A 57,671-nucleotide genomic window follows, 5' to 3' on the forward strand; every position below is an offset into this window, starting at 1 on the left:
TAGGGCGTTCCATAGGGTCTCGCCCAGAAAGATACAAACCAGCAGGGCTGCCATGACAGCGCCGGTTGTGCCTGTGGGTACCGTTCCAACAAAAACGGCACCAAAGAATACGGCAGGTTTGGGATTGGCCAGTTGTGTCACTAGACCCAAGCGAAACCCGCCCCATGGGGATCGCGGTGTGGCTGGAGCCTCTGCCTCGGCAATCGGGGCATCGGCATCGCGCCACATTTTATAGGCCATCCAGATCAGAAATCCGGCGCCGCCAAATTTCAATGCTGTCAGTAGAACCGGCGCATAGTCAAACAACAGCGCCAGGCCAAACAGGGCCGCCCCCGCCCAAACAACCGCGCCCGCTCCGATACCGATGGCCAGCGCAACTCCGGTGCGCCAGCCTTCGGTCAACCCAATACGCGCCGCCATCAACACGGCAGGGCCGGGGCTGATGGCTGCCATCAGGCAGAGCAGAACTGCAGCTATGAAGGCGGCAAGGCTCATTCTTTGGACATGTCCGGTGCGTCAACCGCCTTCATGCCAACCACGTGATAGCCCGCATCAACGTGCAGGTTTTCACCGGTCACACCCGAGCTGAGGTCAGACAGCAGGTACAGGGCTGATTTGCCAACATCATCAATGGTCACATTACGACGCAGTGGCGAGTTGTACTCGTTCCATTTCATGATGTAGCGGAAATCACCAATGCCCGACGCGGCCAATGTCTTGATCGGACCCGCGGAAATCGCGTTGACGCGGATACCGTCTTTGCCCAGATCTTCGGCCAGGTATTTGACCGACGCCTCAAGTGCTGCCTTGGCAACACCCATGACATTATAATGTGGCATCACTTGCTCAGCACCGTAATAGGTCATGGTCAGGAACGATCCGCCCTCAGACATCATCTTCTCGGCGCGTTTTACAACGGCAGTGAAGGAATAGACCGAGATATCCATGGTCATCTGGAAGTTAGAGCGGCTAGTGTCGACATAACGACCGCGCAGCTCGCCTTTGTCAGAGAAACCAATGGCGTGGACGACAAAGTCGATCTTACCCCATTTTTCTTCCAATGCGTTGAACAGCTCGTCAATCGACCCTTCGTCAGAAACGTCGCAGGGCAGGACGGTGTCGCTGCCTAATTGCTCGGCCAGCGGGCCAACACGCTTCTTCAGCGCCTCGCCTTGGTAAGAAAAGGCCAACTCAGCACCAGCATCGGCGCAGGCCTGAGCAATACCCCAAGCGATTGATTTGTTGTTGGCCAGGCCCATGATAAGGCCACGTTTCCCAGCCATCAGTTGATTTGACATTCAGGTTCTCCGCCCGTGTTCGCGTGATTTAGCGACCTTTAGATTATTGGGCGGTTTGCTTCAAGGGTTGGTGGCCTTGTGGGGCAGGGACAAGCTGCCTAAGGTGCCGATAATTATGTAGTGAGGGATCAATGTCAGACCGCAGTGGAATTTTTACAGGGGACGATCCATTTGAGATTTCCCGGATCTGGTTGGCCGAAGCCGAAAAGACAGAGCCCAACGATCCCAACGCCATAGCTCTGTCTACGGTTGATGCCGACGGCATGCCAAATGCGCGGATGGTTCTGCTAAAAGAGATCGAGGCGGGCGCCTTTGTTTTCTACACCAACTATGAAAGCGCCAAGGCAAGGGAACTGGACCAAGCGAAGAAAGCTGCTTTTGTGATGCATTGGAAATCGCTGCGCCGTCAAATTCGCGTGCGTGGAGATATCAGCCGCGAGGACGGTCCACAGGCCGACGCCTATTACCAGTCTCGCTCTCTGCAAAGTCGGCTTGGGGCCTGGGCCTCTCATCAGTCGCAACCGCTGTCCAGCCGTGCTGCCCTTATGGCAGAGGTGGCCAAGGTTACCGCTACCAAAGGGACGTCTCCGAAACGGCCACCGTTTTGGGGGGGGTATCGGCTGGTTCCAACGGAAATAGAATTCTGGGCAGATGGTAAGTTTCGACTGCATGATCGCTTTGTTTGGCGACGTGAGAATGCCGCGTCTTCGTGGGGGGTTACAAGAATTAGTCCATAATTATTTCGGCCACTAAAATTTTTTCGTGTGACACTAAAAACAAAGTTCGAAGCTAAATGAATCTTTTAGACTTGAAAACGATAGCTGGTTTGGCGCATTAACTTTGTTAACAGCAATAAAAACAAGAACACGCGGTGGACTATAAATTGGCAGATGATTTAAGCAGTATGCATCAGGTGCGGGGCCAAGTTAAGTGGTTCGACCCGGCTAAAGGCTATGGTTTTGTTGTTTCCGATTCTGGCGGTCCAGACATCCTGTTACATGTAAATGTTCTTCGTAATTTTGGGCAAAGCTCGGTTGCGGATGGAGCTGATATTGTGATTCTTACTCATAATACGGATCGTGGGGTGCAGGCCGTCGAAGTTGTTTCGATCGTTGCACCTGACCGTGAAGTCGCGCCGGTTTTGGCTGACTTTGCAGATCTTGATCTTGATGCGATACGTTCAGAGCCGCTAGAGCCTGCGCGCGTCAAGTGGTTCGACAAGGGCAAGGGCTTTGGCTTTGCTAATGTGTTTGGAAGCAATGACGACGTCTTTCTGCACGTCGAAGTTTTGCGTCAATCCGGGCTGGCAGACTTGCAACCGGGCGAGGCGCTAGCGATGCGGATTATTGACGGCAATCGCGGTCGAATGGCGGTCGAAGTGATGGCGTGGGAAAACGCTGTCGAAGAAGACACTTGAGTATCCCTTCATGAAAAAAATCGCCACAGCATTGACTTTAGCTATTGCTGTGGCCGTTTCAGGCGCGGCCAAGGCCGACGACTGTCAACCTGATCGGGTTGATCTACGAGGCAACTGGGGACGGGCCTCCTTTAATATCGAAATTGTAGACACGCCTGACGAACGCGCGCAGGGCTTGATGTATCGAGAGTCACTGCCACGTGGTGCGGGAATGCTGTTCGTTTACGAAGCCCCGCAGCGTGCAAGTTTCTGGATGAAGAATACACTGATCCCACTGGATATCATTTTCATCGATGTAACCGGCACGGTCACACGGGTGCATTCCAACGCAGTTCCAGGCGATCTGACTCCTATTCCAGGTGGCGATCAGGTGTACGCTGTGCTGGAAATCAACGCTGGTCTGGCGGCGCGATATGGAATTTCCGCCGGAACTGAGATGCGCCAGAATGTTTTTTCAAACGGTCCAGCAAAATGGCCATGTTAGGGGTTTTCGAATCCTTTGGGCGCGGCTAGAGAAGGCCCACGGTCCGGGGCGTGGCGCAGTCTGGTAGCGCACCTGTTTTGGGTACAGGGGGTCGCAAGTTCGAATCTTGCCGTCCCGACCATTTTCCTTTGTCCGGTGAGACACTGCCAATTGGCAATTCACCGGACAGGGTGAAAACCTGAATTCCCCAAATTTACGAATCCTCATTTGAATGCTGGCTGTGACAATTCGTAGCGCCTGCAATTATAGTATTGTGGTCTCATAATAGTAGGATTATAGGCATCGCGCCCTGAGTATTGTTAACCATTTATTTAATTATTTCGAAATCAGAAATGAGTTTGAGACTGTGGAGGATTTCACGGTTGCGACCGAGAAGCGCGTTTTTTTTCTTAGCAGTTTACGGTGAAGCCTTTAGGGGCAGTGAACAACTCGTTACCTTCACATAATAATTTTCTTCCAACGGAGGAGGGATTTTGAGTTGGTCTGAGTGCGTTGAGTTGTGGATGAATCACTCGGGCGATCTTGCACGAATTTCATAATACTCGGTCAACAAAAAAGATGGCGATTCGGAGTGATTTTTACCGTTGACCGACTATGCCAATATACGCCAAATTGTATCAATCAGATGGCGCAACACTAGATCTAGCGTTTTGGCCGGTGTGACGAATCTGGGTTTGTAACATTAGTACCGATCGTTGTTATGGCCGGTTTTTAAGTAAGGTGACACGCTTGCTCGCGTGTTTCCACGATCGTTGTGTACGTTTCTATGATGGACTGTGCGGGGGCAACGCACCAAAAAACAAAAGGCTATGCAGCAGTATGAAGATTGAACGTAAATTCACCACGGCCGGGCAGGATGCCTATGCAGATCTGGATTTCATCTCTGCGACGTCGGAAATTCGGAATCCGGATGGAACCATCGTATTTCGCCTTGATAACGTTCAGGTGCCCTCAAGCTGGAGCCAAGTGGCCAGCGATGTCATCGCCCAAAAATACTTCCGCAAGGCCGGCGTGCCGTCACGACTAAAGAAAGTCCGTGAAAAGAACGTACCAGAGTTTCTATGGCGCTCAGTTCCTGATGGGGACGATGTTGAGTTCGGCGGCGAAACCTCATCCAAGCAGGTATTCGACCGTTTGGCCGGCGCCTGGGCCTATTGGGGCTGGAAAGGCGGCTACTTCTCCTCCGAGGCGGACGCACAGTCATATTATGACGAGATGCGGTTCATGCTGGCCAGCCAACGCGCAGCGCCAAACAGTCCTCAGTGGTTCAATACTGGCCTGCATTGGGCCTATGGAATCGACGGCCCAGCGCAGGGTCACCACTATGTCGACCATAAAACCGGCAAACTGACCAAATCCAACAGCTCTTACGAACACCCACAGCCGCATGCCTGCTTTATTCAGGGTGTGCAGGATGATCTGGTCAACGAAGGCGGCATCATGGATCTTTGGGTGCGTGAAGCGCGCCTGTTTAAGTATGGTTCCGGTACTGGCACCAACTTCAGCCACCTGCGCGGTGAGGGCGAGGCCCTGTCCGGTGGTGGTAAGTCGTCCGGCCTGATGGGCTTCCTCAAAATCGGCGACCGCGCCGCTGGGGCCATCAAATCTGGCGGAACTACACGTCGTGCGGCCAAAATGGTTATCGTTGACGCTGACCATCCAGATATTGAAAAGTTCATCGAGTGGAAGGTGCTCGAAGAGCAAAAAGTAGCTTCGATCGTTGCCGGTTCCAAAATGCACGAAAAGATGCTGAACAGCATCTTTGAAGCAATCCGGTCATGGGACGGCGCCGAGGCTGACGCCTATGACGCCTCTAGCAACACAACGCTAAAAACCGCGATCCGCGAAGCCAAAAAGGTGATGATCCCGGAAACCTATATCAAACGGGTCCTGGACTACGCCAAGCAAGGCCACACCAGCATTGAATTTCCCACCTATGACACAGACTGGGATTCCGAAGCCTATAACTCGGTGTCAGGTCAAAACTCGAACAACTCGATCCGGGTCACCAACGCCTTTCTGACGGCCGTTGAAAAGGATGCCGATTGGCAACTGATCAACCGTACCGATGGTAAAGTCGCCAAGACCGTCAGGGCGCGCGACCTGTGGTCCAAGGTTGGCCATGCCGCATGGGCCTGTGCTGATCCGGGTATCCAGTACCACGACACAGTCAACGAATGGCACACATGTCCTGCAGATGGCGAGATCCGCGGATCGAACCCATGTTCTGAGTACATGTTCCTCGACAACACAGCTTGTAACCTTGCCTCAATCAACCTGCTGACCTTCCTTAAGGATGGTGTGTTCCAGGCTGACGACTACATGCATGCCTGCCGGTTGTGGACGCTGACACTGGAAGTGTCGGTGATGATGGCGCAGTTCCCGTCCAAGGAAATTGCCCAATTGTCGCACGACTTCCGCACCCTGGGTCTGGGCTATGCCAACATCGGCGGTTTGCTGATGAACATGGGCTTTGGCTACGACAGTGACGAAGGTCGGTCATTGTGTGGCGCACTGACTGCACTGATGACTGGTGTTGCCTACATGACTTCGGCAGAGATGGCCGGTGAGTTGGGCGCTTTCGAAGGCTACGAGCGCAATTCAGAAAACATGTTGCGGGTGATCCGCAACCACCGCAACGCGGCCTATGGCAACTCTGATGGCTATGTGGGTCTGTCGGTCAAACCTGTTCCACTGGATCTGCACAATTGCCCCGACGGTCAGTTGACGGATCTGGCCAAAAGCGCCTGGGACGAGGCACTGGAACTGGGCGAAAAGCACGGCTATCGCAACGCACAGACAACGGTTGTTGCTCCGACGGGTACCATTGGTCTGGTGATGGACTGCGATACCACCGGGATCGAGCCTGATTTTGCGCTGGTTAAGTTCAAGAAACTTGCCGGTGGCGGTTACTTCAAGATTATCAACCGTTCCGTGCCTGCCGCGCTAGAGGGACTGGGCTATTCCTCGGCTCAGATCGAAGAGATCACCGGCTATGCTGTGGGCCACGGAACCATCGGTAATGCACCGGCGATTAACCACACCTCGCTGACAGGGCATGGCTTTGGTCCAAATGAGCTGACCAAGATTGATGCGGCCTTGGAAAGCGCCTTTGACGTGCGTTTTGTGTTCAACCAATGGACCTTGGGAGAGGATTTCTGCACCGGTGTTCTAGGCATCCCTGCCACCAAGCTGAACGATCCAACCTTTGACCTGCTGCGCCACCTCGGCTTTACCAAAGCAGATATCGAAGCCGCCAATGACCACGTCTGTGGCACGATGACCCTGGAAGGGGCGCCGCATCTGAAGGAAGAACACTACAGCATCTTCGACTGCGCTAATGCCTGCGGTAAAAAGGGCAAGCGTTTCCTGCCGGTAGACAGCCACATCACCATGATGGCCGCCGCTCAGTCGTTCATTTCAGGCGCGATTTCCAAGACGATCAACATGCCAAACGATGCAACGATCGAGGATTGTCAGGAAGCCTATGAATTGAGCTGGAGCCTGGGCATCAAAGCCAACGCACTGTACCGGGACGGCTCCAAGCTTAGCCAGCCACTGGCCGCGGCATTGGTCGAAGACGATGACGAGGCAGCCGAGGTTCTGGAAACTGGCAGCAACCAGGAAAAGGCCGCTGTTCTGGCCGAAAAGATCGTGGAAAAGGTGATCGTCAAAGAGATCGTCAAATCCCACCGCGAAAAGATGCCTCACCGCCGCAAGGGCTATACCCAAAAAGCCGTTGTTGGTGGACACAAAGTCTACTTGCGGACTGGCGAGTATGAGGGTGGTACCCTTGGCGAGATTTTCATCGATATGCACAAAGAGGGTGCAGGCTTCCGGGCGATGATGAACAACTTTGCCATCGCGGTTTCGGTTGGTCTGCAGTACGGCGTGCCGCTCGAAGAGTTCGTCGATGCCTTTACCTTTACCAAGTTTGAGCCTGCCGGAATGGTTCAGGGCAATGACAGCATCAAGAATGCGACATCCATTCTGGACTATGTGTTCCGGGAACTGGCTGTCAGCTATCTGGACCGCACTGATCTGGCTCATGTCAAACCTGAGGGCGCGACATTCGATGACATCGGACGTGGCGAGGAAGAGGGCGTTTCCAACGTTTCCGAGATCAGTGAAACGGCTGCCAGTAAATCGCTGGAAGTTCTCAAGCAGATTTCGTCGACTGGCTACCTTCGCAAGCGAATGCCTCAGGATCTGGTTGTTCTCCAGGGTGGTCAAAGCGACACTGCGGACCTGAATAACGGTTCTGATCCAGTGTCTTCCTTGCAATCACTGGTACCGGAAACAGGGGCAAGTGCTTCTGCGTCAGTGCCTGTTAACTCGGGGATGACCGCGCGGACTAAGGCAAAAATGCAAGGCTATGAGGGTGAAGCCTGCAATGAATGCGGCAATTACACATTGGTCCGCAATGGTACGTGCATGAAGTGCAATACATGTGGTGGAACTTCTGGCTGTAGTTAAGTGAATAACGCCCCGGGCAACTGGGGCGTGTCAGCTTGATGTCAGCATTCATCACTAGGGTTTAGGAACAAAGTTTGTTCCTGACATTAAAGAATTCGGGAAGGGGCGATGTGCAGCTTCTTGTCAAAAAACACGGGGCAGGTGCGCTTGCCTCAGAACGGTATTCAAGCCGCAGGCAATAACAAGACGAGCGGTAAACTACAGAGCTTGGGTAGCGAAACTTGGGGGGCTTAGGCCCCCCATTCTTTTTTCCGCAGACACCCATAGGGTAGGGGGCATTGGGCTGCGAGACAAACGAGGCTGACAAGAACAGACTTGGCGACAACGCACCACCGTGCTATTCACTCCCCATGAAACAGACATGCATCATTATTATTTGCTGCATTACCTGCTGAATACATCAGCGGGCCGGTATCTGTCGTTTCATTCCATCTGACACTTTGCTATGCCCGCGCTGCGCGCCCGGTACATTTGTGTGCCAATTATAGGAGCTGTCATGACTACTGACATCGTGATCAAACTGCACAACACCAAGACCCGCCGCAAAGAGGTCTTTACCCCGATCGACCCGGATAACGTGCGGATGTATGTCTGTGGTCCAACCGTCTATGACCGCGCCCACCTGGGCAATGCGCGCCCTGTGGTGGTGTTCGATATCCTGAACCGCCTGCTGCGCCAGAACTATGGTTCCGATCATGTCACCTATGTGCGCAACTTCACTGACGTGGATGATAAGATCAACACACGCGCCGCCGAAAGCGGGCGCGAAATTGGCGAGATCACGGCCGAAACCACACAGTGGTTTTTGGATGATATGGCGGCATTGGGGGCCATTGAGCCTGACCACATGCCGCGCGCAACACAGTACATCCCTCAGATGGTGGCGATGATTGAACAGCTGATTGCTAAGGGGCACGCCTATGCCGCCGAAGGCCATGTGTTGTTTGCCGTGGACAGCTGGAAAGAGGGCTATGGCAAGCTGTCGGGCCGGTCTGTCGATGACATGATCGCCGGTGCACGGGTTGAGGTCGCGCCGTACAAACGCAACCCGATGGACTTTGTTCTGTGGAAGCCATCGGACGATACACAGCCGGGTTGGGATAGCCCTTGGGGACGTGGTCGTCCGGGCTGGCACATTGAATGTTCAGCAATGTCGTTTGAGCTGCTCGGCGATACATTCGACATCCACGGCGGTGGTAACGATCTGATGTTCCCGCACCATGAGAATGAAATTGCGCAAAGCTGCTGCGCAAATGGTGACGATAGCTTTGCAAAAGTGTGGCTACACAACGAGATGCTTCAGGTCGAGGGCAAGAAGATGTCCAAGAGTCTGGGAAATTTCTTTACTGTCAGGGACTTACTGGATCAGGGCGTTCCGGGAGAAGTGATCCGATTTGTATTTTTGTCGACACACTATCGCAAACCGATGGACTGGACCGACAAAAAGGCAAAGGAGGCTGAGGCTACGCTGCGCAAGTGGCGGGCGATGACAACGGGCATCGAGCCCGCCGCCAACGCTGCTGCCGCAGTTGTTGAGGCGCTGTCGGATGACATCAATACCGCCGGTGCAATTGCGGGCCTGCATCAACTGGCTGCGTCAGGTGATGCTGCTGGTTTGTTGGCGTCCGCCCAGTTGCTGGGCTTGTTGACAGAAGAGGCTGGTGAGTGGGCTGACGTGGCAACTGTCGATCTGTCGTCGTTTGAACAACGGTTGGCTGAGGCGCGGGAACAGGCGATGGCGACCAAAGATTTCACTGAGGTGGATCGGTTGAAGGCCGCCTATGTTGCCGCAGGACTGGAAGTTCGGATGAGCAAGGCTGGGGTGGAGCTGGTTCCGGGGGCTGGGTTTGATGCAGCCAAGTTGGAGGGGCTGCTGTGAGTGTACTGACAAGAGCCAGACAAGACAGCGACCGATCCTGGGGGGGCATAAAGCGCCCTCCCATGGGGAGGGTCGGGCGCTGTCCGTGCCAGGGGCACGGATCTGATTTCGATTTGGGGGCTGCGGCATGACCAAAGAACGCCTGTACCTATACGACACCACCCTGCGCGATGGGCAGCAAACCCAGGGCGTGCAATTCTCGACACCAGAGAAAATTCAGATCGCCAAGGCTTTGGATGGTCTGGGACTGGACTACATCGAAGGCGGCTGGCCCGGTGCCAATCCAACCGATAGTGCGTTCTTTGAAGAAGCCCCAAAAACCAAGGCACGTTTGACGGCCTTTGGCATGACAAAACGGGCCGGTCGTTCGGCAGAAAATGATGACGTGCTGGCGGCGGTGATGAATGCCGGAACCAAGTCTGTCTGTTTGGTCGGCAAGTCGCATGACTACCACGTGACCGCAGCACTTGGGATTTCGCTAGAGGAAAACCTAGAGAACATCCGGGCCTCGGTGGCGCATATCGTAGCACAGGGGCGTGAGGCGCTGTATGACGCTGAGCACTTCTTTGACGGCTACAAGGATAATCCTGAATACGCGCTGGCTGCTTGCCGTGCGGCGTTGGATGCTGGCGCGCGCTGGGTTGTGTTGTGTGACACCAATGGTGGGGCATTGCCCAGTGAAGTGGGGCGCATTGTGTCTGAGGTGATTGCTGCTGGCTTGCCCGGCGACCACCTGGGCATCCATACCCACAATGACACAGAAAACGCAGTGGCCTGTTCGCTGGCCGCCGTCGATGCAGGTGTGCGCCACTTGCAGGGTACCTTGAATGGGCTGGGTGAGCGTTGCGGAAATGCAAACCTAACCACCCTAATTCCGACCTTATTGCTGAAAGATCCCTATGCCAGCAAGTTTGAGGTTGGGGTGAGCCTCGACGCTCTTGAAGGGCTGACACAGGTGAGCCGGATGCTGGATGATATCCTGAACCGGATCCCGACCCGGCAGGCGCCTTATGTTGGGGCATCGGCCTTTGCGCATAAGGCAGGGTTGCATGCCAGTGCGATCCTGAAAGATCCCAGCACATATGAGCACATTGAACCCGAGCTGGTCGGCAATGCGCGCATTATTCCGATGTCGAACCAAGCCGGTCAAAGCAACCTGCGCAAACGGTTGACCGAAGCTGGGCTGAATGTTGAAAAGGGTGATCCGGCGCTGAGCCTTATTTTGGAGCGGATCAAAATCCGCGAGGATGAGGGATATTCCTACGACACCGCTCAGGGCAGTTTCGAGCTGCTGGCGCGGGATGCCTTGGGGCAGCTGCCCGAGTTTTTCGAGGTGAAGCGCTATAAGGTCACCGTTGAGCGGCGCAAGAACAAGTACAACAAGATGGTCAGCCTGTCCGAGGCGGTTGTTGTGGTCAAAGTTGACGGTGAAAAACGTCTGTCAGTCAGCGAGTCGATGGATGAGACCGGTAGTGATCGCGGGCCTGTGAATGCGCTGGCCAAGGCGTTGATCAAGGATCTTGGGCGCTATTCCAGTGTTCTGGAAGATATGCATCTGGTGGATTTCAAGGTGCGGATCACCCAGGGCGGCACCGAGGCGGTGACGCGGGTTATTATCGACAGCGAAGACAGCAAAGGCCGTCGCTGGTCGACCGTTGGCGTGAGCCCGAACATAATAGATGCCTCGTTTGAGGCGCTGTTGGATGCGATCCGTTGGAAGCTGATCCATGATGATCAGACTGAGGCTTTGAAGGATGTTTGACGACGACCTTCAGGCCTGTGCCGAGCTGGTACAGAAAGCTGATGTAGACCGGTTTCAGGCAGTGATGGCTGCGCCAGTTGCTGCGCGCGAACTGCTGTTTGCGCTTTATGCGTTTAACGTCGAGCTGTCGCGGGCACCCTGGGCTAGTTCAGAGAGCATGATTGCTGAAATGCGGCTTCAGTGGTGGCGCGATGTTGGCGCGCAAATCGCTAAGAGCGAACCTGTACGCCGTCATTTTGTGGCAACGCCACTGGCGCGGCTGTTGCGTCCAGAACTGGCTGCAACGATTGATGGCATGGCTGAGGCTCGGAGATGGGATATCTACTGCGATCCGTTTGAGGATGAGGCAGAATTTGATGCCTATATTGATGCCACATCCGGTAGTCTGATGTGGATGGCTGCCGCGTCGCTGGGCGAGGCTGACGAGGCTGTGGTGCGTGATTTCGCCTATGGCGTCGGCGTTGCAAATTGGCTGCGGGCTATCCCAGAGCTTGAGGAAAATAAGCGTGTTCCTTTGCTGGACGGCACCCCGAATGGTGTGCGAGCTTTGGCGCGTAAAGCGCTGGATCGGCTGGTAAATGCACGTGTTAGTGGGGGGCGGATCTCTTCGGAGGCCGGCGTTGCCTTGCTGTCTGGCTGGCAGGCTGTGGCAATCCTGAAACAGGCGATCGCCCAGCCCGAACGCGTTGCTATGGGCGCATTAGGCCAAAGCGAGTTTCGTCGGCGTGCAGGCTTGATGTGGCGATCTGCATTGGGCCGCTGGTAAGCGATCGTCGGCGAAGAGGGGGGCTTACCCTCTGTCGCCTACGTAGGCATCTTCGCGCGGGCGCAGTATCAGCCAAATCAATGCACCACCGGCCAGCACCAGGAAGGGCGCCATGGCCATGTTGACGGCGTTCCAGCCCTCTACCGGGTTGCCGCCCGAACAGTTCATCAACCCACCCGATGACAGCGATGCAAAGGTAACACCGCCAAAGACCAGCAGGTCATTCAGGCCCTGCATGCGGCCGCGTTCATGTGGTTCGTGTGCGCCGGCCAGCATGGTGGTGGAGCCGATAAAGCCAAAGTTCCAGCCCAAACCCAGCAGGATCAGAGCGATGAAAAAGTTGCTGAGCTCAACACCGTTCAAGGCTACGGCACCTGCGCCGGCCAAGATCGCCAGACCAGCTCCGACAACTTTCTCAACACCAAATCGAGAGATCAGGTGGCCGGTGAAGAAGGATGGGATGTACATCGCCAGAACATGCATGGTGACCACGTCAGCGGCGTTGTTCTGGGTAAAGCCACAGCCAACCACAGCTAGCGGTGTCGAGGTCATCACCAGGTTCATCAAGGCATAGGACACCATGGCGCAGATCACAGCGACGGCGATACGTGGCGTTTTAAGCAGCTCCCAACGGGTACGTCCACGCGGCATGTCTGCACTCGGCGCAGCGGGCTTGGGGATGTCGAGGAACAGAAACAGCATTGAGCCAACGAGGTTGATCACAATGACAGCCATGTAGGCGCCCAGAAAGGGAATCACAAAGGCATCGCTGGTCGCCTTGACCAGTTGCGGGCCGATGATGGCCGACAGAAGACCACCTGCCATGACATAGGAAATCGCTTTGGGGCGGAACTCTTCACTGGCGGTATCGGCGGCGGCAAAGCGGAAAAAGCCTTGCGAGCTCATATAGATACCGGTCAGGAAGCTGCCGGTCAGGAAGACGGGAAACGACCCGAGGTATAGACCATAGGCGCCAACCAATGCGCCGGTGGCACCACCCAGGGCGCCAACCATGAAACCAACGCGGCGGCCCCATTTCTGCATGATGGCAGAGATCGGAGTGGCCGATAGCATCGAGCCCAGAACGATCAATGAGATCGGTAGGGTGGCAAAGCAAGCGTTAGAGGCCAGTGATTGGCCAGCCAGGCCGCCAATGATGAAGATGATCGGCATTTGTGAGCCAAGGAACGCCTGCGCCATAACAAGAATGGCAACGTTGCGTTTGGCGACAGAGTCATCGTGAGTGGTCATACTAATTGTCATGGGAGATGCGTAGCGGCGAAAATTGCGGGGCACAAGCGGCTTGCAGCGCAGGAAGCTGCGGCTAATCTGCAAGTGGTTGTGAAATGGAGAGGTGACGTAACGTCAGATCAGGATGTAGGCCGGATTATTTCAAGTGATGCCTGTGTGGCAGAAGGCGCGGAATGGCTGGCGAAACAAGAGCCTCGCTTTGCGGCGGCGTTACAATTGACCGGCCCCTTGCCGTTACGTCGTAAACCGGATGGCTTTGCAGAATTGCTGTCGGCAATTGTTAGTCAGCAGGTCAGCGTTGCGTCTGCGCAGGCTATTTGGGGGCGTATAACGGCGGCGAAATTGTCCGAGGCGCATCAGGTAAGAGAGGCCAGCGAAGAGGATTTGCGTGCAGTGGGGCTAAGCCGTCCAAAAATGCGATACGCCAAAGCTTTGGCCGAAGCGGATATTGATTTCAATACTTTGCGTGATCTGCCTGACATGGACGTCGTCAGGGAATTGGTCAAAGTTCAGGGCATTGGTGCTTGGACGGCTGAGATCTATGCGATGTTTTCACTGGGGCGTGCGGATGTGTTTGCACCTGGTGATCTGGCCTTGCAGGAAGCGGCTCGTATTCTGTTTGAGCTGCCCGACAGACCGAAAGAGCGAGAGCTGCGCATAATGGCCGAGGACTGGTCCCCTTGGAGGTCGGTTGCGGCGCGGCTGTTGTTTTCCTATTACCGAGTAGCAAAATCCAGGGAAGGGATCAGATGACTCGCGTATTATCCGCTGAACGCAAAGAGCCGCTATCAGGCACAACCCGGTCAGTCGTGGTGTTTTTACACGGCTATGGCGCCAATGGGGCCGACTTGTTGGGGCTTGCAGATCCGCTCAGCGAACACCTGCCGGATACACTGTTCGTCGCGCCTGATGCGCCGGAAAACTGTGCCGGATCGCCAATGGGCTATCAGTGGTTTCCGATCCCCTGGATTGACGGTTCGTCCGAGGAAGAATCTGAGCGCGGCATGCAGGCAGCGATTGACGACCTGAATGCATTCCTCGACGCGCTAATGGTGGACGAGGATGTTTTGCCTGAACAAGTGGTTCTGTTCGGCTTTAGTCAGGGCACCATGATGGCGCTGCATGTGGCGCCACGCCGCGAGGATGCAGTTGCAGGTATCGTTGCGTTCTCGGGTCGTTTGTTGTCGCCTGAAACGCTAAAGGATGAGGTGGTCAGCAAGATGTCCATTCTGTTGGTGCATGGCGACGCCGATGATGTGGTACCGCCGCAATCACTGCCTGAGGCCGCAGAAGCGTTGCAGGAGGCAGGGTTCCAAGATGTCTATGCCCACATTCAAAAGGGCACCGGGCACGGTATTGCACAGGACGGGCTAAGTGTCGCCTTGGCGTTCATGCGCGACAAGCTGGGGCTGTAACCCGCGGGTTACTTTTTCTTACACACAGTCTCACGAAAATGGGCCGCCAGGGAAATCCTTGGCGGTATTTTTTTGTCTGGATGGTCGCTGATTGTCATGTTTAATTTATTTTGTAGATGGCGGTACCGCCAAAGCGGATGTGGACGGGGATCAAACCCCGCGTGCTAAACGTTGTCTCTGCGCGTCCCGGTCTTGATGGGACCCTGTACCAGTTAGCTGGGGGTGTCAGGCCCAACGGTAATCGCGATTGCGCCTGAAATTGTCAGAGAGTAGCAAATTACACGTGAAGTGGGCGCGCGCTGATTAGGCTTAGCTGCAACAGGTAACGTCGCGAATTTGGAACTGCTGCGCCATGAGTATTTTTCTGCAAAAAGAAACCGGGGATTGTTCTGCGATAGTTGGCTTCTTTTTGCTAAAAATACTCAAATTCCAAGGGCGCAGCCAGGACTTGTCCCACGTGGTTTAGGATATAGAGTCAGCATCTATCGGCGGGGTCGTTTCTTGGTTTGCGGAATGACTGCATTTTGCCAGGTGCCCTGATCCAGGCCATCCAGTGTCCAGGTTCCGATGCGGTAGCGGATCAGGCGCAGGGTAGGGTGGCCCACGGCGGCAGTCATTCGGCGAACCTGGCGGTTGCGGCCTTCGCGCAAGGTCAGCTCGACCCAGGTATCTGGAATGTTCTTACGCACCCGTATTGGCGGTGTGCGTGGCCATAGGATGCTGGGTTCTTGAATGATGCGTGCCTGGGCTGGCTTGGTCAGGCCATCTTTCAGCTCAACTCCTTTTGTCAGCGCATCCAATGCGGCCTGATCGGGGGACCCTTCGACCTGGACCCAATAGGTCTTGGCCATTTTGTGTTTGGGATCGGATATCTGCGCTTGCAGGCCGCCGTCGTCTGTTAGCAGCATCAGGCCTTCGCTGTCGCGGTCAAGCCGACCGGCGGGATACACGCCGGGCAGGTCGATGAAGTCACTGAGCGTGCGGCGCGGGGTGCCTTCGGTGCCGCGATCGGTGAATTGCGGAAGAACATCAAAGGGTTTGTTGAAGCGGATCAATTGGGGCATGCCCGCCAATAAAAGGCCAGTGCTTTCAAAGCAAGGGCGGTGTCATCATGTGGTCGAGAAATGTAGTAGGGCGTGTTCGAGATATTGTGGAAATAGGGGGCTTGTCAGGTTTGAACCACGAGATATAGTTAATATTATGCCGGAGACTTCCCGTAATTCCGGCGCTGGAATGTGAGTGAACATGGCCAGAAGAGCGACGCAAATGATTGGCGGTACGGATGGGCCAATGGAATATCACTTCCACATTGGTGATAGGGTGATCCTATGAACCAGGCTGTCGGATCATTACGGACTTTGGTTTTGAATGCGAATATGCAGCCGTTGAGCTGGGCGCCACTGTCTGTTTGGAATTGGCAAAACGCGTTTGTGGCCGTTCACCAAGACCGTGTTGTGCAAATCAAATGCTATGATGACATCATTGTTCATTCGGCCTCGCAATCATTTGAGGTTCCGGCGGTGGTGGCGCTGCGGAACTACCACAAGAGGAAAACGGTTGGATTTACCCGGTATAATCTGTTTTTGCGCGATGAATTCCGGTGTCAGTACTGTGGCAAACGGTTCCCGGCAAATGATCTGACATTTGATCATGTCATTCCCCGGAGCAAGGGCGGTGGATCGTCTTGGCGAAATATCGTGGCGTCCTGTGAGGCGGATAACCTGCGAAAGGCCAACAGGACGCCAAGGCAGGCTGGTATGCGTCTGTTGAGACCGCCGTTTGAGCCAACAGCCCACCAGTTGGACGCCGCAGCCCGGCGCCAACCGCTTGCTGCAGGGGGACTGCACCAGACCTGGATGGACTATCTGTACTGGGGTGCCGAACTAGAAGATTAACGTATTCCCAGCCGTTTAGCCGCCGATATCAGTCCTATTATAGGGGGTGGTCTGATAGATTTCGTTGATCCAGTTGCCATAGAGCAGGTGCGCGTGGCTGCGCCAGCGGTTCAGCGGTTCTTGGTTTGGGTCGTTGTCCGGATAGTAGTTGTCAGGCACATTGATTGGCGTGCCGTCAGCAACATCGCGGTCGTATTCCTGTTTCAGGCTGCCACTGTCGTATTCAAAGTGGTTGAAGATATACAGCGCCCGGTGCTCTGGATCTTCGATCAGGCATGGGCCGACTTCGGTGCTGCCCAATAGCGTTTTCAGGCTTGGGTGTTCATCCACCTCGTTCTGGCGCATTTCGGTCCAGCGCGACACCGGGATCACAAAGTCATCGGAGAACCCACGCAGGTAGGGCGAGGCCGGAGCCTTGTTTTGTTGGCGGAAACAGCCAAACGCTTTGTGTGGCAGGATGTGCTTTTTGACGCCATGAAAGTGGTTGATCATCGCCATGCCGCCCCAACAGACGCCAAAGGTGGAGTGCACATTGGTCTGGGTCCACTCGAACACCTCTTGCATTTCTTGCCAGTAGGTGACGTCGGTGAATTCCAGATGTTCAATTGGCGCGCCGGTGATGATGAGCCCGTCGAATTTCTGGTCACGCACCTCAGAGAACGGCAGGTAGAATTCCGCCATGTGCTCGGCCGCTGTGTTGCGGGTTCGGTGTTCGCTCATGCGGATCAGGGTCAGATCGATCTGCAGCGGTGTTGCGCCAATCAGGCGGGCAAACTGGTTCTCGGTCTGGATCTTCTTGGGCATCAGGTTGAGCAAGGCAATCCGCAAGGGGCGGATATCCTGACGTGCGGCCTGATCCGGCGACATCACCATCACGCCTTCGTTCGTTAGAACGTCATAGGCGGGCAGGTCAGACGGGATTTTGATAGGCATATCAGGATCTCAAACTCTGGTTTGTGGATAGGGGGAGGTAGGGGCTTTAGTTGCGTAACTCAAGTGCGGCGTCGATGGCATCTGCGATCAGATTGGTGAAGAGGTCTTGATCGGTGGCCGCAGCGATTTGGTCTGCAGTGACCGTGACGCCCCAGTTTTTAGCCATGGCAGCATAGCGAGGTTGGCGATGGGCCAGAGCCTGAGCATAGGTCCAGCGGATGAAATCATCTGGATTAACATCGTCTTGTGTAATGTTGTTTTCACTCAGGTATTGATCCCAAACTTGGGACAGGAACTCTGGCTGGTACGACATGGGTTTGGGCGCGCGGTCAAAGCGGCGGACCAGTTCCTCGGTGTGGGCGTCATCGCCTTTGATCCAGACCATCAGCGTGTGTTTGGACAGTTCCGCCAGGATCGGATCTTTTGGGTCGTCGGCATCCACCCATTCGCAAATTGACCCACCACTGTCGCAGATGAAGTTGTCGTAGCCATACAGGCGCTTTGCGCGGTCGGCAAAATACTCGGTATCCAGCAGGGCGTGGATTTCGGCCATGCGGAATTGTTCCTGACGGCGGCGATACTCTTCGATTGGCATTCCGCCTTGGGTCGGCGCGCCGGGTTTTCCCAGATAGCTGGCAACTGGGGTCAGGTTTTCAAAGCTAATGTTGGAACCGATGTAGATCGAATCTGACAGCAACAGGTCACGCAGGAACGGCACTTTCATCGCCTCGGCCTTGGCGTTGTCGGCGATGTATTCGCCCATGTAGCGGGTGCCGATGCGGTAATCGATCGAGTAGTGAAACCACTGGCCGGCGTCGCGCAGCATGTTGCTGATGTGGGTTTTGCCCAGTCCGGACATGCCAAAGAACAGCACCCGTTTGTGCGGCGCATCGCGCCAGTCCTGTGCGGAAGAATACAGCATGTTATTCGTGGTCCCTGTAGTGTCCTGTCTTGCTAGCCAGTGATGGGCGCAGGGTCAATCATCTGGGGTTTAAAGAGTGGGGGCGACAAACAGAAAACGCCCCGCGAGGGATCGCGAGGCGTTGTGAATTAGTTTCGTCGCGGTGTTTTAGAAACGGTAGCCAACTTTAAAGCCGACACCGACGGATGAGTTATCTGTAAACGAAGACAAAATCGGTCCAGCGGAACTAACCACTGTGTTGGCTCCACCAATCCGAGTGTAGTTTATCCCACCTGAAATAACCATGTTGTCCATTGTGTAACGCAGGCCAAGTGTCAATCCGAGACGGCCGTCAGTTGGGCCCAGGTTTGATACGGTGTCGCCCAGAGTTTCTTCATAGCTGACAGCAGCGGACCCCGATAGGTTTTCTGAGAATTTTCGTCCGACACCAAGCGTGTAAGTAAACGTGTTATTTTGGAATGCCACCAAAGGGGAGCCGATAGTCCCTGTATAGGCAGCAGGGGCAATTTCAAAAGCTGACCACTCTACCCATCTCACGCCACCAAATAGCAAAGTATCTTTTGCAATACCTGTCTGCAGATCCAGATTGACGGCTTGCGGTGTTTCGGTGGAAGTTACGGTGTCGGGTTGAGAAACACCAAGAAACTCACTTGTGGCCAATTCGTGTTTTACTTTCGAGAAATACGTAATCGCAACTCGCAATGCAATTTCAGGTTTCTCGTAGGCAGCGCCCACCAAATATCCAACTCCAGTATCTCTTTCACCATTCGCTGTGTATCCACCAATAGATGGGATAGATGCGCTGGCCTCTAGCGTCTGAGCCCTCAAGCCGCCATGGAGGCTAACACCGGTGTCAAACTTGTAACGAAGGATTCCGGTCAGAGCGTGTGTTTCCAATTCGGCAGTTGAGCCCGCAAACGCGTAGCCCGTGCCAGAAGGATAGTCGACGTCAGCACCATATGGCTGATCATAGATTACCGCAAAACTAAGCTGATCGTTAATGTCCCTTTTGTAACCGGCTCCAATTTGAAGGTAGCTGCTTGCCATGTCTCCGGAATTTGCACCTAAAGCGGTGCCAGAAACATCTGGGGAAATACTACCAACTGAAACTTCGGCGTAATTTCCTTCTTCAAACAAAATCCCAATATTTTGTCCGGAGCGCCCGCTGCCTCCTGCGGACGCAGCCCCAGATATCAGCGCCAGCATGGCTGACGTTGCCAGATATTTATTCATTCTTCCCCCTCAGACCGAAGCCCGCCGTATTCATTCGTTTGGCGGAACCTAAGCAATAATGATTTTCAAGATCAACGATTACGGAAGGGAAACCAATCTGAGGGCTTGAAAAATGGGGGTAGAGCTCAGGTTGTGTGGGCCTGTTTGGGGGTCTTTGCATCCATTATATTCAAGTAGTTAGCGCTAAATATGACAATTGCGCCACACAACACCCAAATATCCAGAGGCTCATTGTAGATCAGCATGCCCAAAACCGCGATGACCGGTAGGCGTGCAAAGTCAATTGGGACGACAACCGTAGCTGGAGCAACAGTCAGGGCATTGGTCAAGCAGTAGTGCGCGGTCAGGCCTGCGATGCCGATCAACACCAGCCAAGGGGCGGTAGAAAGGGCGGGCAGGGTAATGTCACCGTCATAGCCAGCGACCACAAGCCCCATGACCAGCTGCATCGAGGTCAGCCAAAATAGGATGGACCCGATGTGTTCAACACGTGTCAGGCGCTTGGTGATGATGCTGGTCAAAGCAAAGAAAATGGCAGACGATGCGGCGGTGATGACGCCGATGTTGATCGTTTCCGGGGTAGGTCGGGCAACAATCAGGATACCGATGAATCCTCCCAAGGCCGCCAGACTACGGGTTCGGGTCAGCCGCTCGCCCAGCAAAAGCGGTGACAACAGAATGACCCAAAGCGGTGAGGTGAACTCTAACGCAAAGACCTGAGCCAAAGGGATGGCGGTCACGGCAAAGAACCAGAGGTTCTGTCCGGTGAAATGTGCGGCGTTCCGGATCAGATGGGTGCCAAGGCGTTGACCCGAAACCTGATGCCATTTTCCAGTCACTGTTAGCATCACAACGACGACAAGAACCCCAACAACGCTGCGATACATCATGATTTCGAATGTATCCAAGGCAAAACTGACCTCACGCCCGGCGATTGCCATGGTCGAAAAAGACGCTATTGCGCCAGTCATCCACAGGGCTGCACGCCCGATCTGGGCTGGTTGGTCTGACATGTGGTTTTCCTTGCCTATCTTGGGGGCGAGAAGGCGCCAAATTTGATTTGGCGTCAAGCGTGCAAAAACGCAGATTGAGGTCGGCAAAAAAACAGCCCGCGACCATGTGGTGCGGGCTGTTGAAGAAACATTTCACAGATGGGTCATTCCCATTCGATTGTACCCGGAGGCTTGGATGTGATGTCGTAAGTCACCCGGTTGATGCCCTTAATTTCATTGATGATCCGCGTTGCGGTTTCACCTAGGAATTCATGGCTGAACGGATAGTAGTCAGCGGTCATCCCGTCTACAGATGTCACTGCGCGCAGGGCGCAGGCAAAGTCATATGTACGCCCATCGCCCATCACGCCCACGGTGCGAACCGGTAGGATGGCGACGAAAGCTTGCCAAATGTCATCATACAGACCGTGCTTGCGGATCTGATCGATATAAACCGCATCCGCCTCGCGTAGGATTTCCAGCTTTTCGCGGGTGATCTCGCCAGGGCAACGGATTGCCAGGCCAGGGCCAGGGAAGGGGTGACGACCAATAAAGCTGGCAGGCAGACCCAGTTCGCGGCCCAAGGCACGGACTTCGTCCTTGAACAATTCACGCAGAGGTTCGACCAGTTTTAGGCCCATTTTCTCGGGTAGGCCGCCCACATTGTGGTGCGATTTGATGGTGACCGAAGGACCACCAGAGAAGCTGACCGATTCGATGACATCCGGGTACAGGGTGCCCTGAGCCAGGAATTCAGCGCCGTCGATGGTATTGGCGTGTTTCTGGAACACGTCGATGAACAGGCGGCCAATGATTTTCCGCTTGGTTTCCGGGTCAGACTGGCCGTCCAACTCGCCAAGGAACAGGTCCTGCTCATCCGCGTGAATGAACTGCATATTGTAATTGTCGCGGAACATGGCGACAACTTCGTCGGCCTCGCCCTTGCGCAACAGGCCGTGGTCAACAAAGACGCAGGTCAGCTGATCGCCGATGGCTTCGTGCAGCAGTACGGCTGTGACCGAGCTGTCGACGCCGCCGGACAGGCCACAGATGACTTTCTTGTCGCCGACCTGCTCGCGGATGGCTTTGATCGCCTGTTCGCGGTACAGGCCCATTGTCCAGTCGCCGGTGAAACCAGCAAGGCGGACAAAGTTTTCGTATAGTTTTGCACCGTTGGGTGTGTGGTGCACTTCAGGGTGGAATTGCACTGCATAAAAGTTACGGCTGACGTCAGCGGTGATGGCGTAAGGCGCGTTGGGGGAAGTCCCGTAGACCTCAAAACCCGGAGCGATCTCGCTGACGTGGTCACCGTGGCTCATCCAGACCTGTTCGCGGTCAGCGTCATCGGCGAACCAACCGGCCAGCAGTGGCAGCGATTTCACGGATGGTTTGACATAGGCTCGACCAAACTCGGCGGTGCCGTGGCCGCTATCAACCTGACCGCCTAATTGCTGCATCATCATCTGCTGACCATAGCAAATGCCAAGAATAGGCACGCCGTAGTCAAAGATCTCTTGCGGCACCCGGGGGCTACCCTCGCGGGTCACACTGTCGGGCCCACCAGAGAAGATCACCGCCTTGGGCGCCATGTCGCGCACAAAGTCCATTGTGATGTTCTGATAGGGGTGAATTTCGCAATAGACATTCAGTTCACGCAGGCGACGCGCAATAAGCTGCGTAACCTGGCTGCCGAAGTCTATGATGAGAAGGCGGTCATGGGATGTCTGGCTCATGCTGGCGCCATAGGCCAGACTATGGGGTTTCGCAAGTAAAATCATACCAAACCAGACCGAGTATTGCGCAACTAAAGTTCTTATAAGGGCTGCCCCTTTGACCTTCAGGCCATTCGCCCGGCTCATATTTTTGAAGAGATGAAGGGTGTGAGTAGGGGAATGTCGCTTTTCAACTGGAAAGGCCGTTATTCTTCGATGGCGTATGGAATGGGTCGGTTAGAAAAAGACAACAAAACGCCTGCTATGAAGGACAGAACATGGCCGAAGCAACCTCACGTCGACGCAGCCGCTCAGGGGGCGGGGCGTCACGCCGCGCTGAACGCACAAGTGTAAAAATCGAAACGGCCAAGTATATTGAGCGCAATATCCCGAATTTCGAGGTGTTGAGCGAAGAGGCGCTTGATGTGATCGAGGCCAATGCCGAAACGGTGCTGGCTGAAATTGGGGTGAATTTCGTAGACAATCCAGCGGCGCTGCAGCGGTGGCGTGATGCCGGAGCAGAGGTCGAAGGAGAGCGGGTGCGCATCCCGCGTGGATTGGCCAAGAAGCTGATTGCGACGGCTCCGTCTGAGTTTACACAGCATGCACGTGATCCGGCCAAGTCGGTTGTTATCGGTGGCAAGAACCTAGTCTGCGCACCTGTATATGGCCCGCCATTTGTGCGGGACGTTGAAGGTGGTCGGCGCTATGCGACCATGGCGGATTTTGAGAAGTTCGTGAAACTTGCCTATATGTCCAAGTGGCTGCACCACTCTGGTGGTACAATTTGTGAGCCAACCGACGTTCCAGTGAACAAGCGGCATTTGGATATGCTGCTGGCCCATATGACGCTGTCGGACAAGCCGTTCATGGGGTCGGTGACCGATCCTGTGCGGGCGCAGGACAGTGTCGAAATGTGCGAGATCCTGTTCGGCAAAGAGTTTGTGCAGAACAACGCAGTGATGACCTCGTTGATCAATATCAACTCGCCGATGACCTTTGATGACGTGATGATGGGCGCGCTGGAGGTTTACGCCAAGAACAACCAGGCCTGCATTATCTCTCCGTTTATTGTAGGTGGTGCGATGGCACCGGTTTCGGTGGCTGGTACGCTGACACAGGTTTTGGCTGAGGTCATGGCGGGTATCGCCTATAGCCAATTGATCCGTCCCGGCGCACCTGTCATTTTTGGGGCTTTTGTCAGCTCAATTGACATGAATTCCGGTGCGCCTACATTCGGAACGCCAGAGGCGTCATTGGTGACATACGGCGCTGGCCAGTTGGCACGTCGGTTGGGATTGCCATTCCGGTCATCCGGATCGTTCTGTGGCTCCAAAATCCCGGATGCGCAAGCAGCCTATGAAACGGCGAATAGCCTGAATATGGGATTGATGTCCGGGGTGAACTTCATGTTGCATTCCTGTGGCTGGCTAGAAGGCGGATTGGTCGCTTCGTTTGAGAAGTTCGTCATGGATGCCGACCAGTTGGGGGCCCTGCATGGGCTGGCCAAAGGTGTTCCGATGGAAGAAGAGGACCAGGCTTTGGACGCGATCAGAGAAGTTGGGCCAGGGGGGCATTATCTAGGCTGCGCTCATACTCAGGCAAACTTCAAGACAGCTTTCTGGAAGTCGGATGTGTTTGATTACAAACCATTTGAAACCTGGGAAGAGGAAGGTGGGCGCGATACTACAGCAATTGCGACCGACCGGGTTGCCCATCTGATTGCCAACTACAAAGCCCCGAGCCTGGACCCTGCGGTCTATGCTGCACTTGTGGCTTATGTGGATGAAAAGAAGGCGTCGATGTCAGACGCGTTTTCATAACAATCTTTGTCAGATCTTAGCGTAACTAAACGGCTGCCTGATTTGGTGGCCGTTTGAGTTTTGTCCAAGTTTATTTGGTTTTTGGCCAACAGTCTTGCCTCGCCCATCATTGCGATCAAGACCTCGACATGGCGCGTGAGCTGGTAGCCGGGTTCCTTTTTTAGACGTCTACGATTTAGGTTCTGCTCTTGCTCGATGAGAAGAACAATGGCTTTTGCATACTTAGGGAGCTGGCCATACCCTAGCACGCGTTGCAGGTGGCGATTTCGGCAATAGTTGCTGGCACCGATGCGCGCTGCGCGGACTAACAGACGTGGCCGATTGAGCGACGACAGGCGGGTAAGCAGATCCTGCATTCTTGGTCCTTTCTGTGTACTAGTTATCCACAGTATGACGCAACTAAAGCGGGTGTTGCTGGGATGCGATACCGGCCTGCGCTACATTCATTATTGATTACCAAATGAAATCAATGATGCCAGTTAATAGGTATTGTTGAGGAATTACGCATAATGGTCACCGTCGCCGCGGGGGTAAAACTGGGGATAAGCGGTGGATAAAGTGGCCGGACTGCCTGCTGCTGGGATGTCTGATAATGCAAAAACAGCCGGTATCACCCCTGCCAAATTGGGTGCCCGAAGAAGCCTGTCGCTATCTGGACCACACCGAAACTGGACGTAGCATACGTCAATTGGCCCGGTCTGTCGGATGCCATCCGTCGACCGTGTCGCGGCAAGTTCGACGGGTTGAAACGCGACGAGATGATCCATTGGTTGATGGTGCCTTGCAAAAGCTTGCAACCCGTCACTATGACTCTTTGCCGAGAGGGGGCGACATCTGTGTCCTGTTTGACCGGCCCGACGCGGAGGACACAGGTTTTGAACAGGAATTAACCAGAGTCTTGCGGTCGCTGAGTTTTAACGGTGCTGTTTTGGCCGTCGCGGACGGAATGGACAAAGCCGTTGTTGTTCGAGAGACGGGTTCCGAGGCTCCGCAGAAAACAATTGTCGACCGACGCCTTGCCGAAGCGCTGGCATTACGGGATTGGATTAGCTGTTCCGGCCAAGGGCGGATCTGCCGTTATTACATCACGGCGTCGGGGCGAAGTGCGTTAAGCGCGATTATGGCGGCGGCTGAAAACCGTGCCCAAGTCATTGAAGGTGATTTTTCTGATGCACAGAAACCGTTCGCCGGAGGCGACAGCAGATCGGCGACGGCGAAGACCAGACGGGTTCGATATGGGCTGGCTGAAACCCCGCTAGAGACCCTGGCTCAGTTGCAGGACACGGACGGAAAGCCGTTTTTATCCGGTGACTTAGTCGTGGCAGGAGAGCGGTTGCGAGAGGGCTTTGAAATGGCACAGATAGGAGATCATATAGCACGCAGCCAAAATCACTTTAACGCTGAACAATGTGGAGCGGGTTATTCCCCTAGTCCGGTCGCGGCAGCCAGAAAACGTGCAGCCGGAGCATTAAACCATCTAGGGGCCGGGTTGAGTGACATTGCGTTGCGATGCTGTTGCCATTTGCTGGGGCTGGAGGCTGCGGAGCGCCAATTGGGGTGGTCTGCCCGTTCAGGCAAAGTTGTGCTACGGATCGCGTTGCAACAGCTGAAGACGTATTATGATAAGCTGTCAGGGTCAGACGATATGATCGGCTGATCCTTTAACGCTCAGTTGAGCATCCCGAAGAATAGTCGGTAAGCCAAGTAAAAAGGGCCCGCCTGTAGCGAGCCCAAATCTTGACAGATATGATCCGCAATCAGGCGGCTTGCTCTGCTTCGGTTGTCAAAAAGGACAGAACGGTTTCAGGCGAGGAAACGCCATAAGGATCTTCGCCATGGTTGTCGGCTAGGCCTGGCTCTTCGAACCAAGCTTCGATGATACCGTCGTTGACGACAGCAGCATAGCGCCAGGAGCGGTCGCCGAAACCTAGGTTATCTTTGGCGACCAACATACCCATTTTACGGGTGAATTCGCCGGAACCATCGGGGATTACGCCAACGTTTTTCAGGTTCTGCGCCTCGGCCCATTTGTTCATGACAAAGCTGTCATTCACCGACATGCAGTAAATCGCATCGATGCCTTTTGCGGCGAAATCTTCAAAGCCGTTTTCAAAGCCAGGTAGTTGATATGTCGAGCATGTGGGTGTGAATGCACCGGGTAGTGAGAACAGAACAACACGCTTGCCGCTGAAGTAATCGGCAGTCTTCGTATCTTTCCAACGGTACGGGTTTGATCCACCAATGGCTTCGTCGCGCACACGGGTGCGGAAGGTCACGTCGGGCAGTTCTACGCCAGCTTGCATATGCAGGCCTCCAGAATATTTGTTATTGATTTCGACGTGAGGACTTAAAAGGATTCTAAAGTCTCTGCAATGAGAGACTATTCAGGATTGTGCGCATATCTTCAGTTGGGGCTGATTTATGCTGCTTTTTTGACAGCAGCTTCGGAATCTTTGAGCTTCTTTTCGGACGCTGTCAGCTGTGATGCAAAATTCTTGATTGATGCCAGTACTTTCTTGGCACCTTTTGAAGCCTTGATCTTGTCGGGGTGCTTCTTTTTTAAGTTTTGATAGTTTGTGGAGAGTTTCTTTAGTTGCTTGATCTGGAGCTTAGCTTTCTTCAAATCAGTGGTGGCATCTTTCCGGCTGGCTGGAGCATTTTCAACGGCGCTATCACACAGCTCGGTTATACTCTGAACTAGGTTCGAGGCCTCTTTAACGCTCTTCTTGAGCGCTTTGTCTTCCAGTAGCTTAGGAAGATCCGCGTCACTGATTTTCCCGGATTTGCCAGATTTCTTTAGAATATTGTCGACCGTACGCTTAAAGTTGACCGCATAGAGTTTTTCAGGTGCTGTAAGTTTACCGATCGCGTCTTTGGTCTTTTTCAACTCGGCGATTTGCTTTTTAAGAATAGTAGGCAGTTTTTCTATTTCTTTACTCGGCGGGGCTACGCCTTTGTTTTTCTTCTGATACTTTTCGATGTCGGTCTGTAGGGTTGTCAATTTACCGTGGGTTTCTGCCGCTTGTGAACAGTAAGCTTTCAGCTGATCGACTTCGCCGTGATGTGTCTCGACGGCCTTTTTCCAGGTGGTGTGCGCATCCTTGAAACCTTTGTCCTTCATGAAATCGGCCAGTTTTTCGGATTTGACCCCATCTTTCTGGGCCTTGCCTAGGGCGTCGCGAAATTTGTCTTCTTGATCCCAGGCTTTGTTCAAAGTTTTTTTCAGTTGGGCATGTATTTTGGTCGCGCCGGACACCGGCAGTTTTTTAATGCCTGGCTGCAGCTTTTTGAATTCTGATTGGAACTTGTCCCACTCTTTGCTCATGTGAACTCTCCGGAAAAAGACAAAATGTGTGAAACTAAACAGGATGAGTATCGGTCTATTCAGCAGTTTGAGGCAAGAGATTTGCGGGGACAGACACGTTCTGCGCATATTACCGCATTGCATTTTGGGCCATTTCAGTGCCATTGGACTGTGCTAGACAATGTGATGACAGTTGCCAGATGAGGACATCCGCGTGAGAGACCTTAAAATCCCAGAACAGCGCCATCCTGAAAAGGCGCGTCGTCCGGATAATGCTCAGCCGAAAAAGCCAAACTGGATCCGAGTTAAAGCGCCCGGTGGTAAAGCCTATGCTGAGACCCATAAAATCATGCGTGACAATAGCTTAGTTACCGTATGTGAAGAAGCTGGTTGCCCAAATGTTGGCGAATGCTGGTCGCAGGGGCACGCCACGATGATGATCATGGGCGAGGTTTGTACCCGCGCCTGCACTTTCTGTAATATTGCCACCGGCAAGCCGCCAGAAGATCTGGACGCGTTTGAGCCGGGTCGTGTGGCGCATGCTGTAGAGAAGCTTGGACTAAATCACGTTGTGGTCACATCGGTGGATCGCGACGATATTACGGATGGTGGGGCGGACCATTTTGCCCAGACTATTCGAGCAATCCGTCATCGTAGCCCAAAGACAACAATTGAGATTCTGACCCCTGATTTCATCAAGTGTGATCCGTCGGTGCTGGAAGTTGTGGTTGAGGCGCGGCCAGATGTGTTTAACCACAACCTGGAAACCGTTCCGGGGCTGTATCCAGAGGTTCGGCCTGGTGCCAGATACTTCCATTCGCTGCGTTTGCTGCAGCGGGTCAAGGAGCTGGATCCAACGATGTTTACCAAGTCGGGTATCATGGTCGGGCTGGGTGAAGATACCCAAGCCGTACGTCAGGTGATGGATGACATGCGCATGGCAGATATCGATTTTCTGACTATTGGTCAGTACTTACAGCCAACTCCTAAACACCATGGTGTTGATCGCTTTGTCACCCCAGAAGAGTTCGCTGCATATGAAAAGGCAGCCTTTGGTAAGGGGTTCTTGATGGTGTCGTCTACTCCGCTAACGCGGTCATCGTACCACGCTGGCGATGATTTTGCCCGTCTACGTGAGGCGCGCCAAAAGAAGTTTAGCCAGGGTTAAGTCCTGTCAACTTGGCGCAGGCATTTTGCTTGCGCCAAGCTGTGGATTTCACAGACAATGTACAACTGGACTGGCTGTACAGGTCGGTTCAGTGGTGCTTAGTGGTTGGAATTGCAGAATTAACTGTCTTATTCCCCGTCTTCCAGGAACCGAACTTTTCCAATATGGGGCAGGTTCCGGTTTCGCTGTGCATAGTCAATTCCATAGCCAACAACAAACTCGTCTGGGATTTCAAACCCGATCCAATCAGAGCGGAAATCAACTTCGCGTCGGCTTGGTTTGTCCAGCAAGGCAATTGATTTTAACCGCTTCGGGCTGCGGCTTTGCAGTAGTTTGGTGACGTGGTTCAGAGTGTGACCAGTATCGACAATATCCTCAACTACTAGCACATCGCGCCCTTCAATTGCGCCTCGTAAATCCTTGAGAATGCGAACTTCTCGACTGCTTTCCATTGCGTCTCCGTAAGAAGATGCTTCTAGGAAATCTACCTCGATTGGCAGGTCCAACTCTCGTACAAGATCGGCAATAAACACGAATGAGCCGCGCAGCAATCCGACGACCACCAGTTTGTCGGTATCGGCGAACTCTGTAGTGATTTCTCCGCACAGATCTTCGATCCTGGCTGCAATGGTTTTTGCACTGATCATTACATCGATGGCATATGGCCGCTGTGACATAGTTGCCCCCTTGAATTTTTCGTCTTCATAGGACAATACGCGCCGTGAATACAGTAGGAAACCCCAGACCCAAATGCCGTCACATTCTGAAACTCGTAAATTGCCGTTCACCGCACAACAGATGTACGATCTGGTGGCTGACGTCGGGCAGTATCCGAAATTTCTACCCTGGTGTTCTGCCGCACGAATTCGTGGAACCACGCAAAAGGATGACGCCCAGATCATGGAGGCGGATCTGGTGATTTCCTTCAAAGTTTTTCGAGAGCGCTTTGGAAGCCGAGTCACACTCTTCCCGAAGGATCTTAAAATCGACACCGAATATCTGGACGGGCCATTTCGATATTTGACTTCAACGTGGTCATTCGCAGAAACGGAGCAGGGTTGCGAAGTTTCTTTCTTTGTCGACTTCGAATTCAAGAATGCGATTCTGCAGGGGATCATTGGCGTGGTTTTCAACGAGGCGATGCAGCGTATTGTGAGAGCATTCGAACGGCGCGCCAGTGAGCTGTACAGTTAATCGATCGACACATTCGCATCGCTGATATGAGTGGTGCTCTGCTCGGTTTCGACTTGGGCACTTGCTGGATATCAGGTGAGGGGAGTGCGTTTGATGAAGTCCGTCATTCGTATTGCAGACGGAAGCATTGTCGGCAGATCTGTGCCGGGCAGCACACTACAGTCTTAGCTTTCCTTGCGTTGATGTGGAGGGTGGAGTCGTCCGGATGTTCGTCCTGACCTGTCGGACCTTTGGTCGTATCAGTAATTCGTTTTGGACGTTGAGTCATATATATGTTCGGCCAGATGTTTTTAACTAGAGAAGCTTCAGAGACAGTTTCGCCGCTCTGGGCCGCAGGTGATTGATCGCCTATAAGCTGTGTTTGGTCTGGCTGATGAAATTGGGATTGTTTGCCCTGATCACAGACGCTTAGGCTCTCGATCGGTCGGCGTTAGCTATTTTCAGTTGGCCTTCAATATTGAATTCATTCCCATCTGCGTGAGTAAGATTGGGGCCGAAGGCTAGAATTAGGACGTGAATACCGGCTGTTTCGTTTTAAGGTGTGTCGTGCGTTTTTGTGTGGTATGCCGTGCTGTGACTGGATAACTGCTGCATTAATGCAGGTTGCGCCTGCTGCGTTGCAACCAAGCACGTCATCATTCCTGCAGGTCCACCTATTTTCGCAAATCGACCGAAGTTTGACGAATGGCCTGCCTCAATAGGTCCAATGCATGGTCTCGTGCGGCGAGGCGTACGTTGGTGCGGCCCATTGGGCCAAATTCTACCGTTTCTGTTGCAGGTGGTTGATCTAACATTGCTATGCCAAAACAAACCCTTCCCTCGGGTTTGTGATCTGACCCTCCGGGGCCAGCGATGCCGGTGACTGATACCGCGATAGTAGCGTTAGAGTTGTGAAGAGCGCCTAGCGACATTTCTTTGGCTACTTCCTCGCTGACTGCTCCGAACGTGGAGAGAGTAGCGTTGGACACGCCCAGCATGTCGGCCTTGGCCGCGTTGGAATATGTGATAAAGCCTCGATCAAAGACGGCAGATGAGCCCGGAATATCTGTCAAAGCTGCCGCTACCAAGCCGCCAGTACAGCTTTCGGCGGCGGCGATTGTTACACCGGTAGCCGTGGCTTTGGCGATGAGATCCGCAATATCCAGTGTCATTGCGCGAGCATCTGTTCGAACACGCCGTGCCAAAGACCCGCCAGGATGATCACGCCCAGAGCGGCAAAAACTCCGGCGATCACGTCATCCAGCATGACCCCCAGCGCATCGCCCCGGCGATCGGCGCGTCCTATTGGGCCTGGCTTTGTAATGTCGAAAAGGCGGAACAGTGCAAAGGCCGCGATCCAGCCGGGCCACATCGCCAGAATATCAATACCGTGCATCCAGGACGCGTAACTGAGAGGCAATAGCGCGATGAACTGGCCTGCGACCTCATCAATGACAATTTCCGATGGATCGTGATCGTCGGATCCCCGGGTCATTTCTTTGGTGGCCCAGATCCCTTTGATAAAGGTGCCAACTACCGCAAGCGCCAGAAGTGGCAGACCACCCAAGGTGTGAAAGGCCCAGGCCATTGGCAAGGCGGCCAAGGATCCCCATGTGCCGGGGGCAGGGCGCAGGTAGCCGACCCCTGCAACGGTTGCGGTCATTTGGGCTAAGCGGTTCATTTCTTTACCAACGCTGCTGTGGCCAATGCGGCGATGCCTTCGCTGCGGCCGGTGAAACCCAGTTTTTCTGAGGTTGTTGCCTTAACAGAGATGCGGTCGATCTGGATATCCATGATGCGTGAGAGCTCTGCCCGCATCTGTTCTGAGTGTGGACCGATTTTGGGGAATTCGCATACCAGCGTGCAATCGACATTTGAAATGGCAAAGCCCAGTTGATGAGCCAGGTCAACGGCATGGCGCAGGAAGATCTTGCTTGCGGCGCCTTTCCACTGTGGATCAGAAGGGGGGAAGTGCTGACCGATGTCACCGCGTGCCAAGGCGCCGTACAGGGCATCGGTGATGGCATGCATGCCTACATCTGCATCAGAATGTCCTTGTAACCCTTTGTTATGAGGTATTTCCACCCCGCATAAAGTGACCTGATTTCCGGCGCCGAAACGGTGCACGTCGTAGCCGTTTCCCAGTCTGATATCCATTCTATGTCCTCAAAATTCGCTCAGCCCTGGCGAAATCGCCCGGTGTGGTGATCTTTATATTGTCTGGGTCGCCCGGAATGATCGCCACGTCAAGTCCTGCTGCGCGGGCAACTTCGACGTCATCTGCGGCGCCACCGGGATGTGCCAGATGCGCCGCGAGAATGGCGTTGTAGTGAAAGCCTTGGGGGGTTTGTGCGGCGAACAATCCGGTCCGATCGCGGGTACCTGTGACCTGTCCGTCAGAACCTGTCCATAGGGCATCGGTCACCGCAACGGCAGGGGCGGCGGCGGTGTTGTTGTCGAGTGCTATTATAATGGAATCAATTAGTTGCTGGGCAATGCAGGGGCGGGCGACATCGTGAATTAGGACTTTGCTGACGTTTTTTCCCTTAAGTGCCAGTAGTCCGTTTAATACAGATCCTGCGCGATCAGATCCACCTGCGACAAAGGTCAAACCGGGAATGCTTGGGAATGAGTCCTGGATTGTTTCGTCGTCTGGTGGAAGAACAAGTACGATGTGGTCGACTGTAGGCTGTTTGAAGGCATTTAACGTCCAGTCGACAACCCGTTGGCCCTTTAGGGCGCGCCACTGTTTTGCCAGTTCTCCGCCTGCGCGGATGCCTCGGCCGGCGGCAACGATTAGGGCGGCTGTGGTCATTGGCGATCTCTCCGGTTGTTAAGGGTTACCTATGGTGAGACGCAAAGTTAGGCAATCATCTGTCTATTTTCGCCTAAAATTTGTGCATGTGTTGATTGAGGGCACCTTGAATGGGCTGGAATGCTTGTTGCATACATTGGCAATCGTCTAATATCGTCTCACTTGCACAAGGATTAGGCATTTGACCTTTGCCCTGGGATCAACCTCGATGGACCCGCCAATCGCATTGGCGCCGATGGCGGGAATCACCGACCGCCCATTTCGTGACCTGGTCCGTTCATTCGGTGTTGGCCTAATGGTTAGCGAGATGGTGGCCAGCCAAGAGATGGTTCAAGCTAAACCCGGTGTTCGAGAGCGAGCTGAACTGAGTGCTGATGTTGAGAACACGGCTGTTCAACTGGCTGGCCGCGACGCGCATTGGATGGCCGAGGCCGCGCGTCAGGTGCAGGATCGTGGAGCGCGGATTATTGACATCAACATGGGGTGCCCGGCGAAAAAGGTTGTGAATGGCTATTCCGGATCGGCGCTGATGAAAACGCCTGATCAAGCACTCAGCCTGATTGAGGCCGTGGTTGCGGCGGTTGATGTTCCGGTGACGTTGAAGACACGTTTGGGGTGGGACGATGATACACTTAATGCGGCCAGTATTTCGCGTCGGGCGCAGGATGCCGGGATTCAGATGGTGACCATCCACGGTCGAACCCGATGTCAGTTTTATAAGGGCTCGGCGAATTGGGAGGCAATTCGTGCTGTGACAGAGGCGGTGTCAATTCCGATTCTGGCCAATGGCGATATTGTCGATTCTGGCACCGCGCGTCAGGCGTTGAAACAGTCTGGTGCGGATGGCGTTATGATTGGCCGTGGAGGGCAGGGGAAGCCTTGGTTGTTGGCCCAAGTAGCCCATGATTTGTGGGGCAGCAAAGCTCCGGAAATTCCCGATGGTGGTGACTTAATCAACATGATTACAGGTCACTACAGCTCGATGTTAAGCTTCTACGGAGGAGACCTTGGGGTGCGTGTCGCGCGCAAACATCTGGGGTGGTATATGGATGTTGCAAATATCAGCAAAACGGCGCGTCGCGCTGTGCTGACCGAAAAGAACCCAGATGTGGTTTTGCGCCTTCTGCCCGACGTTTTTGCCGAAGAAGACCAAGAAGAGGTGGCGGCATGATTTCTGGAGATGATCTTTGGGCGTCGCTGCCTGTTCCGGCTTTCTTGATTGATGCTGAAGACCGAATAGCCGACATGAATACTGCAGCTGAGGGTTTCTTGAACTCCTCACGCAAGTCGGTTTTGGGGCACCCTGTTTGGGACCAGATCGCTATTGACGCCCCGATTGAGGGGGCGTTTTCGCGGGCTCGGTTGAACGATACAGCCTTGTTTGTGAATGACATCGATGTTGGGTCTGGCAGCCGTGCGCCGCTCCAGTGTTGCGTGCAGGTTTCCCCGGTGGCTGAACACCCCGGTCAAATGCTTTTGATGTTGTCCCCGAGAGAGCTGGCCGGGCGAATGACGCGCACGGATTCGGCCAAATCTGCGGCCCAGTCGGCCATTGGAATGGCGGAAATGCTGGCGCATGAGATCAAGAACCCATTGGCTGGAATTACCGGAGCGGCCCAACTTCTTAGCATGAATTTAGACGCAGAAGATGTTGAATTAACGGACCTTATCGTGTCTGAAAGCCGCCGGATAGTAAAGCTTTTGGAGCAAGTGGAGCAGTTCGGAAACATGTCAGAGCCGGATTTTCATCCGATGAATCTACATGATGTTCTGGACCGTGCGTGCCGTTCTGCCGCGTTGGGGTTTGGCGCCCACATGACGATAACTGAAGAGTACGACCCGTCACTCCCGATGGCTTGGGGCGACGCGGACCAGTTATTGCAAGTGGTCCTGAACCTACTGCGCAATGCCGCGGAAGCAGCGGAAAAGAACCATGGGAAAATCACGATCCGAACCTTCTATGAACATTCGTTCCGCCTGCGTCGTAGTGACGGGACCGGCAAGACGCTGCCGTTGCAGATCGAGATAATTGACGATGGTCCGGGTTTGCCGCCTGAGATTCAAGACGGTATTTTCGACCCGTTCGTTTCGGGACGGGAAAACGGCACAGGTCTGGGCCTGGCGTTAGTTAGTAAAATAATCTCAGACCACAATGGCTGGATCTCTGTGAGCTCGGTGCCCGGACGGACAGTTTTCCGCTTGTCGCTATCGCGGGTTCCGCATGAGAAAAAGACTTAAGGAGTAAAGATCCAATGGACGGCACTGTCCTCGTCGCTGACGACGATCGCACAATTCGAACCGTTTTGACGCAGGCACTGACCCGTGCAGGGTGCAAGGTTCATGCGACGTCGTCGCTGACCACCTTGATGCGTTGGGTCGGTGAGGGCAAAGGGGATGTTGTTATCTCTGATGTGGTAATGCCGGATGGTAATGGTCTGGAAATGTTACCAAAAATCGCAAAGGATCGTCCCGGCCTGCCGGTGATCGTGATCTCCGCCCAGAATACGATTATGACGGCGATCAAGGCCGCCGAAGCTGAGGCATATGACTACATGCCAAAACCGTTTGATCTGCCTGACCTGATGAAGCGCACAGCTAAGGCGCTCGCGCATCGGGAGACTGGGTCTAGTGCCCCTAAGGTCGCTCAGCGTGATCGCCCGGATGAGCTGCCGTTGGTGGGCCGGACAGAAGTCATGCAAGATCTGTACCAGCTGATTGCCCGTGTCATGAATACGGATCTTCCTCTGCTAATAACTGGTGAAAGTGGCACTGGTAAGTCACTGATTTCCCGTGTGATACATGACTTCTCTGATCGTCGGACACTGCCATTTGTGTGCGCAGGGGCATCGGATTTGGTGGATCTGGAAGGCCCGGCCAGGTTGCTGGCAAAGGTCAAGGGCGGCACGCTGTTGATTGACGAGCTTGCAGACCTGGACGATCAGGCGCAGGCGAGGTTGGTTCAAATGATGGATGCGCCCGGCGAGTTCAGTCCTCGGTTTATGGCAACAAGTCAGCAGGACTTGGCGGCTGCTATGGATGCGGGCACGCTACGGCAGGATCTGTATTACCGGATGTGCGGGACAGGTTTGACAGTTCCGTCGCTGCGACAGCGTGTTGAAGATATCAGCCTATTGGCGGATCATTTTTTGGTTCAGACTGAGAATGATGGTGCGCCGCATCGGTACCTAAGCGACGGAAGCCGAGAGATGCTGCGCCATTACTCTTGGCCTGGAAATGTTCGTCACCTCGAAAATGTTATTCGTAGGCTTAGTCTGACGGCGCGTAGTGAAGAGATTACCAAAGAAGAAGTCGCTGCGGTGCTAGGGCCGCAGCCAGAGGTTGAGCCAGCCCTTGGCGGTGGTAATGACGAGAAGCTGTCAGAGGCTGTTGCGCGGCATTTGCAGCGGTATTTTGATCTTCATGGTGACAATCTGCCGCCTCCGGGTCTGTATCCTCGGCTACTTCGAGAGGTGGAAATTCCGCTGATTGAGATTTCGTTGCTCGCGACAGGCGGGAATCAGGCAAAATGTGCTGATTTGCTCGGGATCAACCGAAATACGCTGCGCAAAAAGATTACTGATTTGGATGTACAGGTGACTCGTCGCCGCAAACTGATGTAATATCGCCACATGAGCGTGGCAAACCAGTAGTATAACTGGTAGGCAACCACGATATGAGGCGTATGATCTAAAGGGTCATACATCAGCATGAGGGCAGTGCGTGGCACATAGGTCACATATCCATTCGACACTTGGGCCTTTTGGGGCCTTGGACAGGTGGCGTAGGACAAGACGGGCCCGCAATATGGGCACGCTTGGGATTGTAGTGTTGGGGCCATTGCTGGCCGTTATCACTTTCTTGGTGTTGGGTCCTTTTGGTTGGCGCGCATCCTCCCCGGTTCTGCGACTGATTCTGCTGGCCGATTTGGTCTATGTTTTGACAATTGCGGCCCTTGTTCTGGCTCAGATGGGGCGGTTGCTTGCGGCGCGGCGGATAAAATCGGCGGGATCCCGCCTACACTTACGTCTAATTGGGGCCTTCACGTTTTTGGCATTGGTTCCAACGGTAACTGTGGCCGTATTCGCGGGACTGACTGTGAACGTTGGACTAGAGGGCTGGTTCTCGGAGCGGGTTCGGCAGGTGGTGGGCAGTTCGCTGGCGGCTGCTGAAGCTTATCAAGAACAACAGCGCCGGGATTTATCGGAAGATGCCAAGGCGTTGGCGCGTTTCCTGGACCAAAGCCGCACACGCAGCTTTTACCTGAATGATGCTGAACTGCGGCAGATTTTGACCCAGGGCCAGCTGCAAATTCAGCGAGGATTGCGCGAAGCTTACGTGATTGATGGTGACGGCGAGATCCGGATCCGTGGCGAGCGGTCTTATGAGTTTGATTTTGAACGGCCCGGCGGCGATGACATTAGTAATGCGTCGATTGATGGGCTGACCATTCTGCAGGATTGGGACAATAACGAATTTCGCGCACTGGTCCGGCTGGATGCCTTTGTAGACCGCTATTTGTATGTCAGCCGCAATGTCGACGGCGAGCTTTTGAACCTGCTGGATGAAACCAAGCAAACTGCGCATCTGTATCAGCAGTTAGAGAACGAGCGGGGGCGTGTCCTGTTTGAATTTGGCATGCTGTACCTTGGATTTGCCATGCTCTTGATCTTGGCGGCTATGTGGTTGGGCATGTGGTTTGCCGAACGTCTGTCAAGGCCGGTAGGTCGCCTGACCATAGCGGCAAAGCGCGTTGGTGGCGGGGATCTGAACGTTCAGGTTCCGGAAGAAAATACCGGCGATGAGATTGCAGATTTGGGTCGTTACTTCAACCACATGACGCGCGACCTTCAGGTGCAGCGAGACGCGCTTCTTGAGAATACACGTCACATTGAAGACCGCCGACGTTTGTTTGACTCGGTTCTTTCTTCTGTCACGTCTGGCGTTGTGGGGCTGGATGAACAGGGTCGGGTGACATTTGTAAATAAGTCAGCTGAACGGCTGTTAGACTGGCACGAGGAGCAACAATCGTTGGCGTTGTCGGTGGCGGTTCCTGAATTCGGACCGATGTTCGCTAATTTGACTGCGGCGGGTGGAGAGGCTGTGCAGGGCGAGATTAAAGTCACTCGCCAAGGGCGGTTGGAAAACCTGCTTGTTCGGATGTCGCCCAGACTGTCTGAACATGGCACTTTGGAAGGGTATGTGGTTGCGTTTGAAGATGTGACCGATTTGGTGAGTGCCCAACGTATGGCCGCCTGGGGCGATGTGGCGCGGCGCATTGCACATGAGATCAAGAACCCGCTGACACCCATTCAGTTGAGTGCGGAACGGATCAAGCGCAAGTTTGCACCGCAGCTGGGGGAAGAGAATAGTGATAAGCTGGAGGCGATGACGGATGTTATCGTTAGGCAGACCAATGACTTGCGTCGCATTGTTGATGAGTTTTCAAAGTTTGCGCGTATGCCAGAGCCGGACAGACGTGAGGAAGACCTTGCGCAGCTGGTGAAAGACGCAGTTTTGCTTCAGCAATCTGGCCAACCGGATATACAGTTTGTCACAGAGATACCTGAGGCCTCATTTTTGTCGGAGGTGGATGCAACGATGATAAGCCAAGCGTTGACCAATCTTATTAAGAATGCCGGTGAGGCGATTGCCACGCGAGAACGCAAGACGGGGCAATCGGTTGTTGATCCGCAGGTTCAGGTGAACCTGAGTGAGACGGACAGTTTCTATCAAATCACCATTGCAGATAACGGTATCGGCTTACCCGAAGATCGGGCGCGCCTGTTCGAACCCTATGTCACCACACGTGATGAAGGGACCGGGCTTGGGCTTCCGATCGTTAAGAAGATTATTGAAGAACATGGTGGTAGCCTAGTGTTAGAGGATGCTCCACTGTTCGACGGTCAGCAACACCGGGGCGCTATGGCGGTTATCCGGTTGCCAGCTGCAGCGTATGTTGCGCAAACTAACAAGACTACAATGAAGGCAGGTCTGACATGAGTGACATTCTGGTTGTCGATGACGAACGCGATATTCGTGAGCTAATCTCTGATATCCTGGAGGATGAAGGGTACTCGACCCGCAAGGCCAGCAATTCAGACGAATGCATGATGGCCTTGAACGAGGAACTACCGTCGTTAATGATCCTGGATATCTGGCTAAAGGACAGTCAGATGGATGGTATCGACATCCTTAAGGCCGTGAAGCGGGATAATCCGGAGATCCCTGTGGTGATCATCTCGGGTCATGGCAACGTCGAAATTGCAGTGGCTGCAATTAAACAAGGCGCGTACGATTTCATCGAGAAGCCATTTAATATTGACCAGCTGATGGTTGTGATCCGCCGGGCGATGGAAACTTCGCGTTTGCGCCGAGAAAATACTGACCTTAGGCGGATGGAATCTGGAAGTGCCGAGATGATCGGCAATTCGGCGGTGTACCGAGCCCTGACTGCTCAGTTGGATAAAGTGGTGAAGTCTAACGGTCGGGTAATGTTGAGCGGTCCTGCCGGCAGCGGGAAAGAGATCGCTGCGCGTTACATTCACGCCAATTCCAACCGGGCGTCCTGCCCGTTTATTACGGTCAGCTGTGCAAGCATTGAGCCTGAGCGGATGGAAGAGGTTTTGTTCGGGCGCGAATCTACGGAACGTGGGATTGAGCCGGGGCTGTTGGAGCAAGCAAGTGGAGGGGTGATCTTTTTTGACGAAGTCGCGGACATGCCCTTGGGGACCCAGTCTAAAATTCTCCGTGTATTGGTTGATCAACAGTTTAATCGTGTTGGTGGGTCGGACAATGTGCGGGTCGATCTGCGGGTAATTTCATCATCCAACAAGGATCTGGCCCAAGAAGTCGCGGCTGACCGGCTTCGTGAGGAGTTGTATCACCGGTTGAAAGTGGTGCCGATTGAGGTTCCGTCTCTGGCTGACCGCCGCGAAGACATCCCACTTTTGACAGATCATTTCATCGGCCATTTTAACGAAACGCAGGGTCTGCCGTTGCGCGAGATGAGTGAAGAAGCGGTCGCACTGATGCAAACGATGCTTTGGCCTGGAAATGTGCGTCAGTTGAAGAACGTGGTAGAGCGGGTGCTGATCCTTGGCGAAGGGACTGGCCCTATTGAAGCAAGGGAATTGCCACGTGAAGATGACGCGGCCACGGAAGAGGGGCGTGTCGTGCTGTCTGGTGCATTAGCGACACTACCACTGCGTGAAGCGCGGGAAGCGTTTGAGCGGGAGTATCTGTTAACTCAGATCAACCGTTTTGGTGGCAATATCAGCCGTACCGCAACCTTTGTTGGTATGGAACGCTCTGCGCTTCACCGTAAATTGAAGTCTCTGGGCGTTGTGACGTCCAATAAGTCAGGCGCGCGGATTGCGCACCTCGACAGCGAGGAAACGTTGGCCTGATTGGGGTAATCTGATACCGAAATTCGCGTATATTTGCGGATTTTTACAGTGCTGTAGATTTGAACCGATTTGGATGACGGCAGTATTCACGGAACTCTGCCGTCATCCGGGCGCCGTCAGCCAGGTTCAACGATCTGGAAGCTACCGTCCTTGTTTTTGATAACACAGGAATTTTCGCTTAGTTCTGGCAGTCTGGTGGTCCGGGCCGTGCCAGCGGCACTGGCTATCGATGAGGTGCAGTTCGGCAGCTTGACCAGCTGATAGTTCTTTTGGGCCATGCAGTTTTGCTTGATCCGTTGGCGCATACTCCGGTTTACATCGACTGTGTAAATCTCACCCGGTAGCCAATACCCTGCGCGATGATAGCAATTCGTTCCATTACAGTACTGTTCGCCAGGATAATACATTGGCGGTGATTGGCGGACTTCATTGGCGATTGGGGCATCCCGCAGCGCCTGAGTTTCGCAAGAAAGAGTATCGGTTTGCATCCGCGATACTTCTATCCCTGGCTTGTAATACAGCGTCAACGGGGTGCAGCTGGCAACGCTAAGGAATAGGGGTAAAAAAACTGAAATTCTGATTGATTTGATCATTGAAAAACATTGCTCCTACTAATTCGAAGTTACAATTGAATTGACCCAGTTCTAGGCTTCTGTCATGCAAAATAACGGCAAAAACGCGCCTAGGGGCAAAAAACATGAAAGTCATCATTTGTGGAGCAGGGCAGGTTGGCTGGCAAATTGCACGGCACCTGTCTGGTGAACTTAACGATGTCACCGTAGTTGATAAGAACCCAGATTTGGTGCGCAGGGCTACTGATACGCTCGATGTGCAGGGAATTGCTGGATTTGCCTCGTACCCGGATGTTCTTGAACGGGCAGGGGCCGCAGATGCGGATATGATCATTGCCGCGACCCATTCTGACGAAGTGAATATGGTTACTTGCCAGGTGGCCCACTCAGTTTTCTCAATTCAGCGCAAAATCGCGCGTCTTCGGTCTCAGAGTTATCTGGATGCGATTTATGCAGACCTTTACCGCCGAGATCATCTGCCTATCGACGTTGTTATTAGCCCTGAACGCGAAGTTGCGGCGGCAGCAATGCTGCGTCTTTCGGCTCCGGCTGCTTTTGATATTGAAAACTTCATGGATGGGAAGGCTCAACTGCTGGGCATCACCATTGATGAAGACTGTCCGGTTGTTCACACACCGCTGCGTCAGCTAACGGATTTGTTCTCGACCCTGCGGTCCATTGTGGTTGGCGTGCGACGAGATGGGTCGCTTTTTGCGCCAGAACCGGGTGATCAGCTGTTTGTTGGCGATAATTGCTACGTGTTTACCCACATTGATGATGTCGATCGGACCATGGAAGTGTTCGGTAAGAAGGAAACCAAGCAGGACCGTGTTGTTATCGTAGGCGGCGGCAATGTCGGGCTTGAAGTGGCGAAGGCGTTGGAGAACCGCACTGGTCGAACGCGTGCCAAGATGATTGAGCGCGACCGCAAGAAGGCGGAACGGGCCGCAGAGGAATTGGTCCGAACAATTGTGTTGAATGGCGATGGTTTGGATCGTTCCTTGATGATCGAGGCGGGGACAGACCGGGCTGATGCAATGTTGGCTGTGACGGACGATGATAAAACCAATATGCTGGCCGCCGTACGTGCCAAGGCCGAGGGATGTGCCTTGGCGATTGCATTGATCAATGATCCGACTCTTGTTCCCCTAATGGCGCCGTTGGGAATTGATGCCTACATCAATCCGCGTTCGACCACTGTGAGTTCAATCCTGCGCCACATTCGACACGGTCGCGTGCGTCAAGTTTATTCGGTCGGGGATGCCGAGGCCGAGGTGATTGAAGCCGAAGTCATGTCGACCTCACCGATGGCGGGACAGATGATCCGGGATATCGATTTCCCGGAGGGTGTGTTGGTTGGAGCAGTCTACAAGGGCGGAGAAGTTCTGCGCCCAAGTGGCGTGATGCGGATCGAAGAGGGGGATGTGATCGCATTGTTTGCAATGTCGGATGACGTGCCCGAAGTTGAGCGCCTGATGCAGGTCTCGATCGACTTCTTCTAGCATGAAGCGGGCCTCATCATCTCCGGGCATTCTTCGCCTACCGCTTTTCCTGTTGATATGGGGCATTGCATCTTTAGCTATGTGGGTGCCAGCCGTTCATGCGTTGGTGCTAGATGACCACCCAACATCGCAGAGCTTTTTTTACTCTGGTATCGTAGGTTTGATGTTGGTGACCCTTATCGGGCTGTCGGTTGGAAATAGGGTGCCACGCTATGGAATGCTTGGCCAACTGCTGTCATTGCTGGCCACCTTTGCAGTTTTGCCGCTCTTTCTGGCGATCCCCACCTATGATGCTTTGCAAAACACAACCTATCTAAACGCTTACTTTGATATGGTCAGTGCTATAACCACGACCGGGGCCGATATTTTCGCGGATCCCGATCGCCTACCGGCTGGTGTGCACTTATGGCGAGCACAAGTTGGATGGCTGGGCGGTCTGTTGATGTGGATTGCTGCATCGTCTGTTTTGGCGCCACTATCATTAGGTGGGTTTGAAGTTACTGCGCGTGGGGAACCCGGCCGTGGTGACATTGCCCCTGCACATATGCAACGCGGTGATCCAAGACGTCAGCTGGTTTTGGTGACCAAAGCACTGGTCCCGATCTATGTTGGCCTGACGTTAGCCCTGTGGGTGCTGCTGATGATGACCGGAGGAGATAGCCTGTCCGCGTTGAGCCACGCTATGTCTGTGCTGGCGACGTCTGGTATTTCAGCTGTTGGTGGGGTGGAGAATGCCAACAGTGGTTTGGCAGGCGAAATGGTGATGTTCCTGTTTATGTTCTTTGCGCTGTCGCGTTTGACATTTTCTACTGACACAGCGGGGGCAGGATATGTTCGGTTGGACAAGGACCCAGAGTTCCGCGTTGGGATGATCCTGGTGATCGGAGTTCCGTTGTTGCTGTTCTTTCGTCATTGGTTGGCGGCCCTGGAAGTCAGTGCGACAGAAGACCTGCCTCAGGCATTGCACTCGCTATGGGGAACTGTGTTTACTGTGATGTCGTTTCTAACAACGACTGGGTTTGAAAGTGCAGATTGGATCGCCGCGCAGCAGTGGTCTGGCCTGGGTACCTCTGGATTGATCTTGATGGGGCTGGCTCTTGTTGGCGGTGGCGTGGCAACGACAGCTGGCGGTGTGAAATTACTGAGGGTCTATGCGCTGTACCTGAATGGGTTGAGAGAGATGGAGCGCTTGGTGCATCCGTCGTCAGTTAGCGGTGAGGGAGCCGGTAACAAAAGACTGCAGAAAGATGGGGCTTTTGTTGCCTGGGTTTTCTTTATGCTGTTTGCACTGTCGCTGGCTGTTGTCAGCAGCAGTCTGGCTGCATTGGGCTCCGATTTTGAGCAAGCATTGGTTCTTGCGATTGCGGCGCTGTCAACCACTGGGCCACTGATTCATGTTGCAGGTGATTCTGCGATCTCTCTGGCGTTGCTAGAACCGTCGGCCAAAATGGTTTTGTGTTTTGCGATGGTACTGGGGCGGCTAGAAACTTTGGCGATTATTGCATTATTGACACCGAACCTCTGGCGTAATTGATCTCTTCTGGTTAACAAAGCAATGTTGCTCAATGTTTTATGGTTGGAAACGCCTAAAATCTGTGCCCATACTGATTCTATAAGAGTCGCGCTGGTCCGCAGCGTGCAGCAAGAACAAAAGCGAGAACAAACTATGGCTTCGGATCGACAGAATCTTCAGGATGCTTTCCTGAATCATGTACGTAAAACTAAGGTCCCAGTTACAATCTTTCTGATCAACGGTGTGAAACTTCAGGGTGTGATTACCTGGTTTGACAACTTTTGTGTGCTGCTCCGCCGTGATGGACAGTCGCAACTGGTGTATAAGCACGCGATCTCTACCATCATGCCCGCTCAGCCGATCAGCCTTTATGAGGGTGAAGACGCCTCTTGATGGAGCATGACAAGATACAGACCCGCGCATGGGTGCTGCATCCGGATATAAAATCAAATAGCAAGCGCCGTCCTGCGGAGCCTGCTTTGGAAGAAGGTGTGGCCCTCGCTGAAGCGCTGCCTGATCTGGATGTGATCGGGTCCAATGTGGTGCGCCTGCCGAAGGCGCATTCTGGCACTTTGTTCGGGTCGGGTAAAATCGACGAGCTAAGGGCGGTTTTCAAGGCTGAGGAAATCGATCTGGTTTTGATTGATGGTCCGGTTTCACCTGTACAGCAGCGTAACCTTGAAAAGGAGTGGGGCGTTAAGCTTCTCGACCGGACCGGGTTGATCCTTGAAATCTTCTCGGACCGTGCGCGAACCCGAGAAGGGGTGTTGCAGGTCGAGATGGCGGCGTTGTCCTATCAGCGTACCCGATTGGTCAGAGCTTGGACACACCTGGAACGTCAACGTGGTGGGCTTGGGTTCGTTGGGGGGCCGGGGGAAACTCAGATTGAATCTGACCGTCGGGCCATTGATGATCAGCTGGTACGGTTGCGCCGTCAGCTAGACAAGGTGGTCATGACTCGGTCGCTTCACCGTGAGGCGCGCGCCAAGGTTCCATATCCGATTGTGGCTTTGGTGGGATATACCAACGCTGGCAAATCTACGCTGTTCAATAGGCTGACTGGCGCTGATGTCATGGTCAAGGACATGTTGTTCGCAACACTTGATCCTACCATGCGGCGGGTTGAGTTGGAGGACGGGCCAGAGATTATTCTGTCTGACACTGTTGGGTTCATTTCCGACTTGCCGACAGAGCTGGTCGCCTCGTTTCGTGCGACGTTAGAGGAAGTTCTTGGGGCCGACCTAATCGTCCACGTACGTGATATCAGCCATGACGATACACATAATCAGGCTGCAGACGTCAAAAATATTCTGACGTCACTTGGGGTCGATGAAAACCGGGCTCAAATCGAAGTCTGGAATAAACTGGACCTGCTGCCAGAAGAAGAGGCCGAGGCGCGCCGTCTGAGGGCGGAACGCGAAGACGGTATACATGCGATTTCTGCTTTGTCGGGCGAGGGTCTACCTGACCTGATGCGCGATATAGGTGAGATTTTGCAAGGGGTGCGCACGAGGGAGACGCTTACCCTTGGGTTTTCGCAAGGAAAGCAGCGTGCTTGGCTATTTAGTCAGGATCTTGTCCAAGGCGAAGAGCAATCCGAAGATGGGTTCGAAATCACGGTTTTGTGGTCCGAACGCCAGAAATCCCAGTTCAATTCCCTATAAACAAGCTGATCTGAGTTAAGGGTTTCCTTTGGCTCAGATCACCTGATGCGCCAGTAGTAGACGGTGAACCCGCCGTTACTGGCGTGGCTGTATTCGGGTTACGCCAACTGCTGCAGCGCGCGCCAGATCGGCATCCAAGGACATCGGGATGTATTCTCCACGGCGCCACAGCTGGGCCATGTCATCGTAGTAGCGCGACAGGAAATGCCCGGATTGGCCGGTTGATGTGATGAACACGGAGCTATCCGGGTCAGAGAAGTCATAGACGCCGCGATAGCCGGCGGCGTGTACGTTCTGGAATGGGTTGGGATCCTCGCCAGAGCTGAGTCCGCGTTGCAGAGTATTGTCACCGCCACTAGTGGACTGGCGAATATTGACAAAGAAACGAAGCAAAGGAACCTCGCCAAGGATTTCATGATCCTGTGTCGCCTGATGCGCGTCACCCCAGCGCAAGGCCTCTAGGGTTGGGCCGTATTTATCTGAGATCCAGACCAGTGCATCGTCCAAAGCCAGCTTTGCCAGGTCCGCACAGGTTTCTATTGGGGAGCTTTGGCGCACATCACACCATGCAGCTGCACCATCGACGTTGCGATAGACACGCTCAATAAACAAGGGTTCTATATGCTTAAATTCACCTGCGAGAGGGCCTAATTCGTCAATGATCAGGCGTTTTTGCAATGCTCGTACCCAAGCAGCGTAGATGAGCGGTTCTGGCATATGCTCATTCATTTCGCCGTTCCACTCTGATAACAAACGCAAAGCTATTTGGCGTTGCCGCTCAGGAGAGCCGTCAAGGGCCGCGCTGGACGTGAACCACAGGTCTGCTCCGATAAGGGGCAATAAGGTGCGTGCAGTGTAGGAAACGGAATCTAGCTGGGCCTCAATAAAGCTGTCGCGAGTGTGAACCTGACGCGTTTGCATCAGCTTGCGCCAACGGTGAACGCGCTGGGTATCACCCCAATCAAATGAGACGTGATGCGGGAAAGGCCGCTGCAGTAGCTTGTTGTTGGTGTTGCCCAGAATGCCGCCCCTCGGGTCGATGAACTGGGGGTTCGCTGCATAGGGTGCGCGGCCATTCCAGCGATTTTCACGCCGCCAACCTTGATTGGGCAATCTGCCTTGGTTTTGGTTCTGAGCGGTTCGTTGGGGAATAGCGCCAACGGTTTTAAGGGCAATGCTGTTCCGGTCTGCGAGGACTAAGTTTTGCGATGGCGCGATATACTGTTCGCCGGCGACTATTGCCTCTTGGACATTCTGACTGCGCATCAAATTGATCGCTGCTGTCATTGAGCTGTCGTCGGGGCTGAGGGCAGACCATGCGAGACTGGCGACGTGTCCGGGTGGTGTTACCGTTGATAGCCCATGTAAGGATCCGGGCATTATCGGGCCGTTTTCGCTCCACCGCAAAACCAAAGTGATTGGCTTTTGGTTTTTGATCTCGATGATCGAAGGTCTGGATTTGAACCTCTTGTACCCATTTGGGGTCAAGTACTCTTGGTGATTGTTCGGGTTCAACTTCTCCATGAAGATGTCCTGATCATCCGCGTAGGACGCGGTGGTTCCCCACCCCATATTCTCAGACCGGCCTGCCATGATGGCCGGTATGCCCGGCATAGTGGCGCCAATCACCCCTCCGGTGGCCAGTTCAAGGCGGGCAAGATACCATACAGTCGGTGCGCTGAGTTCCATATGGGGATCGTTGGCAAGGAGCGTTCCGCCGGAAGCTGATCGGTGTGGTGATGCCGCCCAAACATTTGAAGCCCCGGCCAATCCGCGTGCTTGGAACGGGGAGAGGGCCGTTTTAGGCATTTCAGTGGCTTCAGCGTATCGCCGCAAGCCGGGGAACAATTCGGTGTATTCGGGCAGGGCGGTCATACCTGTGCCTGGGGCATCAGGAAGAATGTCTGGCAGTCGAGATAGATCGTCCAGCATCAGCGAAACACGAGCGCGTAGAACTTCGTTCTGAATTTGTCCGGATTGCTTTAGAGCCAGTAACTTCATCAGAGCGATGCTGTCGGCGGGTTGCCAAGGGGCAATGGGGGTATTGAAAAGAAACATCTCGGGCGCGCCACGGCCAAGGGCTTGATCGTTAATTTCGCCCAGTCTTGCGTTGATCCCGGCGGAATAGGAGATCAGGGCGGCCTTGGTCCCGGCGTCTAGTTGATTCACCGATTGTTGCGCCAACCGGTAAAGGTCAAGGCGCCGCAGCAGGCTATCGACTTCTACCGTTCGGGTGCCAAACACCTCGGACAAGCGGCCCTGAACGGTGCGCCGCAGAACTGTCATTTGCCACAGACGGTCCTGTGCATGCGCGTAGCCAAGCCCATAAAAGACATCTTCGTCGCTGGCGCCAAAACTGCCAAAGATATGCGGAACGTTCGCGTTGTCACGGACGATTTCAACCGGGGCGGACAGGCCGGGCAGGGCGATGTCTTTATCGTAATCGGGGAGCGATTGGGAGGCCAGAAAGTAAACAAGCCCAGCGCCCAGAACCATCATGAGAATCAGCGTTGCGGCGAGTCTCATGAGCCATCGGAAAAGAAGTCCCATGTATGGTTGGTTCCTTGGGTTTTGTTCAATGTAAAGTCGAAGGTGATTGAACCTTTCGACGCGGCTGCTACGGTCGCGTCAACATAGGCTATGTCGGAACAAGGGGAAAGCAGATGGCTAAGATTGCGTTTTTGGGCTTGGGAGTAATGGGGTACCCTATGGCCGGGCACCTGCAAGCGGCAGGACAACAGGTGACGGTGTACAACCGGACAACTGCAAAGGCCGAGGCGTGGAGCCAGGAGCATGGCGGAAGCTGGGCTGCAACACCGCGTGAGGCGGCCAGTGGTGCTGACTACGTAATGGCCTGCGTTGGAAATGATGATGATCTGCGGGCGGTATGTCAGGGCGAAGATGGCGCGTTCGCTGGCATGACATCGGGATCGGTGTTTGTGGATCATACAACGGTGTCTACCAAAGTTACGCAAGAATTGTATACAGAGGCGAATGCATCAAAAATTTCGTTTATTGACGCACCGATATCGGGTGGACAGGCTGGGGCCGAGAATGGAATTTTGTCTGTAATGTGTGGTGGCGATGAGGATGCTTATGACCGTGCAGCTGAGGTTGTTGGTGCATATTCACGCATATGTCGTCGCATTGGTGAGAGTGGTGCCGGACAAATGACAAAGATGTGCAATCAGATTGCGATTGCAGGTTTGGTTCAGGGGTTGAGTGAGTCACTTCATTTTGCAGAAAAAGCCGGACTGGACAGCCGTGCTGTTGTTGAGGTGATCAGCCAAGGGGCCGCGGGCAGCTGGCAGATGGCAAATCGCTATGAAACAATGATCGAAGATGAATTCGAACATGGGTTTGCGGTGGACTGGATGCGTAAGGATCTGGGCATTTGTTTGGATGCAGCGGATGAAACAGGTGCCAGCCTGCCCGTAACCGCATTGGTGGATCAGTTCTACAAAGAAGTTCAGAATAAGGGTGGCGGACGCTGGGACACCTCAAGCCTGCTCAAAAGGCTTCGTGCGCTAGGCTAATAGAGTGAGTCATTCCTACAAAAATGCAAAACGCGCCAGATTTGGCGCGTTTTTCGTTTTGGCAAATTCCGGTGTGTTTATGGAATGATGCGAGTGTATTTTGAACCCTCTAGAGTGGCCCCGACTTGCAGACCTGCCTGACCAAAAATTGCGGCCAAAATTGGAGAGGTCAGCGTGTTTGTATCAGTTGCCAGAGTGTCACCCTGGTCACGGATGACGTAGCCAACATCGGCACCGGCGGTCCAACCAGATGCGCGACGGAATGTGCTTAGCGCGTCTTCGTTCATGAAGAACAACACATGTGCATATTGCTGGGCGCCAATTTGCAGTCCGGCGTTTGCCTTGACTGTTGAATAGTAATCAACAGAAACGCCATTGATGCGAAGAGCGCCGCGGCCATAGCCTGCCCCAAAGATAAATCCAGCTTCGGTTACCAGTGGCATAACCAGCATGCCAGTCGACTTGTCCGCCAGATCTTGAGTGTTTGGATATAGGTCACGCATTTGTCTTAGCGTGGCGTCAACGCGGGCATCGATGGTTGATGCACCGGTGCTGCCGACGCCATTACCGCAGGCCGCTGTAAGGCCGGTGGTGGCCAATGCGCCAAGGGCAAATCCGCGACGGGATAAACGTGTGGAGAGTTTATGGTTCATAGATTTCACTGCCTGTTATTGCTCGGTCAAGGCCGATTGGTCCGGCTCTGCGCCAGTTTATATGCGGTTTCCTGCCGATTGTCACCAACAGGCCGAAAATGATGCGCGGCTTCTTGCTGGAAACATAACAGTTTTTCGTGATCCGGGCGCTTACGCGTTGAGTATACGGGCCACTTCGGGAGCAAAATAGGTCAGGATCCCGTCGCAGCCGGCGCGTTTGAAGGCCATCAGGCTTTCCAGCATAACCTTTTCACCGTCGATCCAGCCGTTTTGCGCGCCAGCCTGGATCATCGCGTATTCACCCGATACCTGATAAGCAAATGTGGGTACACCAAAGCCTGTTTTGACCCGGTGACAAATATCAAGATAGGCAATTCCCGGCTTGACCATCACCATGTCTGCGCCCTCGGCCAGATCGCGTTGAACCAGACGCATGGCCTCGTCTCCATTAGCAGGGTCCATCTGATAGGTCTTTTTGTCTCCAGCCAGTGCACCAGAGGCGCCGACCGCATCGCGGAACGGCCCATAGTAGCCAGAGGCATATTTGGCCGAATAGGACAGGATCATTACATTGTTGTGCCCGGCTGTTTCCAACGCTCCGCGCATGGCGGCAATACGGCCGTCCATCATATCTGACGGGCCAATAATGTCTGCGCCAGACTCGGCCTGGGCCAAGGTCATTTTAACCAATGCCTCGACAGTGGCGTCGTTGACGACCTCGCCGTTGACCACATAGCCGTCGTGGCCGTTGATATTATAAGGGTCCAAAGCAACATCGGTCATAACTGCGATATCTGGCGCAACCGCTTTGATGGCTCGGAGCGCGCGGTTTGTCAGGTTGTCCGGGTTCCAAGCTTCAGCACAGTCGGCGGTTTTCAGGCTGGCATCTGTATAAGGGAAAATGCAAATCGCTGGGATGCCCATCGCCTGAGCCTCAACTGCGGCTTCTGCTATTTTGTCAACGGAGCGTCGCATAACGCCAGGCATCGACGGGATAGGTTCTTCGATACCTGTTCCGGCGCGGACAAAAACTGGCCAGATCAGGTCGCCGACACTTAATGTGTTCTCGCGCACCAAGTCCCGAATTGCCGGTGTCGATCGCGTGCGGCGCAGACGGGCGGCTGGAAAAGGGGCAACGGTGGGCGTCATGTCATTTCTCCTGAACGTACTGGTAACTTGGGTGGCACAATTTCGGGCCAAATCACAAGGGCACAAACGTCGCGGTTCAGGGTTTATTGCAGCCAGACCTTGTGCAGCCGGGCGGGGCAGTGGATACATGCAAAAACTTGACTTTATGAAGAGCTGGGAGCGGCGGTTTGGATTTAATTGATACTTTGGTTGAATTGATCGACATGCGATCATTTTCAAACCTTTGGTTCTGGATCGCTCTGGCTGTTGTCTGGTCAAGTGCTAGTCATTGGGTTCTTGGTGTACCAATTGACCTTGTGTATCGCGCGGGCCGCAAGGGCGGGCAAGCGGAGCGGGATTTAGAAGATCTGGTTCGGGTGAACGTGAACCGGATGCTGTATATCACTGAAGTCTCCGGTGTCTGGTTGCTAGGGTTTGGATGTTTCATTTTGTCCGGTTTGTTTGTTCTTGGGCTTTTCTACGACGTTGAGTTCGCTCAGGCTGTGTTTTTACTATCCTTCCCGTTGACCTTGGTGGGCTTGGTTAGTTTAGCCACGGCAATCAGGATTGAGCGGGAACAGATCACCGGAGCGGATCTGCGCAAGGCTTTGGTTCGGTGTCGCCTGTACATTCAGATGATCGGCACGATCGCAATTTTTGTGACTGCGATGTGGGGTATGTTCCAGAACCTTAGGCTTGGCTTCCTCGGTTAGAGCTTGAGCTGTTTGAATTTCGATGAAGGAGAGGCGCACTATGGCGCAGCGTATGATTACCATGGGCGGTGCGCCCGAGGGTTTTGATGCCCGTCTTGTCCTGAATGAGGTCCAGAAATCAGGCGGGCCCGTGCTGCATGTTGCGCGTGACGACAAACGCATGGAGGCAATGCGGGCCGCGCTTGCGTTCTATGGCCCGGACATGCCGGTGTTTGTCTTTCCTGGTTGGGATTGCCTTCCTTACGACCGGGTGTCGCCAAACGCAGATATTGCGGCAGCGCGCATGGCGGCATTGGCAGCACTGGTACATCAAATGCCGACTGAATTTGTGCTGCTGACCACGTTAAACGGTGCCACCCAGCGCGTTCCAAGCCGAGATGTGCTGCAAGAGGCCGCGTTTTCAGCCCAGGTGGGTCGGCGCATTAACGAAAAAGAACTGCGTAACTTTTTGGTTCGAATGGGGTTTGTGCAAACTCCGACGGTGATGGAGCCGGGCGACTATGCGATCCGTGGGGGGATTATTGACGTCTTTCCTCCGGGGCAGAGCGGCCCTGTCAGGCTGGACCTGTTCGGAGACGTTTTGGATGGTGCACGCCGGTTTGATCCAGCCTCACAGCGTACCATCGAAAAACTGGACTTAGTCGAGTTGGCGCCTGTGTCCGAAGTTATTCTGGACGAGGCAGCAATTACGCGGTTCAGGCAGAATTATCGCATAGAGTTTGGCGCGGCGGGAACGGATGATCCGCTGTATGAGGCGGTGAGTGCGGGTCGCAAGCATCAAGGTATTGAGCACTGGTTGCCGTTTTTTCACGCCAAGCTGGAAACTCTGTTTGACTATCTTCCACAGGCGACGGTGACGCTGGACCATCAGGTGACACCGGCAAGGTTGTCGCGCTGGGAGACAATCGAAGATCAGTATGAAAATCGTAAGATCGCAATGCAGGCCAAGGGCCGCATTGATACAGTATATAAACCTGCTCCGCCTGGACTGTTGTATCTTGATGATGCTGCTTGGGAACAGGCACTGGGCGCACAACGTGTGATCCAATTACATCCGCTGCCACAGGCCAGTGGGCCGGGCGTAGTGGATGCTGGTGGCCGTATCGGGCGCAATTTTTCACCTGAGCGTCAGATGGAAAGCGTTAGCCTTTTCGGATCGTTGGCGGAACATATTAAAGCGAGACTGCAAGAGGGGCCTGTTGTCGTAGCGTCGTACTCAGAAGGGGCGCGGGAACGGCTGACTGGTCTGATCGAGGATGAAGGTCTGAGCGAAGTCATTCCAATTTCCAATGGAACGCGGGTTGGAAAAACTGGTTTGCATTTGGCTGTTTGGGCGCTAGAGCATGGGTTCACCACACCTGACATGACTGTCATTGCCGAGCAGGATGTGCTGGGTGACAGGTTGATCCGTGCGCCGCGTAAACGCCGCAAGGCTGAGAATTTCCTGACGGAAACTCAGTCACTTGGTGCCGGAGATCTGGTGGTTCACGTTGATCACGGAATTGGCCGTTTTCTGGGGCTTGAAGTCGTCACGGCGGCTGGCGCGGCGCATGAATGCATTTTGTTGCAGTATGCCGAAGACTCCAAGCTGTATCTGCCAGTGGAAAACATTGAATTGTTGTCCAAATATGGCCACGACGAGGGGCTGTTGGACCGTTTGGGAGGTGGGGCTTGGCAGGCGAAGAAAGCCAAGCTGAAAGAGCGTATCCGTGAGATGGCAGACCGGTTGATCCGGGTGGCTGCCGAGCGAGAGTTGCGCAAGGCGCCTGTTCTTGATCCGCCTCCGGGTAGTTGGGACGCATTTTCAGCGCGGTTCCCGTACCAGGAAACTGACGACCAATTGCGGGCAATTGGCGATGTCGTTGATGATCTGACCTCGGGCCGGCCGATGGACCGGCTGATCTGTGGTGATGTTGGATTTGGCAAAACTGAGGTCGCCATGCGTGCGGCATTTGTTGCGGCTCTGTCCGGCGTGCAGGTCGCAATTGTTGCACCGACCACGCTGTTAGCGCGACAGCACTATGCAAGTTTCGCCGAGCGATTTCGTGGTTTTCCGTTGGAAGTCAGGCAATTGTCGCGCTTTGTTAGTGCAAAGGATGCGCAGGCCACACGGGATGGGATATCGCGGGGCACTGTTGATATCGTGATCGGCACCCATGCCTTGTTGGCCAAAAGCATCCGGTTCAAGGATCTTGGGTTGTTGATCATCGACGAGGAGCAGCATTTTGGTGTGGGCCACAAAGAACGCCTGAAACAGATGCGCAGTGACATTCATGTGCTGACCCTAACTGCGACACCGATCCCACGTACATTACAACTGTCGCTGTCTGGTGTCCGGGATCTGTCCATCATCGGAACACCGCCGGTGGACCGTCTGGCGATCCGTACCTATGTCAGTGAATTTGATACTGTTACCATTCGCGAAGCGCTGCTGCGGGAACATTATCGCGGCGGTCAGAGTTTCTACGTTGTGCCACGTGTCAGTGACCTGCCAGAGATCGAAGCATTCCTGAAAGAGCAGATGCCCGAGTTGACCTACATCGTTGCCCACGGGCAATTGGCGGCTGGCGATCTGGATGAACGTATGAATGCGTTTTATGATGGCAAGTATGATGTTCTTCTGGCGACGACCATTGTTGAAAGTGGTCTGGATATTCCAACCGCAAACACAATGGTTGTACATCGGGCTGATATGTTTGGCCTGTCGCAGTTGTATCAGATCCGTGGCCGGGTAGGGCGATCTAAAACGCGGGCCTATGCCTACCTGACAACCAAACCCCGTGCCAAACTGACGGCAGCTGCTGAAAAACGTTTGCGCGTGCTGGGGTCTCTGGACACTCTGGGGGCCGGCTTTACCCTGGCGTCGCAAGATTTGGATATCAGGGGTGCGGGCAATTTGCTGGGTGAAGAGCAATCCGGTCAGATGCGCGATGTGGGGTACGAGTTGTACCAGTCGATGTTGCAGGAAGCGATTGCCAAGATCCAATCCGGCGAGATGGAAGGCCTGTCAGAAGCCGACGACCAATGGGCGCCGCAGATCAATCTTGGCGTACCAGTGCTAATTCCCGAAGACTTTGTACCCGATCTGGACGTGCGGTTGGGACTGTATCGACGCCTGTCGTCGTTGACTTCCAAGGTCGAGCTGGAAGGATTCGCTGCGGAGTTGATTGACCGGTTTGGTAAGCTGCCAAAAGAGGTCAACACGCTGATGCTCGTGGTGCGGATCAAGGCCATGTGCAAGAGGGCGGGTATTGCCAAGCTGGACGGTGGCCCCAAGGGCGCGACCATTCAGTTCCACAATGACAAGTTTGCTTCGCCTACAGGGCTGGTTGAATTCATTCAACAACAGAACGGGCGGGCCAAGGTCAAAGACAATAAAATCGTGGTTCAGCGGGACTGGCGTAGTGATGGCGACAAGATCAAAGGCGCCTTTGCAATTGCAAAGGAGCTTGCTGAAAAGGTTGTTGCTGCGAAGAAAAAAAAGAAGACATCAGTTTGAAATCGTGAGGTCCACGGATCTTAACCGTAAAAAAAAGCCCCCGCTCTGTCCTAGCAGAGCGGGGGCTTGCATTTTTCTAGGTTACTTGGGTTACTCGGCGGGTAACTGAGCTTCGACACGGCCCATACGAAGCATGAGCAGGAAAGCTGTTGTTACCATGGCTAGCACCCCTAGGCTAAGCGGCAGCAATGATCCGTTAAAAAGCAGACCAATGGGAGCCGCCAGAATAGCTGCAATAACAGTTGAGATTGCACCGATTACCGAGGCTGCCATTCCGGCGATATGGCCCATTGGCTCCATTGCCATCGCGTTCAGGTTGCCCAGTGTCATGCCAACCATGAAGAAAAGGCTGGTCTGCCAGGCGACAAATAGACCGAATTGAAAGGTGTCTGGCAGGTTCATGTTGCTGAGAATAAGAACCATAGACGAGAACACGATCTGACCCGCCAAAGACCAGGTGACCATTCGGCGCATGCCGACCTTTACCACAACAATTGCATTGATCAGGCTGGCGCTACCGGACAGTAGCGCAACCAGACCAAACCAGAATGGGAAGCTGTCAGCACGCCCGAAAATGGTGTCGTAAACCGGTTGGACCATCGATAGCATGGTCAAAAGGGAACCCATGCAAAGTGTTTGGACAAAAATGGACAGTCGCACCGTTGGATGCGCAAACATTTCCTTTGCTGCCATGATAAGGAGTGGCATCTTGAAAGGGCGACGGTTCTCTCTCGCAAGTGTTTCCGGAAGGCGCAAAGCGGTCCAGATCACGACGGCAATCAGGAAAAGCGCGATCGCGATGAAGATGGCCCGCCAGCCAGCGACAGTAATAATGCCCAGGCCAAGCAAAGGCGCAAATGCCGGCACCAAGGTGAAAATCATCATGGCAATGGACAGCACACGGGCCATTTCGCGGCCTGAGAAAAGGTCACGAACAATTGCGATCGCCACAACCCTAGGGCCTGCAGCGCCAAGGCCCATCGTGACACGTGAGATCAGCAAAATTTCGAGTGACGAGCTGGCCCAGGCAGCTGCGGCGGACAGCACATAAACTACAGCGCCGGCCAGGATAACCGGCTTGCGCCCAAAGGCGTCTGACAGCGGACCAGTAAAGAAGGTGCCGATACCAAGCCCGAACATAAACGCAGTTAGGATCAGTTGGGCGCGATTGATGTCATTGGGGCTGAGGGCTTCGCCGATTTCAGGCAGTGCCGGCAACATGGCATCGATGGAGAATGCGATTGTGGCAAACATCATTGCGATAAGCGCGGTGAGCTCGGCCTTTGACATCTTATGTTGAACTAGATTGGACATTACCTACCTCAAGCAGCACAAAAACGTGGACATCCGTTATCGGTCCAGTTCGGGGCTTGTTCGGGGGCGCTATCACAAAACATAACAGTCAACCATGACTGTGCCTGCACATATGTCTGTGCATCGATGTAGACTAGGGAGGGGGCGCTGCCCCCTTTTGCTGCCACGACTGGCAGCAATTCACCCCCGGGATATTTTTGGCCAGATGAAAGGGATCATTGTGTATGGGATCCGGGGGCGAAGTTAGCAGTTGCCGATTTAAGCTGTGTCCGCGACTGCGTGGGTTTGTCAGGTCGCATCGGATGTGAGTTGTTCCTGAATTTCGCCAATGACCTTGAGCCAGAGTTCAGGTGGCTGAGCGCCTGGAACAGCGTGCTTATTGTCGACAATAAATGTCGGCACGGATGTTACACCCATCTGGCGACTGTGTGCATCGCGTGATTTTACATCTTCAATGTCATTGTCGGTAGCGAGCAGTTTTTGCACAACTGCGGCATCCATTCCGATACTGTCAGCAATATCGCCTAGCACCTCGGCGTTGCCGATATCGCGTGCATCAACAAAATAAGCCTGAAATAGCGCGTCTACAGCCTCGTTCTGCTTGGCCTCAATCCCAGCCCAATGGATCAGACGGTGGGCATCGAGTGTATTTGGCGTGCGCTTCATGGCCTCCAAGTTAATCGTCAGACCGGACTTCTGGGCATGTTCAACGACGGGGGCATAGGCTTTGACTGCCGCCTCTTTGCCGCCGAATTTGCCCTCGAGATACTCACGACGGTCCATGCCGTCGATCGGCATATCCGGATTTAACTGAAAGGGGTGCCATTCGATAGTGAACGGGTGGTCCGGCACCTGAGCCAGCGCCTTGTCCAGATTGGTTTTGCCGATGTAGCACCAGGGACAGATCGGGTCGGAGAGGATGTCGAGTTTAATGGTCATGAGGTGATGAGGCCTTGAAGTATGGGGGCAGGGCGCGTCGGGACAATTTGCCATTGGGGCCGAGCGGCAGGGCGTTTAGATGTATATAGGCGCGGGGTTGCTTGTAGCGTGCCAGGTGGGTGTTGGCAAAAGCCTGCAGATCTTTGGTGTTCAATTTTTCGGGACCTGTGTAGAATGCCGCAATTATAAAGGTTCCGGGTTTTACTTCGACAGGTGCGGCGCCGATTTGCGTAATGCAGGGATGTTTTGACATTGCTGCCTCGACCTCTAGTGGTGAAACACGAAAGCCGCCGGCATTCATCATGTCATCGTTGCGACCTAGGTATGTGATTTGTCCGTCAGAGGCCAATTTTCCCAAGTCCCCGGTTAAAAACCACTCGCCTTGATATTTGGCAGCTGTTTCATCAGGGGCATTTAGATATCCAAGCATTAGGCCGGGATCGGACCGATGAATTGCAATTATGCCTGCTTCACCCAGGGGCGCAGGTCCATCGGCACCAATTATTGCAATACG

48 protein-coding genes, 1 tRNA gene and 1 pseudogene (2 of these 50 only partly in view) are annotated in these 57,671 nt (G+C 54.0%); 27 read left to right on the top strand and 23 right to left on the bottom strand.

From position 1 onward, the window contains the following. Nucleotides 1–495, bottom strand: partial view of a LysE family translocator gene (locus tag DL239_RS07415; RefSeq protein WP_167683376.1) — the 5' portion only. Its footprint begins 120 nt before the window's first position; only the first 495 of its 615 coding nucleotides appear in the window; the start codon lies at nucleotides 493–495; its stop codon lies off the left edge, out of view. Next, entirely contained in the window at nucleotides 492–1,298 is an 807-nt protein-coding gene (gene fabI, locus DL239_RS07420; protein ID WP_167683377.1) for an enoyl-ACP reductase FabI, read from the bottom strand. The genes DL239_RS07415 and fabI overlap by 4 nt, the downstream gene beginning before the upstream one ends. Before the next feature lie 131 nt (nucleotides 1,299–1,429). Here fabI and pdxH point away from each other — a divergent pair, with 131 nt between their 5' ends. From pdxH to DL239_RS07460, 8 genes are all read left to right on the top strand, one after another. Then, nucleotides 1,430–2,035, top strand: a complete 606-nt coding sequence (pdxH, locus tag DL239_RS07425) for a pyridoxamine 5'-phosphate oxidase (protein WP_167683378.1) — start codon at nucleotides 1,430–1,432, stop codon at nucleotides 2,033–2,035. Between the two features lie 146 nt (nucleotides 2,036–2,181). Continuing rightward, nucleotides 2,182–2,715 carry a cold-shock protein gene (locus DL239_RS07430; RefSeq protein WP_167683451.1) on the top strand — a complete coding sequence of 178 codons (534 nt, stop codon included), beginning with the start codon at nucleotides 2,182–2,184 and terminating at the stop codon, nucleotides 2,713–2,715. A 10-nt stretch (nucleotides 2,716–2,725) separates the two neighbouring features. After that, nucleotides 2,726–3,199 carry a DUF192 domain-containing protein gene (locus tag DL239_RS07435; RefSeq protein ID WP_167683379.1) on the top strand — a complete coding sequence of 158 codons (474 nt, stop codon included), beginning with the start codon at nucleotides 2,726–2,728 and terminating at the stop codon, nucleotides 3,197–3,199. Between the two features lie 44 nt (nucleotides 3,200–3,243). After that, nucleotides 3,244–3,320, top strand: a tRNA-Pro gene (locus DL239_RS07440). A gap of 698 nt (nucleotides 3,321–4,018) precedes the next feature. Further along, nucleotides 4,019–7,675, top strand: a complete 3,657-nt coding sequence (locus DL239_RS07445; protein ID WP_167683380.1) for a vitamin B12-dependent ribonucleotide reductase — start codon at nucleotides 4,019–4,021, stop codon at nucleotides 7,673–7,675. Between the two features lie 496 nt (nucleotides 7,676–8,171). Beyond that, nucleotides 8,172–9,554 (top strand): cysteine--tRNA ligase, encoded by a 1,383-nt coding sequence (gene cysS, locus DL239_RS07450; protein ID WP_167683381.1) that lies wholly within the window; start codon nucleotides 8,172–8,174, stop codon nucleotides 9,552–9,554. A 127-nt stretch (nucleotides 9,555–9,681) separates the two neighbouring features. Further along, the gene (gene cimA, locus DL239_RS07455; RefSeq protein ID WP_167683382.1) at nucleotides 9,682–11,316 is read left to right on the top strand and encodes a citramalate synthase; all 1,635 of its coding nucleotides are present in this window, start codon (nucleotides 9,682–9,684) and stop codon (nucleotides 11,314–11,316) included. Continuing rightward, a complete protein-coding gene (locus DL239_RS07460; RefSeq protein ID WP_167683383.1) occupies nucleotides 11,309–12,082 on the top strand; it encodes a squalene/phytoene synthase family protein in 774 nt (257 codons plus the stop codon). Before cimA ends, DL239_RS07460 begins: the two co-directional genes overlap by 8 nt. Nucleotides 12,083–12,106: 24 nt before the next feature. Here the strand turns inward: DL239_RS07460 and DL239_RS07465 are convergent, their stop codons facing one another. Then, complete coding sequence (locus DL239_RS07465; protein WP_167683384.1) at nucleotides 12,107–13,345, bottom strand: MFS transporter; 1,239 nt, start codon at nucleotides 13,343–13,345, stop codon at nucleotides 12,107–12,109. A gap of 78 nt (nucleotides 13,346–13,423) precedes the next feature. On the opposite strand from DL239_RS07465, the gene DL239_RS07470 reads away from it, so the two are divergent. Together DL239_RS07470 and DL239_RS07475 are read left to right on the top strand one after the other, a co-directional pair. After that, entirely contained in the window at nucleotides 13,424–14,086 is a 663-nt protein-coding gene (locus DL239_RS07470) for a DNA-3-methyladenine glycosylase family protein (protein ID WP_167683385.1), read from the top strand. Then, the gene (locus tag DL239_RS07475; protein WP_167683386.1) at nucleotides 14,083–14,748 is read left to right on the top strand and encodes an alpha/beta hydrolase; all 666 of its coding nucleotides are present in this window, start codon (nucleotides 14,083–14,085) and stop codon (nucleotides 14,746–14,748) included. The genes DL239_RS07470 and DL239_RS07475 overlap by 4 nt, the downstream gene beginning before the upstream one ends. Before the next feature lie 482 nt (nucleotides 14,749–15,230). On the opposite strand, the gene DL239_RS07480 is transcribed toward DL239_RS07475, so the two are convergent. Next, entirely contained in the window at nucleotides 15,231–15,812 is a 582-nt protein-coding gene (locus DL239_RS07480; RefSeq protein WP_167683387.1) for a pseudouridine synthase, read from the bottom strand. 264 nt (nucleotides 15,813–16,076) lie between these two features. Between DL239_RS07480 and DL239_RS07485 the strand changes: the two genes are divergently transcribed. Continuing rightward, the gene (locus tag DL239_RS07485; protein WP_167683388.1) at nucleotides 16,077–16,643 is read left to right on the top strand and encodes an HNH endonuclease; all 567 of its coding nucleotides are present in this window, start codon (nucleotides 16,077–16,079) and stop codon (nucleotides 16,641–16,643) included. A 15-nt stretch (nucleotides 16,644–16,658) separates the two neighbouring features. Here DL239_RS07485 and metA read toward each other — a convergent pair whose 3' ends face one another. From metA to guaA, 5 genes are all read right to left on the bottom strand, one after another. Next, nucleotides 16,659–17,576 (bottom strand): homoserine O-acetyltransferase MetA, encoded by a 918-nt coding sequence (gene metA / locus DL239_RS07490; RefSeq protein WP_167683389.1) that lies wholly within the window; start codon nucleotides 17,574–17,576, stop codon nucleotides 16,659–16,661. Between the two features lie 46 nt (nucleotides 17,577–17,622). Next, a complete protein-coding gene (locus DL239_RS07495) occupies nucleotides 17,623–18,498 on the bottom strand; it encodes an ATPase (RefSeq protein WP_167683390.1) in 876 nt (291 codons plus the stop codon). Nucleotides 18,499–18,645: 147 nt separating this feature from the next. After that, entirely contained in the window at nucleotides 18,646–19,731 is a 1,086-nt protein-coding gene (locus DL239_RS07500; protein ID WP_167683391.1) for an OmpP1/FadL family transporter, read from the bottom strand. A gap of 125 nt (nucleotides 19,732–19,856) precedes the next feature. Further along, nucleotides 19,857–20,744, bottom strand: a complete 888-nt coding sequence (locus tag DL239_RS07505) for a DMT family transporter (protein ID WP_167683392.1) — start codon at nucleotides 20,742–20,744, stop codon at nucleotides 19,857–19,859. Between the two features lie 143 nt (nucleotides 20,745–20,887). Then, a complete protein-coding gene (guaA, locus tag DL239_RS07510) occupies nucleotides 20,888–22,456 on the bottom strand; it encodes a glutamine-hydrolyzing GMP synthase (RefSeq protein ID WP_167683393.1) in 1,569 nt (522 codons plus the stop codon). Between the two features lie 257 nt (nucleotides 22,457–22,713). Between guaA and DL239_RS07515 the strand changes: the two genes are divergently transcribed. Beyond that, entirely contained in the window at nucleotides 22,714–24,258 is a 1,545-nt protein-coding gene (locus tag DL239_RS07515) for a trimethylamine methyltransferase family protein (RefSeq protein WP_167683394.1), read from the top strand. On the opposite strand, the gene DL239_RS07520 is transcribed toward DL239_RS07515, so the two are convergent. Further along, nucleotides 24,213–24,614 carry a DUF6477 family protein gene (locus DL239_RS07520; RefSeq protein ID WP_167683395.1) on the bottom strand — a complete coding sequence of 134 codons (402 nt, stop codon included), beginning with the start codon at nucleotides 24,612–24,614 and terminating at the stop codon, nucleotides 24,213–24,215. The genes DL239_RS07515 and DL239_RS07520 overlap by 46 nt on opposite strands. A gap of 236 nt (nucleotides 24,615–24,850) precedes the next feature. On the opposite strand from DL239_RS07520, the gene DL239_RS07525 reads away from it, so the two are divergent. Next, a complete protein-coding gene (locus DL239_RS07525; protein ID WP_167683396.1) occupies nucleotides 24,851–25,915 on the top strand; it encodes a DUF6456 domain-containing protein in 1,065 nt (354 codons plus the stop codon). Nucleotides 25,916–26,015: 100 nt separating this feature from the next. Here DL239_RS07525 and DL239_RS07530 read toward each other — a convergent pair whose 3' ends face one another. Then, nucleotides 26,016–26,561 (bottom strand): peroxiredoxin, encoded by a 546-nt coding sequence (locus tag DL239_RS07530; RefSeq protein ID WP_167683397.1) that lies wholly within the window; start codon nucleotides 26,559–26,561, stop codon nucleotides 26,016–26,018. 116 nt (nucleotides 26,562–26,677) lie between these two features. Further along, nucleotides 26,678–27,583, bottom strand: coding sequence for a hypothetical protein (locus DL239_RS07535; RefSeq protein WP_167683398.1), 906 nt, complete (start codon nucleotides 27,581–27,583; stop codon nucleotides 26,678–26,680). A gap of 193 nt (nucleotides 27,584–27,776) precedes the next feature. On the opposite strand from DL239_RS07535, the gene lipA reads away from it, so the two are divergent. Next, complete coding sequence (lipA, locus tag DL239_RS07540) at nucleotides 27,777–28,730, top strand: lipoyl synthase (RefSeq protein WP_167683399.1); 954 nt, start codon at nucleotides 27,777–27,779, stop codon at nucleotides 28,728–28,730. 128 nt (nucleotides 28,731–28,858) lie between these two features. Here lipA and hpt read toward each other — a convergent pair whose 3' ends face one another. Further along, on the bottom strand, nucleotides 28,859–29,407 hold the full coding sequence (gene hpt / locus DL239_RS07545; protein WP_167683400.1) for a hypoxanthine phosphoribosyltransferase: 549 nt from the start codon (nucleotides 29,405–29,407) through the stop codon (nucleotides 28,859–28,861). A 73-nt stretch (nucleotides 29,408–29,480) separates the two neighbouring features. Between hpt and DL239_RS07550 the strand changes: the two genes are divergently transcribed. Continuing rightward, a complete protein-coding gene (locus DL239_RS07550) occupies nucleotides 29,481–29,924 on the top strand; it encodes a type II toxin-antitoxin system RatA family toxin (RefSeq protein WP_167683401.1) in 444 nt (147 codons plus the stop codon). Nucleotides 29,925–30,577: 653 nt separating this feature from the next. Here DL239_RS07550 and DL239_RS07555 read toward each other — a convergent pair. From DL239_RS07555 to DL239_RS21855, 3 genes and pseudogenes are all read right to left on the bottom strand, one after another. Next, nucleotides 30,578–31,069, bottom strand: coding sequence for a CinA family protein (locus DL239_RS07555; RefSeq protein ID WP_167683452.1), 492 nt, complete (start codon nucleotides 31,067–31,069; stop codon nucleotides 30,578–30,580). A gap of 2 nt (nucleotides 31,070–31,071) precedes the next feature. Continuing rightward, nucleotides 31,072–31,584, bottom strand: a complete 513-nt coding sequence (locus tag DL239_RS07560) for a phosphatidylglycerophosphatase A family protein (protein WP_167683402.1) — start codon at nucleotides 31,582–31,584, stop codon at nucleotides 31,072–31,074. Then, nucleotides 31,581–32,718: pseudogene (locus DL239_RS21855) on the bottom strand (bifunctional 2-C-methyl-D-erythritol 4-phosphate cytidylyltransferase/2-C-methyl-D-erythritol 2,4-cyclodiphosphate synthase). The gene DL239_RS07560 and the pseudogene DL239_RS21855 overlap by 4 nt, the downstream one beginning before the upstream one ends. Before the next feature lie 181 nt (nucleotides 32,719–32,899). Between DL239_RS21855 and dusB the strand changes: the two are divergent. The 5 genes from dusB (at nucleotide 32,900) to ntrX (ending at nucleotide 40,124) form a co-directional block, all read left to right on the top strand. Further along, nucleotides 32,900–33,889, top strand: coding sequence for a tRNA dihydrouridine synthase DusB (dusB, locus tag DL239_RS07575; RefSeq protein WP_167683405.1), 990 nt, complete (start codon nucleotides 32,900–32,902; stop codon nucleotides 33,887–33,889). Continuing rightward, nucleotides 33,886–34,956, top strand: coding sequence for a two-component system sensor histidine kinase NtrB (locus DL239_RS07580; RefSeq protein WP_167683406.1), 1,071 nt, complete (start codon nucleotides 33,886–33,888; stop codon nucleotides 34,954–34,956). The genes dusB and DL239_RS07580 overlap by 4 nt, the downstream gene beginning before the upstream one ends. Before the next feature lie 14 nt (nucleotides 34,957–34,970). Next, nucleotides 34,971–36,338 (top strand): sigma-54-dependent transcriptional regulator, encoded by a 1,368-nt coding sequence (locus tag DL239_RS07585; RefSeq protein WP_167683407.1) that lies wholly within the window; start codon nucleotides 34,971–34,973, stop codon nucleotides 36,336–36,338. Between the two features lie 100 nt (nucleotides 36,339–36,438). Then, nucleotides 36,439–38,718 carry a sensor histidine kinase NtrY-like gene (locus DL239_RS07590; RefSeq protein WP_167683408.1) on the top strand — a complete coding sequence of 760 codons (2,280 nt, stop codon included), beginning with the start codon at nucleotides 36,439–36,441 and terminating at the stop codon, nucleotides 38,716–38,718. Further along, a complete protein-coding gene (gene ntrX / locus DL239_RS07595) occupies nucleotides 38,715–40,124 on the top strand; it encodes a nitrogen assimilation response regulator NtrX (protein WP_167683409.1) in 1,410 nt (469 codons plus the stop codon). Before DL239_RS07590 ends, ntrX begins: the two co-directional genes overlap by 4 nt. A gap of 116 nt (nucleotides 40,125–40,240) precedes the next feature. Here ntrX and DL239_RS07600 read toward each other — a convergent pair whose 3' ends face one another. Then, nucleotides 40,241–40,717, bottom strand: a complete 477-nt coding sequence (locus DL239_RS07600; protein ID WP_206188385.1) for a hypothetical protein — start codon at nucleotides 40,715–40,717, stop codon at nucleotides 40,241–40,243. A 104-nt stretch (nucleotides 40,718–40,821) separates the two neighbouring features. Here DL239_RS07600 and trkA point away from each other — a divergent pair, with 104 nt between their 5' ends. The 4 genes from trkA to hflX all read left to right on the top strand — a co-directional run bounded on the left by trkA (nucleotide 40,822) and on the right by hflX (nucleotide 45,375). Then, complete coding sequence (trkA, locus tag DL239_RS07605; protein ID WP_167683410.1) at nucleotides 40,822–42,198, top strand: Trk system potassium transporter TrkA; 1,377 nt, start codon at nucleotides 40,822–40,824, stop codon at nucleotides 42,196–42,198. 1 nt (nucleotide 42,199) lies between these two features. Next, complete coding sequence (locus DL239_RS07610; protein ID WP_167683411.1) at nucleotides 42,200–43,732, top strand: TrkH family potassium uptake protein; 1,533 nt, start codon at nucleotides 42,200–42,202, stop codon at nucleotides 43,730–43,732. 132 nt (nucleotides 43,733–43,864) lie between these two features. Continuing rightward, complete coding sequence (hfq, locus tag DL239_RS07615; protein WP_008204623.1) at nucleotides 43,865–44,104, top strand: RNA chaperone Hfq; 240 nt, start codon at nucleotides 43,865–43,867, stop codon at nucleotides 44,102–44,104. Beyond that, the gene (hflX, locus tag DL239_RS07620) at nucleotides 44,104–45,375 is read left to right on the top strand and encodes a GTPase HflX (protein ID WP_167683412.1); all 1,272 of its coding nucleotides are present in this window, start codon (nucleotides 44,104–44,106) and stop codon (nucleotides 45,373–45,375) included. The genes hfq and hflX overlap by 1 nt, the downstream gene beginning before the upstream one ends. Before the next feature lie 75 nt (nucleotides 45,376–45,450). Here the strand turns inward: hflX and DL239_RS07625 are convergent, their stop codons facing one another. Further along, entirely contained in the window at nucleotides 45,451–47,925 is a 2,475-nt protein-coding gene (locus tag DL239_RS07625; protein ID WP_167683413.1) for a penicillin acylase family protein, read from the bottom strand. 113 nt (nucleotides 47,926–48,038) lie between these two features. On the opposite strand from DL239_RS07625, the gene DL239_RS07630 reads away from it, so the two are divergent. Continuing rightward, complete coding sequence (locus DL239_RS07630; protein ID WP_167683414.1) at nucleotides 48,039–48,911, top strand: NAD(P)-dependent oxidoreductase; 873 nt, start codon at nucleotides 48,039–48,041, stop codon at nucleotides 48,909–48,911. Between the two features lie 77 nt (nucleotides 48,912–48,988). On the opposite strand, the gene DL239_RS07635 is transcribed toward DL239_RS07630, so the two are convergent. After that, nucleotides 48,989–49,564, bottom strand: a complete 576-nt coding sequence (locus DL239_RS07635; RefSeq protein ID WP_167683415.1) for a lipid-binding SYLF domain-containing protein — start codon at nucleotides 49,562–49,564, stop codon at nucleotides 48,989–48,991. Nucleotides 49,565–49,714: 150 nt separating this feature from the next. Next, complete coding sequence (hemB, locus tag DL239_RS07640; protein WP_167683416.1) at nucleotides 49,715–50,713, bottom strand: porphobilinogen synthase; 999 nt, start codon at nucleotides 50,711–50,713, stop codon at nucleotides 49,715–49,717. Between the two features lie 167 nt (nucleotides 50,714–50,880). Here hemB and DL239_RS07645 point away from each other — a divergent pair, with 167 nt between their 5' ends. Next, nucleotides 50,881–51,405, top strand: coding sequence for a component of SufBCD complex (locus tag DL239_RS07645; protein ID WP_167683417.1), 525 nt, complete (start codon nucleotides 50,881–50,883; stop codon nucleotides 51,403–51,405). 40 nt (nucleotides 51,406–51,445) lie between these two features. Beyond that, the gene (gene mfd / locus DL239_RS07650) at nucleotides 51,446–54,904 is read left to right on the top strand and encodes a transcription-repair coupling factor (protein ID WP_167683418.1); all 3,459 of its coding nucleotides are present in this window, start codon (nucleotides 51,446–51,448) and stop codon (nucleotides 54,902–54,904) included. Between the two features lie 90 nt (nucleotides 54,905–54,994). On the opposite strand, the gene DL239_RS07655 is transcribed toward mfd, so the two are convergent. The 3 genes from DL239_RS07655 to DL239_RS07665 all read right to left on the bottom strand — a co-directional run. Further along, nucleotides 54,995–56,218, bottom strand: coding sequence for a multidrug effflux MFS transporter (locus DL239_RS07655; protein ID WP_167683419.1), 1,224 nt, complete (start codon nucleotides 56,216–56,218; stop codon nucleotides 54,995–54,997). A gap of 288 nt (nucleotides 56,219–56,506) precedes the next feature. Next, nucleotides 56,507–57,157, bottom strand: coding sequence for a DsbA family oxidoreductase (locus DL239_RS07660; RefSeq protein WP_167683420.1), 651 nt, complete (start codon nucleotides 57,155–57,157; stop codon nucleotides 56,507–56,509). Further along, nucleotides 57,147–57,671 carry the 3' end of a class I adenylate-forming enzyme family protein gene (locus tag DL239_RS07665; protein ID WP_167683421.1) on the bottom strand. 1,002 nt of this gene lie beyond the right edge of the window, so 525 of the gene's 1,527 nt are visible here — the last part of the coding sequence; the start codon falls outside the window, past its right edge; its stop codon occupies nucleotides 57,147–57,149. The genes DL239_RS07660 and DL239_RS07665 overlap by 11 nt, the downstream gene beginning before the upstream one ends.

The sequence above is a fragment of the Parasedimentitalea denitrificans genome, assembly GCF_011813015.1.
Lineage (GTDB): Bacteria > Pseudomonadota > Alphaproteobacteria > Rhodobacterales > Rhodobacteraceae > Parasedimentitalea > Parasedimentitalea denitrificans.

What these genes read in the sequence shown, in the direction of transcription:
- fabI (WP_167683377.1), bottom strand. Translation starts at nt 1,298, where the DNA reads ATGTCAAATCAACTGATGGCTGGGAAACGTGGCCTTATCATGGGCCTG.
- pdxH (WP_167683378.1), top strand. Translation starts at nt 1,430, where the DNA reads ATGTCAGACCGCAGTGGAATTTTTACAGGGGACGATCCATTTGAGATT.
- DL239_RS07435 (WP_167683379.1), top strand. Translation starts at nt 2,726, where the DNA reads ATGAAAAAAATCGCCACAGCATTGACTTTAGCTATTGCTGTGGCCGTT.
- DL239_RS07445 (WP_167683380.1), top strand. Translation starts at nt 4,019, where the DNA reads ATGAAGATTGAACGTAAATTCACCACGGCCGGGCAGGATGCCTATGCA.
- cysS (WP_167683381.1), top strand. Translation starts at nt 8,172, where the DNA reads ATGACTACTGACATCGTGATCAAACTGCACAACACCAAGACCCGCCGC.
- cimA (WP_167683382.1), top strand. Translation starts at nt 9,682, where the DNA reads ATGACCAAAGAACGCCTGTACCTATACGACACCACCCTGCGCGATGGG.
- DL239_RS07460 (WP_167683383.1), top strand. Translation starts at nt 11,309, where the DNA reads ATGTTTGACGACGACCTTCAGGCCTGTGCCGAGCTGGTACAGAAAGCT.
- DL239_RS07465 (WP_167683384.1), bottom strand. Translation starts at nt 13,345, where the DNA reads ATGACAATTAGTATGACCACTCACGATGACTCTGTCGCCAAACGCAAC.
- DL239_RS07475 (WP_167683386.1), top strand. Translation starts at nt 14,083, where the DNA reads ATGACTCGCGTATTATCCGCTGAACGCAAAGAGCCGCTATCAGGCACA.
- DL239_RS07480 (WP_167683387.1), bottom strand. Translation starts at nt 15,812, where the DNA reads ATGCCCCAATTGATCCGCTTCAACAAACCCTTTGATGTTCTTCCGCAA.
- DL239_RS07485 (WP_167683388.1), top strand. Translation starts at nt 16,077, where the DNA reads ATGAACCAGGCTGTCGGATCATTACGGACTTTGGTTTTGAATGCGAAT.
- metA (WP_167683389.1), bottom strand. Translation starts at nt 17,576, where the DNA reads ATGCCTATCAAAATCCCGTCTGACCTGCCCGCCTATGACGTTCTAACG.
- DL239_RS07495 (WP_167683390.1), bottom strand. Translation starts at nt 18,498, where the DNA reads ATGCTGTATTCTTCCGCACAGGACTGGCGCGATGCGCCGCACAAACGG.
- DL239_RS07500 (WP_167683391.1), bottom strand. Translation starts at nt 19,731, where the DNA reads ATGAATAAATATCTGGCAACGTCAGCCATGCTGGCGCTGATATCTGGG.
- DL239_RS07505 (WP_167683392.1), bottom strand. Translation starts at nt 20,744, where the DNA reads ATGTCAGACCAACCAGCCCAGATCGGGCGTGCAGCCCTGTGGATGACT.
- guaA (WP_167683393.1), bottom strand. Translation starts at nt 22,456, where the DNA reads ATGAGCCAGACATCCCATGACCGCCTTCTCATCATAGACTTCGGCAGC.
- DL239_RS07515 (WP_167683394.1), top strand. Translation starts at nt 22,714, where the DNA reads ATGGCCGAAGCAACCTCACGTCGACGCAGCCGCTCAGGGGGCGGGGCG.
- DL239_RS07520 (WP_167683395.1), bottom strand. Translation starts at nt 24,614, where the DNA reads ATGCAGGATCTGCTTACCCGCCTGTCGTCGCTCAATCGGCCACGTCTG.
- DL239_RS07525 (WP_167683396.1), top strand. Translation starts at nt 24,851, where the DNA reads ATGCAAAAACAGCCGGTATCACCCCTGCCAAATTGGGTGCCCGAAGAA.
- DL239_RS07530 (WP_167683397.1), bottom strand. Translation starts at nt 26,561, where the DNA reads ATGCAAGCTGGCGTAGAACTGCCCGACGTGACCTTCCGCACCCGTGTG.
- DL239_RS07535 (WP_167683398.1), bottom strand. Translation starts at nt 27,583, where the DNA reads ATGAGCAAAGAGTGGGACAAGTTCCAATCAGAATTCAAAAAGCTGCAG.
- hpt (WP_167683400.1), bottom strand. Translation starts at nt 29,407, where the DNA reads ATGTCACAGCGGCCATATGCCATCGATGTAATGATCAGTGCAAAAACC.
- DL239_RS07550 (WP_167683401.1), top strand. Translation starts at nt 29,481, where the DNA reads ATGCCGTCACATTCTGAAACTCGTAAATTGCCGTTCACCGCACAACAG.
- DL239_RS07560 (WP_167683402.1), bottom strand. Translation starts at nt 31,584, where the DNA reads ATGAACCGCTTAGCCCAAATGACCGCAACCGTTGCAGGGGTCGGCTAC.
- DL239_RS07580 (WP_167683406.1), top strand. Translation starts at nt 33,886, where the DNA reads ATGATTTCTGGAGATGATCTTTGGGCGTCGCTGCCTGTTCCGGCTTTC.
- DL239_RS07585 (WP_167683407.1), top strand. Translation starts at nt 34,971, where the DNA reads ATGGACGGCACTGTCCTCGTCGCTGACGACGATCGCACAATTCGAACC.
- ntrX (WP_167683409.1), top strand. Translation starts at nt 38,715, where the DNA reads ATGAGTGACATTCTGGTTGTCGATGACGAACGCGATATTCGTGAGCTA.
- DL239_RS07600 (WP_206188385.1), bottom strand. Translation starts at nt 40,717, where the DNA reads ATGATCAAATCAATCAGAATTTCAGTTTTTTTACCCCTATTCCTTAGC.
- trkA (WP_167683410.1), top strand. Translation starts at nt 40,822, where the DNA reads ATGAAAGTCATCATTTGTGGAGCAGGGCAGGTTGGCTGGCAAATTGCA.
- DL239_RS07610 (WP_167683411.1), top strand. Translation starts at nt 42,200, where the DNA reads ATGAAGCGGGCCTCATCATCTCCGGGCATTCTTCGCCTACCGCTTTTC.
- hfq (WP_008204623.1), top strand. Translation starts at nt 43,865, where the DNA reads ATGGCTTCGGATCGACAGAATCTTCAGGATGCTTTCCTGAATCATGTA.
- hflX (WP_167683412.1), top strand. Translation starts at nt 44,104, where the DNA reads ATGGAGCATGACAAGATACAGACCCGCGCATGGGTGCTGCATCCGGAT.
- DL239_RS07625 (WP_167683413.1), bottom strand. Translation starts at nt 47,925, where the DNA reads ATGGGACTTCTTTTCCGATGGCTCATGAGACTCGCCGCAACGCTGATT.
- DL239_RS07630 (WP_167683414.1), top strand. Translation starts at nt 48,039, where the DNA reads ATGGCTAAGATTGCGTTTTTGGGCTTGGGAGTAATGGGGTACCCTATG.
- DL239_RS07635 (WP_167683415.1), bottom strand. Translation starts at nt 49,564, where the DNA reads ATGAACCATAAACTCTCCACACGTTTATCCCGTCGCGGATTTGCCCTT.
- hemB (WP_167683416.1), bottom strand. Translation starts at nt 50,713, where the DNA reads ATGACGCCCACCGTTGCCCCTTTTCCAGCCGCCCGTCTGCGCCGCACG.
- mfd (WP_167683418.1), top strand. Translation starts at nt 51,446, where the DNA reads ATGGCGCAGCGTATGATTACCATGGGCGGTGCGCCCGAGGGTTTTGAT.
- DL239_RS07655 (WP_167683419.1), bottom strand. Translation starts at nt 56,218, where the DNA reads ATGTCCAATCTAGTTCAACATAAGATGTCAAAGGCCGAGCTCACCGCG.
- DL239_RS07660 (WP_167683420.1), bottom strand. Translation starts at nt 57,157, where the DNA reads ATGACCATTAAACTCGACATCCTCTCCGACCCGATCTGTCCCTGGTGC.